The sequence below is a fragment of the Kitasatospora sp. NPDC101801 genome (genome assembly GCF_044766665.1).
GTDB lineage: Bacteria > Actinomycetota > Actinomycetes > Streptomycetales > Streptomycetaceae > Kitasatospora.
Map to the genome: position 1 here is coordinate 50,446 of NZ_JBIWML010000007.1, position 57,009 is coordinate 107,454.

Here is a 57,009-nt window from a genome sequence, read left to right on the forward strand (position 1 = left end):
CTGACATCCCGGGGGTGCCCCCGCCCCCCACCCCCCCCCCCCCCCCCCCGGGGCCCCCCCCCCCCCCCGGGGCCCGCGCCCCCCCCCCCCCCCCCCCCCCGGGGGGGCCCCGCCCGGGCCCGGGCCGGGCCCCCGACGGCGGCGCTGTCGCAGCGTCAGCGGTAGTTCACGAACTGGATCGCGAACTCCAGGTCCTTGCCCTTGAGCAGCGCCTGGATGGTCTGCAGGTCGTCACGGCTCTTCGAGCTGACCCGCAGCTCGTCACCCTGCACCTGCGCCTTGACGCCCTTCGGGCCCTCGTCGCGGATGATCTTCGCGACCTTCTTCGCGTCGTCCTGGGAGATGCCCTCCTTCACGTCCGCGGTGATCCGGTACTCCTTGCCGGAGAGCTGCGGCTCGCCCGCGTCGAGCGCCTTGAGCGACAGGCCACGCTTGATGAACTTGTCCTTCAGCACGTCCAGGATCGCCTTAACGCGCTCCTCGCCGTTGGCCTTCATCTCGATCTTCTCGCCCGACCGCTTGACCTCGCCGCCGACGTTCTTGAAGTCGAACCGGGTGGCGATCTCGCGGGAGGTCTGGTTGATCGCGTTGTCGACCTCCTGCCACTCGACCTTCGAGACGATGTCGAAACTGGAGTCGGCCATGGTGTCTTGGTCTCCTTGATGCTCTGGCTTCACTGTCCGCCCCCACCCCCAACGGAGCAGGCGCCGCCCAAGCCTATCCACCCCCACCCCCGCCCGCCCCCGCCAGCCACGCCCCACCTCCTTGATCATCACGTGACCGACCGAGTGGCGACGCACCCCCATCCATCAGGTATCGTTTACGAGGTCGAACGGGGCAGCGCCCCGCGAGACACCATCCTGGCTGGTTGCCCGAGCGGCCAAAGGGAGCAGACTGTAAATCTGCCGCGCAAGCTACGCAGGTTCGAACCCTGCACCAGCCACAGGATAAAAGAAGGGCCCCCGACCAGCGGAAACGCCGGTCAGGGGCCCTTCTGCCGTGCCGGGGTGCGGTCAGTCGGAGCGTTGGTAGCGGTGGAGGCCCACTTCGGGGTCGGGTCAGAGATCGAGCCTGAGGTCCTTGCGCATCGCTTCGCGCAGATCGGCGTTGACCTTCCAGAGATCGGCCCGGGCCCGTAGGTACGGCTGCGACCGGACGTCCGGTTCGGTGATGAGAGTGTCCCGGACCTGCTCCAGGGCCTTGGCCGCGTCGATCCGCAGCGAGATGATCTCGGTGGGAGCCGTCAGGGAAAGTGTCCGCCGACAGGTCCAGGTGCCGGAACCATCCAGTACCTGGAAGCCGGCCGCGCCCGAGAAGTCCTCCCGGAAAGTGGCCGCTCGCAGCTCCGAATGGCTACGGCTCGGCGCGGTGAGGAAGTCGACGTAGACGGTGCGGCGGGTCTGCAGCCAGCGATCCGCGCCGTCGTGGCGCCGGCCGAAGCGATCGACGGTCAGGCCCGTGCCCACTTCGACGACGGCCCCGACGAGCGTGCCCAGCGGTGCGACCCAGTCCACGCGGTAGAGCTGGCAAGGCGACCAGGGCAAGTCACCGGTTCACCCAAGTGGGCTGCAGGAGAAGGTGGTCGGGGTGGCCGGAGGTGGACCAACGGCCGGAGCCCCGCGCTCCCCGGTGGGGGAGGCGGGGCTCCGGTGCGTGAGGGGCCCGGGGTCAGGCGCCCGTGGCGGCGGTGAAGCGGTTGGTGACGTCGGTCCAGTTGACGACGTCCCAGAGGCGGGTGACGTAGTCGGGGCGGACGTTCTTGTACTGGAGGTAGTAGGCGTGCTCCCAGGCGTCGAAGGCGAGGAGCGGGGTGGTGCCCTGGCCGACGTTGCCGTGGTGGTCGTAGACCTGCTCGACGATCAGGCGCTTGCCCAGGGGCTCCCAGGAGAGGATGCCCCAGCCGGAGCCCTGGACGCCGACGGTGGCGGCGGTGAGCTGCTTCTTGAAGGCCTCGAAGGTGCCGAAGTGCTCGGTGATGGCGTCGCCCAGGGCGCCGTCGGGGCGGTCGCCGCCGTCCGGGGAGAGGTTCTCCCAGAAGAGGGAGTGCAGGACGTGGCCGGAGAGGTGGAAGCCGAGGGTCTTCTGCAGGCCGACCAGGCCGCCGAAGTTCTCCTTCTCGCGGGCCTCGGCGAGCTGCTCGAGGGTGGTGTTGGCGCCGGCCACGTAGGCGGCGTGGTGCTTGGAGTGGTGCAGCTCCAGGATCTCGGCGGACATCGCCTTCTCCAGGGCGGAGTAGTCGTACGGCAGATCGGGGAGCGTGTACTGACCCATGAGTAGAGGGCTCCTAGTCGTTGTGCATAGGGGTCTTGGCGTGCCGGACCCAACACTATTGCGTATGGCTTGCAATTACCTGCTGATGGCAGCAGAGTGTTCGGCGGGGGTGGCCGGCCCGTGTCCAGCCACCTGCTGATGTACGCCCCGGCCGTCGCGTCGGGAGTCCCTCCGCCCGTGCTGATCGTCTTCCCAACCGGCGCCCGCCGGGACGTCCGGTCCGCCACCCCCGCCACCGCCGACCGCAGGTGAGCGTCCATCAGGACGAATCGGGACACGCCGGACATTCGACGGCCCCGGGAACCTGACGCTCCGGCACTTACGCTCGCGAGTGTGTTCAACCTGCCCCAGGCGCTGAAGCGTCTCGTGATCGGCCGGGCCATGCGCAGTGAGGAGCTGGGCGAGACCCTGCTGCCCAAGCGGCTGGCGCTGCCGATCTTCGCTTCCGACCCGCTCTCCTCGGTGGCCTACGCCACCCAGGAGATCCTGCTGGTGCTCACCGTCGGCGGCACCGCCTTCCTCTACCTCACCCCCTGGGTCGCGGCGGGCGTCGTCGCGCTGATGGTGGTCGTGGTGCTGTCGTACCGTCAGGTGGTGCACGCCTACCCCAGCGGCGGCGGGTCCTACGAGGTGGTGTCCAGGAACCTCGGGCCCAACTCGGGGCTGGTGGTGGCCGCCTCACTGCTAGTCGACTACGTGATGACGGTGGCGGTCTCGGTCGCCTCCGGGGTGGCGAACGTCATCTCCGCCCTGCCGAGCCTGGTGGACCACCGGGTGGTGCTGGCCGTCGGTTTCGTGGCGGTGCTGACGGCGATGAACCTGCGCGGCGTCCGGGAGTCCGGCAACGCCTTCGCCGCGCCGACGTACCTGTTCATCGGCGGCATCCTGATCATGGTGGGCACCGGTCTGGTCCGGTACCTGCTCGGGGACGCGCCGGTGGCCGAGAGCGCCGAGTACGGGATCACGCCGGAGCCGGGGGACGAGACCTTCGCCGGGTTCGCGCTGCTGATGCTGGCGCTGCGGGCGTTCGCCTCCGGCTGTACGGCGCTGACCGGTGTCGAGGCGATCTCCAACGGGGTGCCAGCCTTCCAGAAGCCGAAGTCGAGGAACGCCGCCACCACGATGGCCGTGATGGGCATCACCGCGATCGTGATGTTCTCCGGCATCACCACACTGGCGGTGGTCGCCAAGGTGCACATCACCGACGACAGCTGCCAGCTGGCCGGATTCACCGGGGACTGCGGCACGCCGCAGCAGACCGTGATCGCCCAGCTCGCGGCGGCGATCTTCGGCGGCGACCACAGCATCCCGTTCTACCTGATCCAGGCGGCCACCGCGCTGGTGCTGGTCCTGGCGGCGAACACCGCCTTCAACGGCTTCCCGCTGCTGGCCTCGATCCTGGCCGAACACCGCTACCTGCCCCGCCAGTTGCACACCCGGGGCGACCGCCTCGCGTTCTCCAACGGCATCATCGCGCTCGCCCTGGTGGCCGGCGGGCTGCTCTGGCTGTACGACGCCGACGTCACCAGCCTGATCCACCTCTACATCCTCGGCGTCTTCACCTCCTTCACGCTGTCCCAGATCGGCATGGTCCGGCACTGGGACCGCACCCTGGGCGAGCAGCCGACCCCGCAGGTCCGGCGGGACGCGCACCGGGCGCGGGTGATCAACGCGGTGGGCGCCGTCGTCACCGGGCTGGTGCTGGTGATCGTGCTGGCCACCAAGTTCGTCCAGGGCGCCTGGCTGGCGGTGCTCGCCGCCACCGTGCTCTGGCTGATGATGCGCGGCATCCGGCGCCACTACGACCGGGTGGCCGAGGAGCTGGCGGTGGCCGACCCGCACGAGGAGTCGGTCCGCCCGGCCAAGGTGCACGGGATCGTGCTGGTCTCCAAGCTGCACAGGCCGACCCTGCGCGCGCTCGGCTACGCCCAGGCGTTCAAGCCGGACACCCTGGAGGCGCTGACGGTCGAGGTGGAGAAGGACTCCACGGCCGAACTGCGGTCGCAGTGGGACGAGTTCGACGTCCAGGTGCCGTTGAAGGTGCTCGACTCGCCGTTCCGGGAGATCACCCGACCGGTGGTCGGCTACGTCCGGAGTGTCCGCCGGGGGAGTCCGCGCGACGTGGTGGCGGTGTTCATCCCCGAGTACGTGGTCGGCCACTGGTGGGAGAACCTGCTGCACAACCAGTCGGCCCTGTGGCTGAAGAGCCGACTGCTCTTCACCCCCGGCGTGATGGTGATCAGCGTCCCCTGGCAGCTCAACTCCTCGGCGGCGGCCAACCACCCGACCCGCCGCGCGCCGGGGGCGGTCCGCTGGGGCGAACCCGCCAACCCGGCCGCGAAGTAGGCCGGGCGGCTCGGACCGGGCGAGGCAGCTCGGACCAGGCGCCTCAGCCCGGGGTGTTCTGCCGGGGGAGCGCCAGCGCCACCGTGTCGGCGAACTCCCGGACGGCGCTGGTCCGGCTGACCACCCGGCCGCTGTGGATCACCAGCCGGCTGTGCCCGCCGGCCAGTGCCCCGGCCAGCGAGTCGCCCCGGACCGCGAGCAGCTCGGCCGGGAAACCGGCGTCGACCCGGACGGGCGGCAGCCCGAGGACGGTCCTGGCCCGGTTGGCGACCGCCTCGTACGCCGCCTCCGGGCTGAGCCCGCCACCCGCCGCGAGCAGGTACGCGGCCTCCAGCGGGTCGGCCCGGCCGACCGGGTTGGCGAGGTCCCGCAGGCCGCCCGCACCCGCCGCCAGCTGGACCCCGGCCTCGGTCAACTCCCGGACCAGGAACGGGCGCAGGGGGGCGGGCGGGCCTTCGAGGCCGACGCAGCCGCCGTTCTGCGGCAGGCAGACCACCCGCAGTCCTGCGCCCGCCAGCACCGCTGCGCCGCCGTCCGTCAGCGCACTCACCGGGCCGATCGTGACCCGGGGCCGGAGCGGCGCCAACACGGAGGCCAAACGGGCGAGTTGGGCCGGATCGCCGCCCCGGGTGTGCAGGTCCACCGGACAGTCCGCCTCGCGGGCCGCCTCCAGCAGGACCTGGACGTAGCCCAGCGGGTCCGGGTCGAGGTCCGGGCAGCCGCCGGCCGCCGCCGCGCCGAGCTTGAGCGCGTCCCTGAGCTGGGCCCGGCCGTCCGCGCCGGCCCGGCCGGTGAGCAGCCGGGGCATCGCCACCGCCTGGAGCTCGGCCAGGCCGCGCAGCGCCTGGCGGGCCGTCAGGACTGCCTCCAGTCGGCGCAGCCCGTGCACGTCGCCGATCCGGACGTGGGTGCGCTGGGCGGTGGCCCCGTACCCGAGCGCGGTGAGCGCGCCCTCGGTGACCCGGCGGATCAGGTCGGCGGGGGTCTCCGGCGGTGGCGTGGGCAGGGCGGCGGAGAAGGCCACGTCGTAGTGCGCGTGCGGCTCGGCGGGGGCGGGCAGCAGCAGGTAGCCGCCGAGGTCGATCCGGGCGCCGGTGGTGCTGGTGCCGCCGCCGGGCGTGGCGGGCAGCGGACCGAGGCTGCCGGTGGTGCCGACGGCCTGGATCCGGTCGCCGCTGATCCGGACGTCCACCACCCGCCCGTCGGTGAGCCGCGCGTTGGCGAGCAGCAGCACCGGGCCGTGGCCCAGTGGGTTGGGGTTCTTCGACGATCCCTCGCCCGGGTGCGGCCCCTCGGCGGGTGCGCTGTCCGCGGTCATCGGCCGGCTCCTCGCTGCCCGGCGGCCTCGGGGCGCCCCGGGAGCCGCAAGATCACTGGGGGTCGAGCCTATGGGGAGGAGGGGCGGGCGGCGCGGAGGCTCGCAGCAGTCGTACCGGGTCGGGACGGCCGGAGCCGTCGGTTCCCAGGCGCGGTCGAACGCGGGTGCTGCACAGGAGCGTCCGTACGGGCCGCCCACCTGCGATCTTCCGGGCCGGATACGGATTTCACCTCTGGCCGGGAAACGTGTAATCTCTTCCTCGTTCGCCCCTATAGCTCAGTCGGTAGAGCGTCTCCATGGTAAGGAGAAGGTCTGCGGTTCGATTCCGCATGGGGGCTCTGATGAGAAGGAGCCAGACCTCGGTCTGGTGACGGATCATCAAAGCGGTGTAGCTCAGTTGGTAGAGCAAGCGGCTCATAATCGCTGTGTCACCGGTTCAAGTCCGGTCACCGCTACCCCGCGTAGTCGGTCGGGAGATCGAACTCCCGATCGGCTACTCTTGTTGTGTCATCACCCATTTTTTAGGAAGGCACTCCCGTGGCTGCCACCGACGTCCGCCCGAAGATCACGCTGGCCTGCGTGGAGTGCAAGGAGCGGAACTACATCACCAAGAAGAACCGGCGCAACGACCCGGACCGTCTTGAGATGAAGAAGCACTGCCCCCGTTGCAACTCGCACACCGCGCACCGCGAGACCCGCTGACCCCGCAAGGCGTCGTCGGGCCTGGTGTGATCAGGCTCTAGGCTCCAGGCCGTGTCCCGCAAGGGGCACGGCCTGGAGCTTTTTCCGTACCTGCCGTCCCAGCGCACCAGCTGTGTGACCCACCGTCAGAGGAGTAGCCCATGGCCCTGGACCCCTCGTTCATCGGGCGGACGTACCCGCCCACCGAGCCGTACGAGGTAGGCCGGGAGAAGATCCGCGAGTTCGCGGTCGCGATCGGTGACGCCAACCCGGCGTACACCGATCCGGAGGCCGCGAAGGCGCTCGGGTATCCGGAAGTGATCGCGCCGCCGACCTTCCCGTTCGTGATCACCTACGAGGCCGCGGCCCAGGTGGTGAACGACCCCGAGCTGGGTCTGGACTACACCCGCGTGGTGCACGGGGACCAGAAGTTCACCTACAGCCGCCCGGTGCACGCCGGGGACCGGCTGACCGTCAGCGTCGCCATCGACGCGATCAAGTCGCTGGCCGGCAACGACGTGCTGACCGTCAGCGGCCGGGTGCACGACGAGAGCGGCGAGCACGTGGTGACCGCGATCATGACGCTGGTGGCCCGGGCCGCCGACCAGGCGGGGGAGTGACCAGGATGACCATCAACTTCGACCAGGTCGAGGTCGGCACCGAGCTGCCCGCCCAGTCCTTCCCGATGACCCGCGCCACGCTGGTCCGGTACGCGGGCGCCTCGGGTGACTTCAACCCGATCCACTGGAACGAGAAGTTCGCGGTCGAGGTCGGCCTGCCCGACGTCATCGCGCACGGCATGTTCACCATGGCCGAGGCGATCCGGGTGGTCACCGACTGGGTCGGCGACCCGGGCGCGGTGCTCGACTACGGGGTCCGCTTCACCCGGCCCGTGCCCGTCCCCAACGACGGCGTCGGCACCGTGATCGAGGTCACCGGCAAGGTCGGGGCCCTGCTGGACGACCGCCGGGTCCGGGTCGACCTGCTGGTGAAGAACGGCGAGAACAAGGTGCTCAACATGTCCCGCGCGGTGGTCCAGCTCGGCTGAACCCGGACACGAGGGCCGTCCTGCCCACCGGGCGGGGCGGCCCTCACCGCTGCCCCCGTACGCTGGGGTCGTGCTTGTTGAACTGGACGCCCCCCTCGCCCCGCTGACCACCCTCCGGCTCGGTGGGCCGGCCCGTCGCCTGGTGACCGCCGGTACGGACGAGGAGGTCGTCGAGACCGTCCGGGCGGCCGACCTGGCGGGCGAACCGCTGCTGGTGATCGGCGGCGGCTCCAACCTGGTGATCGGCGACCGGGGCTTCGACGGGACGGTGCTGCGGATCGCCACCACCGGCTTCATCCTGGACGGCACCGAGCTGGAACTGGCCGCCGGCGAGGTCTGGGCCGACGCGGTGACCCGGTCGGTGGACGCCGGGCTGGCCGGCATCGAGTTCCTGGCCGGCATCCCCGGCTCGGCCGGAGCCACCCCGGTGCAGAACGTCGGCGCCTACGGCCAGGAGGTGGCCGGCAGCATCACCGAGGTGGTCGCCTACGACCGCCGGGCCGACGAGGTGGTCACCCTGACCAACGCCGAGTGCGAGTTCTCCTACCGGCACAGCCGCTTCAAGGCCGACCCCGAGCGGTACGTGGTGCTCCGGGTCCGGTTCCGGCTGGCGGACGCCGATGGGCGGTCCACCCCGGTCCGCTACGCCGAGGTGGCCCGCACCCTGGGCGTCGAGGCCGGTGAACGGGTCGCGCTGCGGACCGCCTACAAGACCGTGCTCGGCCTCCGGGCGGGCAAGGGCATGGTGCTCGACCCGGCCGACCACGACACCTGGTCGGCGGGCTCGTTCTTCACCAACCCGGTGCTGACGGCCGACCAGTACGCCGACTTCCTGACCCGGCTGGGGGAGCGCACGGCACCCGCCTACCCCGCGCCGGGTGGTTGCACCAAGACCTCCGCCGCCTGGCTGATCGACCAGGCCGGCTTCGGCAAGGGCTACGGAGCGGGCGCCGCCACCCTCTCCACCAAGCACACCCTCGCCCTCACCAACCGGGGCACCGCCTCCACCGCCGACCTGCTCGGGCTGGCCCGGGAGATCCGCGACGGCGTCCGCACCACGTTCGGCGTCGACCTGGTCAACGAACCCGTCATGATCGGCGTCACCCTCTAGCGCACAGCGCAACCCCCAGGGGCTCGGGGCTCTGCTTTTGGCAGGTGCTCAGCCCGCTACGGAGTCAGGGGCTCGGGGAACTGCGACGCCGGCCCTTGCAAGGTGATCGTCGCGTAGGTGGTCAGGCACTTTGCCGTGATACCCGCCCGCCAGATCTCCTCGCAGTTCCCCGAGCCCCTGGACCGTAGCCCCGGAGTGCCTGCGAAAGGTGCAGTCCCCGAGCCCCTGGACCGTAGCCCCGGAGCGCCTGCCAAAAGTGCAGCGCCGGGAGTCAGGCGTTGAGCCAGGCGTCGATGTCGGCCAGGAGCTGCTTCCGGACGGCGTCCGGGGCTCGGGTGGCGCGGACGGACTGGCGGGCCAGCTCCGCGAGTTCGGCGTCGCTGAAGCCGTGCACGTCGCGGACCAGGTCGTACTGGTCGGCCAGCCGGGAGCCGAACAGCAGCGGGTCGTCGGCACCGAGCGCCATCGGGACGCCCGCCTCGAACAGCTTCCGCAACGGCACCTCCTCGGCCCGCTCGTAGACCCCGAGCGAGACGTTCGAGGACGGGCAGACCTCGCAGGTGATCTGACGGTCCGCCAGTCGCTGCATCAGGCGCGGGTCCTCGGCGGCCCGGACCCCGTGGCCGATCCGGCCCGCGCCGAGGTCGTCCAGGCAGTCCCGGACCGACTCGGGGCCGGAGAGCTCGCCGCCGTGCGGGGCGGCCAGCAGTCCGCCCCGCACGGCGATCGCGAAGGCCCGGTCGAAGTCCCGGGCCAGGCCCCGCCGTTCGTCGTTGGAGAGGCCGAAGCCGACCACGCCCTGGTCGGCGTACCGGACCGCGAGGCGGGCCAGCGTGCGGGCGTCCATCGGGGACTTCATCCGGTTGGCCGCGACCAGCACCCGGATACCGACGCCGGTCGTGGCGGAGGCGTCCCGGACGGCGTCCAGGATCAGTTCGAGGGCCGGGATCAGCCCGCCGAGCCGGGGCGCGTACGAGGTGGGGTCGACCTGGATCTCCAGCCAGCGGGAGCCGTCGGCGGCCTCGTCCTGGGCGGTCTCCAGCACCAGCCGCCGGATGTCGGACTCGTCCCGCAGCACCGACCGCGCGGTGTCGTACAGCCGCTGGAACCGGAACCAGCCCCGCTCGTCGGTGGCCCGCAGCCGGGGCGGCTCGCCGGAGCTGAGCGCCTCGGGCAGCCGGACCCGGTGCTTGTCGGCCAGCTCCAGCAGGGTGGCGGGCCGCATCGAACCGGTGAAGTGCAGGTGCAGATGGGCCTTCGGCAGGCTCCGGACATCACGCTGGCGTTCCATTCACCGATCCTGCCGTATCAGGGCCCCGAACGGGAACCGCCCCTTTCACATCCCTCGAAGGGGTGAAAGGGGCGGCCGCCTGAGAAACCGTCAGGCGCGGGCCTCGCCGAGCAGCTTCTGCATCCGGCCGATGCCCTCGGCCAGGTCGGCGTCGCCGAGCGCGTACGACAGCCGCAGGTAGCCGGGGGTGCCGAAGGCCTCGCCGGGCACGACCGCGACCTCGGCCTCGTCCAGGATCAGGGTGGCCAGCTCGGCCGAGGTGGCCGGGCGCTTGCCGCGGATCTCCTTGCCGAGCAGGTCCTTGACCGCGGGGTAGACGTAGAACGCGCCCTCGGGCTCGGGGCAGAACACGCCGTCGATCTCGTTCAACATCCGCACGATGGTCTTCCGGCGGCGGTCGAACGCGGCCTTCATCTCGTCCACCGCGGCCAGGTCGCCGGAGACGGCGGCCAGCGCGGCGCGCTGCGCCACGTTGGAGACGTTGGAGGTGGCGTGCGACTGGAGGTTGGCGGCGGCGTTCACCACGTCCTTCGGGCCGATCAGCCAGCCCACCCGCCAGCCGGTCATCGCGTAGGTCTTTGCCACGCCGTTGACCACGATGCACTTGTCGGCCAGCTCGGGCAGCAGGGCCGGCAGCGAGGTGAAGGTGGCGTCGCCGTAGACCAGGTGCTCGTAGATCTCGTCGGTGAGCACCCAGAGGCCGTGCTCCAGGGCCCAGCGGCCGATCGCCTCGGCCTCCGCCTCGGTGTAGACCGAGCCGGTCGGGTTGGACGGCGAGACGAAGAGCACCACCTTGGTGTTCTCGGTGCGGGCCGCCTCCAGCTGCTCGACCGAGACCTTGTACCCGGTGGTCTCGTCCGCGACGACCTCGACCGGCACGCCGCCGGCCAGCTTCACGGCCTCCGGGTAGGTGGTCCAGTACGGCGCCGGGATGATGACCTCGTCGGCCGGGTCCAGGATCGCGGCGAAGGCCTCGTAGATGGCCTGCTTGCCGCCGTTGGTGACCAGCACCTGGGAGGCGTCCACCTGGTAGCCGGAGTCGCGCAGCGTCTTCGCGGCGATCGCGGCCTTGAGCTCCGGCAGGCCGCCGGCCGGGGTGTAGCGGTGGTTCTTCGGGTCCTGGCAGGCGGCGACGGCGGCGTCGACGATGTAGCCGGGGGTCGGGAAGTCCGGCTCTCCGGCGCCGAAGCCGATCACGGGGCGGCCGGCCGCCTTGAGGGCCTTCGCCTTGGCGTCCACCGCGAGGGTGGCGGACTCGGCGATGGCACCGACACGGGCGGAGACGCGGCGGTCTGCGGGGCGGGGGGTGGGAGCGCTCATGCCGCAATCGTGGCAGAGTCCGCCGCGCGGGGGCACAGCGGTTTCAGCATGTGTACGGATCCGTCCACCATCCGTACCCGCCGGTGGGCGGTCGGTGAAGGGGGTTCGACCAAACGCCCCGGAGCACGTACACTCACTGCTCGATGGCTCCCGAAGTGCGGCTCCACCGGTGCGTAACTCACGCAGCGACTCGGATGCGGTAGGTTGGTGGTCATCTCCGGAGCCGCAAAGCTCCGTAGGGCAATAGCTCAATTGGTAGAGCACCGGTCTCCAAAACCGGCGGTTGGGGGTTCAAGTCCCTCTTGCCCTGCTGCTTGAACCGTATCCAGCCCGTTCGCTCCACAGGAGTGAGCGGGCTTGATGCGGAGATGGCTCCATCGCACTGCATTCGCCGGATCGCCCGCACCCACGCGGAGCGACGCTCGGCAGGACCCGGATTCAGGTGAGGACGAGTGACGGAGACCACGGGCTCCACCGCAACGCCTGAGAGCGGCAACCCCGAGGGTGCCGACGGCGCGGAGGCTACTTCCGCCGACGTCAACGACAAGGTGCCCTCGCGTCGCGACCGTAAGCGTGCCCAGAAGGCCGAGGGCGGTGACGGCGAGAAGAAGTCCGGCAAGCGGGCGAAGAAGAGCATCTTCGCTCGGACCGCGCTGTTCTACCGCCAGATCATTGCCGAACTGCGCAAGGTCGTCTGGCCGACTCGCAACGAGCTGACCCAGTACACCACCGTCGTGGTGGTCTTCGTGGTCGTGGTCATGGGCCTGGTGGCCAGCATGGACTACGGCTTCTCCAAGCTCAGCCTGTGGGTGTTCGGCTGATCGGCCGTCACCTTCCAGCTCCATCCCGACCCGGGCCGTGCAAACGGTCCGGGTCGAGCTGTCGGCGCACTCAGGGCGATCCCGCTACCGTTGACTCGGTACTGTGGAGGTATCCGAGTTGTCCCCGCAACGTGCCCGCGAGGGCGCCGGACGGCCCGGAGCGTTCCAACTCACATCCCAGGAAAGAAGCAGCCACCGTGTCTGAGTCCCCCCTGTACGACGCCGACGAGACCGTCCGCGAGGCGGATGTCGCGGCCGAGGCTGCTGACGTCGAGGACGCCGAGCAGATCCTGGACGCGGTCGACGCCGACCAGGACGAGGTCGAGGCTGCGGACGAGGCCGAGGCGGGCGTGCCGGCCGAGCAGGACGCGGTGCACGAGGTGACCGAGGACGAGTCCCCCGAGGAGGAGGACGACGCCGAGGCCGCTGAGATCGAGGACGAGACCGAAGCCGAGGACGACACCGAAGCCGAGGCTGAGGACGCCGAGGTCGAGGACGAGGTCGAGATCGACCCGGTCGTCGCCTTCCGGGAGCAGCTCCGCACCGCGCCGGGCGAGTGGTACGTCATCCACACCTACGCCGGGTACGAGAACCGGGTGAAGCAGAACCTGGAGCAGCGCTCCGTCTCGCTGAACGTCGAGGACTACATCTTCGAGTCCGCCGTTCCGCAGGAGGAGGTCGTCCAGATCAAGAACGGCGACCGGAAGACCGTCCGGCAGAACAAGCTCCCCGGCTACGTGCTGGTCCGGATGGACCTCACCCCCGAGTCCTGGGGCGTCGTGCGCAACACCCCCGGTGTCACCGGCTTCGTCGGCAACGCCTACGACCCGTACCCGCTGACCCTGGACGAGGTCGTCAAGATGCTCGCCCCCGACGTCGAGCGCGACGCGGCCAAGGCCGCCGGCAAGGCGTCCCCGCACCGTCCGGTCGAGGTCCAGGTGCTCGACTTCGAGGTCGGCGACTCGGTCACCGTCACCGACGGTCCGTTCGCCACCCTGCAGGCGACCATCAACGAGATCAACCCGGACTCGAAGAAGGTCAAGGGCCTGGTCGAGATCTTCGGCCGGGAGACCCCGGTCGAGCTGTCGTTCGACCAGATCCAGAAGAACTAGTCCAAGCCTTCGGGTTCGGGGCGGAGCTTCGGCTCCGCCCTTCGGGCTCTCCGCCCACCACGGGCCGGAGAGCCCGAACCCGTTTTGGTCCAGGCCGCATCAGCGGTTAGCCTGGTCCGATGTGTGTCCTGCCCGGCCGGGTGTCGCTCCGGCCGCGGACGCACCAGTAATCCACTCTCGGAAGGACCCGGAGAGCATGCCTCCCAAGAAGAAGAAGGTCACGGGGCTTATCAAGCTCCAGATCAAGGCCGGCGCGGCCAACCCGGCTCCGCCGGTCGGCCCCGCGCTGGGTCAGCACGGCGTCAACATCATGGAGTTCTGCAAGGCCTACAACGCCGCGACCGAGTCGCAGCGCGGCATGATCGTGCCGGTGGAGATCACGGTCTACGAGGACCGCAGCTTCACCTTCATCACGAAGACGCCGCCGGCCGCGCGCCTCATCCTGAAGGCCGCCGGCGTGGACAAGGGCTCGGCCGAGCCGCACAAGACCAAGGTCGCGAAGCTCACCAGCGCCCAGGTCCGCGACATCGCCACCACCAAGCTCCCCGACCTGAACGCCAACGACCTGGACGCGGCGGCGAAGATCATCGCCGGCACCGCCCGGTCGATGGGCATCACCGTCGAGGGCTGAAAAGCCCCTCAGTCCACCGTGGTAGGGCCCAGCGCGGCCCGTCCCACGAACTCCATTCACCTTCAGGAGAAGCAGTGAAGCGCAGCAAGGCTCTCAAGGCCGCGGACGCCAAGGTCGACCGCGCCAAGATCTACGCTCCCCTCGAGGCCATCCGCCTCGCGAAGGAGACCTCCACCGCCAAGTTCGACGCGACCGTCGAGGTTGCCATGCGCCTGGGTGTCGACCCGCGCAAGGCCGACCAGATGGTCCGCAGCACCGTGATCCTTCCGCACGGCACCGGTAAGACCGCTCGGGTCCTGGTCTTCGCGACCGGCGAGCGTGCCGAGGCCGCGCGTGCTGCGGGCGCCGACATCGTTGGCTCGGACGAGCTCATCGACGAGGTCGCCAAGGGCCGTCTGGACTTCGACGCCGTCGTCGCCACCCCGGACCTCATGGGCAAGGTCGGCCGCCTCGGCCGCGTGCTCGGCCCGCGTGGTCTGATGCCGAACCCGAAGACCGGCACCGTCACCCCCGATGTCGCGAAGGCTGTCAACGACATCAAGGGCGGCAAGATCGAGTTCCGCGTCGACAAGCACTCGAACCTGCACTTCATCATCGGTAAGGCCTCCTTCACCGACGAGCAGCTGGTCGAGAACTACGGCGCCGCGCTGGACGAGGTCCTCCGGGCCAAGCCGTCCGCCGCGAAGGGTCGCTACATCAAGAAGACCGCGATCTCCACCACGATCGGCCCCGGCATCCAGGTCGACCCGAACCGCACCCGGAACCTCCTCGTCGAGGAGGACCCGGCCTCCGTCTGAGCCCTCGTGCTCCAGCGGTAACCGTGTTCAACGGGCCCGCACTCCCTTCGAGGGGGGTGCGGGCCCGTCGGCGTAGGCACATCAATTAGAGTCCGCATGCCGAGATCCGAACGACGGGGGAGACTTCCATGCGGGACCTGCGGACGATTGCCGTCACGGCACTGCTGGTGGGCGGCCTGACCGCCTGCGGCGCGAGCGGATCGGACTCGAAGGAGGAGGCGGCCAGGCCCTCGACGTCGGCCACCGCCACGGGCAGCCCGGCCGCCTCCGGTACGGCGGCCCCGCAACCGGGTGACGCCTCCGCCGCCGCCACCCCCGGGGCCGGCCAGGCCCCGGCGCCCGCCGGGGCGCCCAAGGACGTGCTGCTGGCGGCTGCCGGGGTGATGGCCAAGGCCGGCAGCGCCGCCCTGGTGGTCAGCACCGGGGGAGCCGACACCGGCAGCGGCGCACTGCGCTGGGGCCAGCCGGCCGCCGCCGACCTGACCTTCAAGGTGGACGGGCAGGACGGCAAGCTGCGCTCGGCCGCCGGGGTCAGCTACGTCGGGGCCTCCCCGGAGACCTCCGCGCTGGCCGGTGGCCGGCACTGGATGAAGGTGGACGCCGCGGCGCCCGCCAACGGCGCGGGCCTGTCGGCCGGCGGCGAGGACGCCCGGACGCTGGCCGTCCTGATGAAGGTGCTGGACCCGGCGGTGCCGCTGGCGGTCGGTGCGGCCAGCCCTGGGCTGGCCAAGGTCGGGGTCGAGCAGGTGAACGGCGCCGAGGCGGTGCACTTCCACGTCACCGGGGTGGCCCAGGCGCTGGTCGGCGCGATGGCCGGGCTGACCGAGGACCAGAAGGGCCAGGCGCTGGCCGAGCTCGGCAAGGGCGGCGGCGCGCTGGACCTCTGGGTCAACGGCCGGAACGAGCTGGTCCAGCTCCGCAGCGCCGACCTGACCCCGACCAGGACGGGCGAGATGACGGTGCGTTACACCGAGCTCGGCAAGGCCCCCGAGGTGGCCGCCCCGCCGGCCGCGGATGTGTTCGAGGTCGCAGATCTGCTCAAGGGCTTCAGCGGCTGAGGTCCGCGTGACAGGGTGGCGGAGGGAACGGCGGCGGCTGGAGGACAGGGTGACGGCAGGTCAGCGGTCGGCGGCCGCGGCGATGGCCGTGCTGCTGCTCACCGGAGTGGCCGGCTGCGGCAGCGGCGGGCCCGGCCCGGGCCCCAGCGCCACCCCCTCGGCCAGCCCGGTGCCCACCGGCCTGCCCAGCCCCACCGACCGTTCGCCGCACGGCGTGCTGCTCTCCGCCCAGCTGGCGATGAGCGGCGCCCGCCGGGCCGAGTTCGCCTACCGGCTGGGCGGCGAGCAGGCCACCGGGATGCTGTTCTGGGCGCCGAAGACGGTGCTCAAGGTCAAGTACCCGGACACCGCCGAGCAGCTGATCGTGCTGGACACCACCGCCTACCGGGGCGGCGACCAGGGCACCGCCGAACGGACCGGCGGGCGGCACTGGGAGAAGTACACCGTGCCGGGCGGCCAGCGGGAGATCCCGTACGCCGGGCTGGTCGACCGGCTCAACCCGATGGTGGCGCTGACCGCGGCGATCGCCGCCGACGGCCCGCAGCTGGTCGGCGAGGAGGAGCTGGGCGAGGTGACCGTCCAGCACTACCGGGTGAAGCTCGGGGCGGACCGGTACGTCGCCGCGCAGACCCAGCTGACCGCCACCCGGCAGCAGGCCCTGCAGGGCGCGCTGGCGGCCGCCGGGGTGCGGCAGCTCACCCTGGACCTCTGGCTGAACGACAAGGACCAGCTGGTCCAGCTCCGCCGCAGCGGCGACGGCGGACCGGACGACACCGTGACCTACAAGGGCCTCGGCGGCGCCCTCTCCGTGCAGGCCCCGGCCGAGAGCGACACCGTGGACGCCGGCCGGAGCCTCCCGCCGCTCGCCTCCTGACGGATTTGGCCGATTCGCGCCGGGTCGAGTACGGTGGGGGCTGCCAAAGACCGCTGGTTGTCGGCCGCGCCCGCAAGGGTGCTGACGACCGAAGGTTCCGCGACTCGTCGCGGACAGCCCGCGCAGGAGTGTTTGGAGCTTGGACTTCCGGTCCGTGCGGCTTGCCGCCAGGATCGTCGAGGTCATTCAGAGCCCCGTGCGCCTGCGCACCGGGGCTCTCACTGTTTCTGCAGAGCTTCCTGGCCGGTGGTTTGAGGCGTTGGATGGTCGACTGTTCGAAGGTCGGCCTGACTTCGACATCACGGAAGGAGGCGTAAGCCTATGGCAAGGCCCGACAAGGCTGCTGCCGTCGCCGAGCTCACGGACAAGTTCCGTGCCTCGAACGCGACGCTGCTCACCGAGTACCGCGGTCTCACGGTGAAGCAGGTCAAGACCCTGCGTCGCTCGCTGGGGGACAACGCCCAGTACGCCGTGGTGAAGAACACGCTGACCAAGATTGCGGCCAATGAGGCCGGGATCTCCGAGCTGGACGACCTGTTCTCGGGTCCGACGGCTGTTGCCTTCGTCACCGGTGACCCGGTGGAGTCGGCGAAGGCTCTGCGTGACTTCGCCAAGGACAACCCCGCACTCATCATCAAGGGCGGTGTCCTTGACGGTAAGGCGCTGTCCGCCGATGACATCAAGAAGCTCGCGGACCTCGAGTCCCGCGAGGTGCTGCTCGCCAAGTTCGCGGGTGCCATGAAGGCCAAGCAGTCCCAGGCTGCCGCGCTCTTCCAGGCTCTCCCGTCGAAGCTCGTCCGCACCGTGGACGCGCTTCGCGACAAGGTCGAGCAGGGCGGTGCCGGTGCGCCGGCTCCCGCCGCCGAGGACGAGGCCGCCGAATAATTCGGCAGGCTCACGCCTCGCTGCGGGCCAGTGCCCGCCCAATCCGTACATCCGGCACCTACCTGCCGATTTAGTGGAAGGACGCCAATCATGGCGAAGCTGACCCAGGACGAGCTGCTCGCGCAGTTCGAGGAGCTCACCCTCATCGAGCTCGCTGCCTTCGTGAAGGCCTTCGAGGAGAAGTTCGACGTCACCGCTGCCGCCCCGGTCGCCGTTGCCGCCGCCGGTGGCGCCGGTGTCGTGGCCGAGGCCGCTGAGGAGCAGGACGAGTTCGACGTCATCCTCGACTCGGCCGGCGACAAGAAGATCCAGGTCATCAAGGAGGTGCGCGCCCTCACCTCCCTCGGCCTGAAGGAGGCGAAGGACCTCGTTGACGGCACCCCCGCCACCGTCCTGGAGAAGGTTGCCAAGGACGCTGCCGAGAAGGCCAAGGCCCAGCTCGAGGGCGCCGGCGCCAAGGTCACCGTCAAGTGACCCAGTGCCCCCTCTGAGGGGGCGCGAGGCCGGGCCGATCACCCTTGCGGGTGGTCGGCCCGGCCTTTTTGCGTACCCGGGTACGGCCCTGCGCCACCCGTTCGCAGTCCGGGATCCACCCGGTCGGCGGGCAGCCGTCACCGGCCTGGCGGACTGTGTACTCGGCCACTGTCGGCAGGGCCCGGTAGGGTGAGCGCTGTCCTCGGGGGAGGCTCCCACCACGGGTTCTGTAACGCGGTGGCCTGCTCGGACGATGAACGCTTCGAGGTCCGCACTCCGGTGAGGGCCTTGACGAACTCAGGCGGGCGCGCGATTCTCAAGGCGCGCCCCCAGGAGGCGAGTCCAACCGGTCGATGCGGTTCCGGATGCATATTCGGTGCCGCTGACGGGAACTGACTCTTGGTGAGGTGCGGTGGCCCGGAGCGTCCGGGGCACGGCGGAGCGGTATGAGGGGAGTCTCCGATTCGGTCTCCGAATCAGAGCTTGTCAGCAGTGTGCCTTTTGGCTACACTGTCCCTTTGCGCTGCCTGTTAGCTGCCCCGTGACTCGTCGCCCGGAGCAAGCACTGCCCTGAAGGGGCCTGGCACCGCCTCCGCGAAGCGGCTCTGACCTGGGGTTTCCACCCCGGCTGAGACCCACGGCGCCGGGGGTGGGGTCAGCCCGTCGAGGCCGGCCGGTATGCGCGCAGTGAGCTCCGAGCCCTCGGAAGGACCCCCCTCTTGGCCGCGCCGCGCAACGCCTCGAACAACGCCAATTCCACCGCCCCGCTCCGCGTCTCTTTCGCGAAGATCAAGGAGCCCCTCGAGGTCCCGAACCTCCTGGCCCTGCAGACCGAGAGCTTTGACTGGCTCCTCGGCAATGCGGCCTGGAAGTCTCGCGTCGAGGCGGCCCTGGAGAGTGGTCAGGACGTCCCCACCAAGTCCGGTCTGGAGGAGATCTTCGAAGAGATCTCGCCGATCGAGGACTTCAGTGGGTCGATGTCGCTGACCTTCCGCGACCACCGTTTCGAGCCGCCGAAGAACTCGATCGACGAGTGCAAGGACCGCGACTTCACGTTCGCGGCCCCGCTCTTCGTCACGGCCGAGTTCACCAACAACGAGACCGGTGAGATCAAGTCCCAGACGGTCTTCATGGGCGACTTCCCGCTCATGACCCACAAGGGCACCTTCGTGATCAACGGCACCGAGCGTGTCGTGGTCTCGCAGCTGGTCCGCTCCCCGGGCGTGTACTTCGACTCCACCCTGGACAAGGTCTCCGACAAGGACATCTACTCCTGCAAGGTGATCCCCTCGCGGGGTGCCTGGCTGGAGATGGAGATCGACAAGCGCGACATGGTCGGTGTCCGCATCGACCGCAAGCGCAAGCAGTCGGTCACCGTACTGCTGAAGGCCCTCGGCTGGACGAACGAGATGATTCTCGAGGAGTTCGGTGAGTACGAGTCGATGCGCGCCACCCTGGAGAAGGACCACACCCAGGGCCAGGACGACGCGCTGCTCGACATCTACCGCAAGCTGCGCCCCGGCGAGCCGCCGACCCGCGAGGCCGCGCAGACGCTTCTGGAGAACCTCTACTTCAACCCGAAGCGCTACGACCTCGCCAAGGTCGGCCGTTACAAGGTCAACCGCAAGCTGGGCAACGCCGAGTCGCTGGACTCCGGCGTGCTCACCGAGCCCGACATCATCGGTGCGATCAAGTACCTGGTGAAGCTGCACGCGGGCGAGACCGACTGGCGGGACGACGAGGGCCGCGACATCGTCGTGGAGGTCGATGACATCGACCACTTCGGCAACCGTCGTCTGCGCAACGTCGGCGAGCTGATCCAGAACCAGGTCCGTACGGGTCTCGCCCGGATGGAGCGCGTCGTGCGCGAGCGCATGACCACCCAGGACGTCGAGGCGATCACGCCGCAGACCCTGATCAACATCCGGCCGGTCGTCGCCTCCATCAAGGAGTTCTTCGGCACCAGCCAGCTGTCGCAGTTCATGGACCAGACGAACCCGCTCTCGGGTCTGACCCACAAGCGTCGTCTGTCCGCGCTCGGCCCCGGTGGTCTGTCCCGTGAGCGGGCCGGCTTCGAGGTCCGTGACGTGCACCCCTCGCACTACGGCCGCATGTGTCCGATCGAGACCCCCGAAGGCCCGAACATCGGTCTGATCGGCTCGCTCGCGTCCTACGGCCGGGTGAACGCCTTCGGCTTCATCGAGACCCCGTACCGGAAGGTCATCGACGGTGTCGTGACCGAGGCGGTCGACTACCTCACGGCAGACGAGGAGGACCGCTACGTCATCGCGCAGGCCAACGCCCCGCTGACCGACGAGCTGACCTTCGCCGAGCCGCGTGTCCTGGTCCGCCGCCGTGGTGGCGAGATCGACTACATCCCGGGCACCGAGATCGACTACATGGACGTCTCGCCGCGCCAGATGGTGTCGGTCGCGACCGCCATGATCCCGTTCCTCGAGCACGACGACGCCAACCGCGCGCTCATGGGCTCCAACATGATGCGTCAGGCGGTGCCGCTGCTGAAGAGCGAGGCACCCGTGGTCGGCACCGGCATGGAGTACCGCTGCGCGGTCGACGCCGCCGACGTGATCGTGGCCGAGAAGGCCGGTGTGGTCCAGGAGGTCTCGGCCGACTACGTCACCGTGGCCAACGACGACGGCACCTACACCACGTACCGCGCCGCCAAGTTCACCCGCTCCAACCAGGGCACCTCCTTCAACCAGAAGGTCCTCGTCGACGAGGGCGCCCGGGTCGAGCTCAACCAGGTGCTGGCCGACGGCCCGTGCACCGACCAGGGTGAGATGGCGCTCGGCAAGAACCTGCTCGTGGCGTTCATGTCCTGGGAGGGTCACAACTACGAGGACGCGATCATCCTGTCGCAGCGCCTCGTGCAGGACGACGTCCTCTCCTCGATCCACATCGAGGAGCACGAGGTCGACGCCCGTGACACCAAGCTGGGCCCGGAGGAGATCACCCGGGACATCCCGAACGTCTCCGAGGAGGTCCTCGCCGACCTCGACGAGCGCGGCATCATCCGGATCGGTGCGGACGTCGTCACCGGCGACATCCTGGTCGGCAAGGTCACGCCCAAGGGGGAGACCGAGCTGACCCCGGAGGAGCGCCTGCTCCGCGCGATCTTCGGCGAGAAGGCCCGTGAGGTCCGCGACACCTCGCTGAAGGTGCCGCACGGTGAGTCCGGCAAGGTCATCGGCGTCCGCGTCTTCGACCGCGAAGAGGGCGACGAGCTGCCCCCGGGCGTGAACCAGCTGGTCCGCGTCTACGTGGCGCAGAAGCGCAAGATCACCAACGGTGACAAGCTGGCCGGCCGTCACGGCAACAAGGGCGTCATCTCGAAGATCCTGCCGGTCGAGGACATGCCGTTCCTGGAGGACGGCACCCCGGTCGACATCATCCTCAACCCGCTGGGTGTCCCGTCCCGAATGAACCCGGGCCAGGTCCTGGAGATCCACCTCGGGTGGCTCGCCAAGCAGGGCTGGGACGTCTCCGGCCTCGCCGAGGAGTGGGCCCAGCGCCTGCAGGTGATCGGCGCGGACAAGGTCGAGGGTGGCACCAACCTGGCCACCCCGGTCTTCGACGGCGCCCGCGAGGACGAGATCACCGGCCTGCTGGACCACACCACCCTCACCCGTGACGGTGAGCGCCTGGTGAACTCCACCGGCAAGGCCCGGCTCTACGACGGCCGCTCCGGCGAGCCGTTCCCGATGCCGGTCTCGGTCGGTTACATGTACATCCTGAAGCTGCACCACCTGGTCGACGACAAGCTGCACGCCCGTTCGACCGGTCCGTACTCGATGATCACCCAGCAGCCGCTCGGTGGTAAGGCGCAGTTCGGTGGTCAGCGATTCGGTGAGATGGAGGTGTGGGCCCTTGAGGCGTACGGCGCCGCCTACGCGCTGCAGGAACTCCTCACCATCAAGTCCGACGACGTTCTCGGCCGGGTGAAGGTCTACGAGGCCATCGTCAAGGGCGAGAACATCCCCGAGCCGGGCATTCCCGAGTCCTTCAAGGTGCTCATCAAGGAAATGCAGTCGCTCTGCCTCAACGTGGAGGTGCTGTCCTCGGACGGCCAGTCCATCGAGATGCGGGACTCCGACGAGGATGTCTTCCGTGCCGCCGAGGAGCTCGGCATTGACCTGTCCCGGCGCGAGCCGAGCAGCGTCGAAGAGGTCTGACGGAGGTTGGGCCGGCCACCACGTGTGGCCGGCCCGCCCCCAGGCCCCCTCAGACCAGATGAACACCTTTCGACTTACGAAAGAGGGCTTGACGACCAGTGCTTGACGTCAACTTCTTCGACGAGCTCCGCATCGGCCTCGCGACCGCCGACGACATCCGCCAGTGGTCCCACGGCGAGGTCAAGAAGCCGGAGACCATCAACTACCGCACCCTGAAGCCGGAAAAGGACGGGCTCTTCTGCGAGAAGATCTTCGGCCCCACCCGGGACTGGGAGTGCTACTGCGGCAAGTACAAGCGCGTCCGCTTCAAGGGCATCATCTGTGAGCGCTGTGGCGTCGAGGTCACTCGCGCCAAGGTGCGTCGTGAGCGGATGGGCCACATCGAGCTGGCCGCGCCGGTCACCCACATCTGGTACTTCAAGGGTGTCCCCAGCCGCCTCGGCTACCTGCTCGACCTGGCGCCGAAGGACCTCGAGAAGGTCATCTACTTCGCCGCCTACATGATCACCTGGGTGGACGACGAGCGTCGCCAGCGCGACCTCCCGTCCCTGGAGGCGCATGTCTCGGTCGAGCGTCAGCAGATCGAGAACCGCCGCGACTCCGACCTCGAGGCCCGGGCCAAGAAGGCCGAGACCGACCTGGCCGAGCTCGAGGCCGAGGGCGCCAAGGCCGACGTGCGCCGCAAGGTGCGCGAGGGTGCCGAGCGCGAGATGAAGCAGCTGCGCGACCGTGCGCAGCGCGAGCTGGACCGTCTGGACGAGGTCTGGGCGCGCTTCAAGAACCTCAAGGTCCAGGACCTCGAGGGCGACGAGCTGCTCTACCGCGAGCTGCGCGACCGCTTCGGCACGTACTTCTCCGGCTCGATGGGCGCCGCGGCGCTCAAGGACCGCCTGGAGACGTTCGACCTCGCCGAGGAGTCCGAGCGCCTGCGCGAGATCATCCGGACCGGCAAGGGCCAGAAGAAGACCCGGGCGCTCAAGCGCCTCAAGGTCGTCTCCGCCTTCCTGCAGACCACCAACAAGCCCAACGGCATGGTGCTGGACTGCGTCCCGGTCATCCCGCCGGACCTGCGTCCGATGGTGCAGCTGGACGGTGGCCGCTTCGCGACCTCCGACCTGAACGACCTGTACCGCCGCGTGATCAACCGCAACAACCGTCTGAAGCGTCTGCTCGACCTCGGTGCCCCCGAGATCATCGTGAACAACGAGAAGCGGATGCTCCAGGAGGCGGTCGACGCCCTCTTCGACAACGGCCGTCGTGGTCGCCCGGTCACGGGCCCCGGCAACCGTCCGCTGAAGTCCCTCAGCGACATGCTGAAGGGCAAGCAGGGTCGTTTCCGTCAGAACCTGCTCGGCAAGCGAGTCGACTACTCGGCCCGTTCGGTCATCGTCGTCGGCCCGCAGCTCAAGCTGCACCAGTGCGGTCTGCCGAAGGCCATGGCGCTGGAGCTCTTCAAGCCGTTCGTGATGAAGCGCCTGGTGGACCTCAACCACGCGCAGAACATCAAGTCGGCGAAGCGCATGGTCGAGCGCGCCCGCCCGGTGGTCTGGGACGTCCTCGAAGAGGTCATCGCCGAGCACCCGGTGCTGCTGAACCGTGCACCCACCCTGCACCGCCTCGGCATCCAGGCCTTCGAGCCCCAGCTGGTCGAGGGCAAGGCCATCCAGATCCACCCGCTCGTCTGCACCGCGTTCAACGCGGACTTCGACGGTGACCAGATGGCCGTCCACCTGCCGCTCTCCGCGGAGGCGCAGGCCGAGGCCCGCATCCTGATGCTGTCCTCGAACAACATCCTGAAGCCGGCCGACGGTCGCCCCGTCACCATGCCGACCCAGGACATGGTGCTCGGTCTGTTCTTCCTGACCTCGGACCGGGAGAGGGTGAAGGGCGGTGGCCGTTCCTTCACCTCCGCCGCCGAGGCCGTGATGGCCTTCGACGCCAAGCAGATCGACGTCCAGGCCGTGATCGACATCCGCCTGCCGATCGGCACCGTCCCGCCCCGTGGCTGGACCCCGCCGGTCGACGAGGACGGTCAGTCGACCTGGTTCGAGGGCGAGTCCTTCCGCCTGAAGACCACCCTGGGCCGCGCGCTCTTCAACGAGCTGCTGCCCGAGGACTACCCGTTCGTCGACTACGAGGTGGGCAAGAAGCAGCTCTCCGCGATCGTCAACGACCTGGCCGAGCGGTACCCCAAGGTCGTCGTGGCGGCGACCCTGGACAACCTGAAGGCGGCCGGTTTCCACTGGGCCACCCGCTCGGGTGTCACGGTGTCGATCTCCGACGTCGTGGTCCCGCCGAACAAGCCGCAGATCCTCGAGGGCTACGAGGCCCAGGCCGAGAAGGTGCAGCGTCAGTACGAGCGCGGCCTGATCACCAACGAGGAGCGCAAGAGCGAGCTCATCGGCATCTGGACCCGTGCGACCAACGAGGTCGCCGAGGCGATGAACGCCAACTTCGAGAAGACGAACCCCATCTTCATGATGGTGGACTCGGGCGCTCGAGGAAACATGATGCAGATGCGTCAGATCGCCGGTATGCGTGGTCTGGTGTCGAACGCGAAGAACGAGACCATCCCGCGGCCGATCAAGGCGTCGTTCCGTGAGGGTCTCACCGTGCTGGAGTACTTCATCTCCACCCACGGTGCCCGTAAGGGTCTGGCCGACACCGCGCTGCGTACCGCCGACTCCGGCTACCTGACCCGTCGTCTGGTGGACGTCTCCCAGGACGTCATCATCCGCGAGGAGGACTGCGGCACCGAGCGCGGCCTCAAGCTGGCGATCGGCGTGGTCGAGAACGGCGTCCTGCGCAAGACGGACGACGTCGAGACCAGCGTCTACGCCCGCATGCTGGCCGAGGACATCACGGTGGACGGCAAGCTGCTGGCCACCGCGAACACCGACCTCGGTGACGTCCTGATCGACGAGCTGATCCGCCACGGCATCAGCGAGGTCAAGACCCGCTCGATCCTGACCTGTGAGTCGGCAGTCGGCACCTGTGCCTTCTGCTACGGCCGTTCGCTGGCCACCGGCAAGCTGGTCGACATCGGTGAGGCGGTCGGCATCATCGCCGCCCAGTCCATCGGTGAGCCCGGTACCCAGCTGACGATGCGTACCTTCCACACCGGTGGTGTGGCCGGTGACGACATCACGCAGGGTCTGCCCCGTGTCGTCGAGCTCTTCGAGGCCCGTACCCCCAAGGGTGTGGCCCCGGTTGCCGAGGCTCAGGGCCGGGTCCGGATCGAGGACACCGAGAAGACCCGCAAGCTCGTCGTCACCCCCGACGACGGCAGCGACGAGATCGCCTACCCGATCTCCAAGCGCATCAAGCTGCTGGTCTCCGAGGGCGAGGCGGTCGCGGTCGGCCAGAAGCTGACCGCCGGCACGATGAACCCGCACGACGTCCTGCGCATCATGGGCCAGCGTGCCGTCCAGATCCACCTGGTGGCCGAGGTCCAGAAGGTCTACAACTCGCAGGGTGTGTCGATCCACGACAAGCACATCGAGATCATCATCCGGCAGATGCTCCGCCGTGTGACGATCATCGAGTCGGGCGACGCCGAGCTGCTCCCGGGCGAGCTCGTCGAGCGTGGCCGCTTCGAGACCGAGAACCGTCGCGTGGTCTCCGAGGGCGGTCACCCCGCCTCAGGTCGTCCGCAGCTGATGGGTATCACCAAGGCCTCGCTGGCCACCGAGTCCTGGCTGTCGGCGGCCTCCTTCCAGGAGACCACCCGGGTGCTCACCGACGCGGCGATCCACGCCAAGTCGGACCCGCTCCTTGGCCTCAAGGAGAACGTCATCCTCGGTAAGCTCATCCCGGCCGGTACGGGTCTGCCCCGCTACCGCAACATCCGGGTCGAGCCCACCGAAGAGGCCAAGGCCGCGATGTACTCGGCCGTCGGCTACGACGACTACGACCTGTCGCCGTTCAGCGCCGGCTCCGGCCAGGCGGTTCCGCTGGACGACTACGACTACGGCCCCTACACCGGCTGAGTCACGGTCACCTGATCGCACGCAGGGCGGTCACCCCACACGGGGTGGCCGCCCTGCGGCGTTTCACCCGCCGAGCAGCACCGCGAGGGCGACCAGGCAGACCCCGAGCACGGCGGCGGCCAGCGAGGCCCGGACCAGCTGGTGCTTGCGCCAGGCCACCTCGGCCATGGTGATCAGCTGACGGCTGAGCACCGGGAGCGGGTCCTGGCTGCGGAGCGCCTCGGCCAGCCGCTCCGGCGACCAGTGCCGCAGGTGGCCGAAGAAGACGAAGCTCGCCTCCGCGTCGGGGGCCGGACGGTGGCTGCCGGTCCGGGGGCTGACCACGGCGACCGCGAGCAGCAGCCCGGCCGTCACCAGGGCGACACCGGCCCACAGCGCGGTCAGGCCGAGGGCGCCGTGCACCCGGTCCAGCTGGCGGCCCTCCCCGCTCATCGCGAGCAGTCCGGCCAGGGCCGCCGACTCGATGCTGAGGGCGAACGCGGCCTTTCCGTCCACCTTGCCGGTCCAGTCCGCCAGGACGGCGTGGATCCGCCAGGCGGTCTCCAGCGGGTCGGCCCGCTGGACGCCGCCGCCCTCGCCGGTCTCGCCGGTGACCTGGCCGGCCGGTGCCGGGATTCCCATGGTGTGTCCCCTCCGTCGGTGCTCCGGTGTCGGGCTCGCACCGACGGAATCCTTGATAGCCGTTTCCGGGCCGGATGTCTGCGTCAAACCCGGCACACCGGGGGTGATTTGGCCGTAGCGTATGCGGGGCCGTCAGAAGGGGCGCAGTGTGGGCACTTCGAGGGTGTCGCGGACACCTGAGCTCGTACCGGATGAACTGCCGAGCCCCGCAAGGGGGTTGTCTCCGACCTGGATCAAGGTGCTGCGCGCGGCGGGATCCGTGCACATCTGGCGCCGGGGCACCGTCCTGATGCGGGAGGGCGAGCCGGCGGACCGGGTGCTGCTGCTGGAACGCGGTCTGGTGAAGATCACCTCCGAGTCCGCCACCGGCTACACCAGCCTGCTGGCGCTCCGTGGCCCCGGCGAACTGGTGGGCGAACTCTCCTGCGTGGACGGCGGACCGCGCTCGGCGACCGCGACCGCGATGGGCTCGGTGGCGGGCGTGGCCGTGCCGGTGGCCCGGTTCGAGGCGCTGCTCGGGCAGCAGGACGGCCTGGCGCTGGCGGTGCTCCGGATGGTGGCCTGGCGGCTGCGGGACGCGGACGGCCAGCGGGGCGACTTCGGCGCCCGGTCGGCGTCGGTGCGCACAGCGTTGGCGCTGGCCCGGCTGGCCGGCCGGTACGGCACCCCGGTGCCCGGGGCGCCGGCCGGCAGTCCGGCCCGCCGACTGGCGGTCACCCAGCAGGAGTTGGCGGGGGCGGCCGGGTCGTCCCGGGAGTCCGTGGTGCGGGTTCTGCGCCAACTCGGCGAAGCGGGGCTGGTGGTGACGTCCCGGGGCATGGTGCTGGTGGCGGATCCGGTGGCGCTGGTCGGCTGGTCGTCCGGCGCCTCGGGTACGTGACCGAAAAGCAAGGTCCGAGTGCGTCATCCGACGCGGACAGCTTCGGAGTCTGCGCCTTCGATGAGGTCAGGCAGCCGTACCGGCCGGGCCGGTCGGCCGAGGAGGGGGGCGGCCGGTGCGGCTGCCGCGACATTCGAGAGGAACGAACCGATGTCCCAGAAAGCCCAGTACCGGCCGATTCTCGTGGTGGACGCCCAGGGGTTCGGCGCCCGGACCGACAGCACGCAGCTCTGGCTCAGGCAGCAGGTCTACCGGATCGTCGGCAGCGCCGCCGAGGAGGCCGGGATCGAGCTGGGGCAGGACAGCCAGGACCGCGGGGACGGGGCGTTCTGGCTGCTCGCCGCGGACGCGCCCAAGGTGGACCTGAGCGGGAGGTTCATCGCCCACCTGCGGTTCGGGCTGGCCACCTACGCACGCCTGAGCAGCGCCGAGGCGGCCCTACGGCTCCGGGTCTCGCTGCATGCGGGCGATGTGACCGGGGACGAACACGGCTGGGCCGGAACGGAGTTGAACACCGCCTGCCGGCTGGTCGACCTGCCGGTGCTGAAGGACACCCTGAAGGCCGCCGAGAAGGCCCACCTGGTGCTCGCGGTCACCGAGGAGTGGCACCGCGTGGTGATCAGGCAGGGCCACCAGGAGGTCGAGCCGGACTCCTTCCGCCCGGTCGCGTTCCAGGCCAAGGAGGTGGACACCCGGGCCTGGATCCGGGTGCCGGGCTACGCCAGCCCGCCGGACCTGCCCGAGCTCGCCGGACTCCCGGAGCCGGACCCGGCCCCGGGGTCGGCTCCCGCCGCCGGTGAGCCGGGCCGGCCACCGGCCGGGTACGGCACGGTGCACGGGGTGCAGATCAACGGCGGCACGGTGCACGGCGGCAACTACAACGACCACCGGGGCGGAGCGCAGCAGTGGTGAGCACACCACAGCAGGCGGGCAAGGGCGACCAGGGCGGGGTGGTCCCGGCGCAGGCCGAGCCCGATCCGGTGGCGGGGCACCCGGCCGGGGGCGAGGAGCTGACCGGCCGTCAGCGGGCGGCCAGGGGGGTGCTGGCGCAGGCCGGGCAGGCCGGTTCGGCCGGTGAGCGCCGGGAGGTGGAGCGCGAGGCCAAGGCCGGGCTGGCCTCGGTCAACGGCGTGCAGATCACCGGCGGCACGGTGAACGGTGGCAACTACTACGACTTCCGGGTCCTGAACAGCCGCTCCCAGCTGCGCAGTTACCAGCTGGAGGCGCGTCAGGTGGCGGAGGTGAAGGCCACCTTCGTCCAGTCCGGCGACTACCCCGACCTGGCCCAGGGCGCCCAGGGGCAGCGGCTGCTGCTGCTCCGGGGGCGGCCCGGCAGTGGTCGTACGGCGGTGGGCTGGCGGCTGCTGCTGGCGGGCGGTGCCTCGGCGCTGGCAATGCTGGCGCCGGAGACCGACCTCGGCGCGCTGGGCCGGGCGGACCTCACCCCGGGCACCGGCTATCTGCTCACCGGCCTGTCAGGACCGGCGATCAACCGGCTCGACTCCTTCCTGCTGGCTCGGCTGACCGCCGAACTGGCCGCCGAGCAGTGCCGGTTGGTGGTGGTGCTGCCGGAGTCCTTCCAGCACCCCGGCAAGGAGCTGTTCGCACTCATCCGGACCCCCGCGCACCAGGACGTGGTCCGGGCCCACCTGGCCTGGGGCCTCGGCGCCGGGGCGGACCGGGCCGACGCGGTGCTGGCCCGGCCGGACGTGCGGCGGGTGCTGGCGGAGCGGCTGGACGCCTTCACCCCGCTGTCGGCCGCCGCCGAACTCGGCGCGCTGCTGGCCGACGTCGAGCTGCCGGGTGGCGATCTGGAGGGCTGGCTGCTGCTGCGCCGGTGGAGCGGTCTGAGCCAGGACCTGGACGAGTGGTTCCGGGAGCTGCCCGACCTGCAGACCCAGGCGCTGGGGGTGGCGCTCTCGGTCCTGGCGGGGGAGCCCTACGAGACCGTGTCGCTGCTCGCCGAGGCGCTGAAGCGGCGGCTCCAGCCGCCGGCCGACGAGGTCCGGCGGGAGCGGGACAGGTCCACGGCGCTGCAGTCCAGCCGGCGTCGGCGGCTGGAACTGCTGGGCGCCGAGGTGGTGCCCGGCGAGGTGGCCTCCCGGCACGGCACGGCGCCCGGAATGATCGTCAGGTTCCGGGCGCCCGGGCGGCAGCGGGAACTGCTGCTGCACTTCTGGGACGAGTACGACGACCACCGTTCGGCGGTGCTGGCCTGGCTCCGGGAGTGCGCGCGGCACGAGCTGGTGTCGGTCCGGGTCCGGGCCGCGGTGGCCGCCGGGGTGCTCGCGGTCGGCTCCTTCGACCTGCTCCGCGCCACCGTGCTGGACGCCTGGGCCGGTTCGGCGGACGAGTTGCAGCGCGAGGCGGCCGCCACCGCGCTGAACACCGCCGCCGAGGCGCCCGAACTGGGCGAGCCGGTCCGGGAGGTGGTGCGCTCCTGGGCGTCGGCGGAGGCGGACGAGGAGTTCCGGGCCACCGCGGCCCGCTCCTGGCGGGTGCTGCTCGACCAGCCGGGGGGTGCCGCGCTGCGCCTGCTGCACGACCTGGCGGGCACCGAGGACGTCGAGGTGATGGACGCGCTCTTCCGCACGCTGGCGGACCAGTTCGCGACCGGGGAGGAGCGGCACCGCCGGGAGGTGCTCCAACTGCTCAGGTACTGGGTGCTCGGCACCGACCCGCAGCGCCGGCTGGTGGGCGAACTCTCCTTCCTGTACGTGGCGGTGGACCTGGTGGAGAACCGCCCGGCGCGGTCCGCCGACCCGGGCCGGTGGCCCACCCTGCTGGCGGTGTCGGCGGCCGATCCGGTCCGGCAGTCGGAGCTCGCCGAGCTCTGGGCGGCGGTGCTCGGCTCGGCCGACAGCTGGGAGGTCGCGCAGAGCTGCCTCGGCAGCTGGGCCCGGCAGTTGGAGACCGACCCGGCCGGGCGCCGGGCGCTGGGGCGGCTGCTGGCCAGGGCCGCCGAGGTGTCGCCCCGTACCGAGCGGCTGCTCCGCCACCTGGCCGGGCAGTGGAACAACCCCGACGGGGCCGGGCTGCCGCTGGTGTCGGCGGAGGTCGGCCACCGACTGGACGAGAGGAAGCGTCAGCCATGAACTACCCGGTACCGCCCCAGGGGCGACCGATCGGCGACAGCGGACAGCTGGTGCTCGGACCCTTCCCGGTCACCCGCGGGGATCGGGGGACGCGTCCGGTCCCCACCCGGGCCACCGTGTTCAGCGGTGGCAGCGGGGACTTCCAGCAGCTCGACCGGCTGCCCTCGTACTGGCAGGCAGGTCGTTACAGCCACCGTTACGACGTGGACCTGTCGGACCACCGGGTCAGCTGGCAGGAGCAGTTGGAGAGTGCCACGCCCGGCTTCCGGTTCCACGCCACCATGCACGCGATCTGGCGGGTGGCCGACCCGGCGATGGTGGTCCGGCGCGGCGTCAACGACAGCGCGGCGGGGGACGCCGTGGTGCGGCAGGAGCTGAACGCGGTGCTGCGCAACGGGACCAGACGGTTCCCGGTGCAGCAGGACGCCCAGGTCCAGCAGTACCTGGAGAGCTCGTACGGCGGCAAGGAGCTGCCGCTGGCCCAGCACGGGCTCACGGTGGCCTCGCTGATCCTGCACGTCGGCTTCAGCGCGGAGACCGAGAGCATCGTCAAGGCACCGACCCTGCAGAACGTGGAACTGGACCAGCTGCACGGGCGGTTGGTCATCGAGCAGGCCCTCCAGGAGGGGCAGGCCAAGCTGCTCGGGCTCCGGGCCGAGGTGATCAAGGCGGCGGCATCCCAGGACAACGGGCTGCTGGTCTACCTGATCGCCCAGAACCAGGGCGACCTGCGGTCGATCCTCCAGGAGGCTTCCAACCAGGCCCAGTTGGACAACGACCGGAAGCTGGCGCTGTTCAACAGCCTGGTCGAGCAGAAGTACATCCAGCCCGCCGACGTCCAGGAGATGTGGCAGACGCTGATGCGTACCCCGACCGGACAGACCGGCCTGCACGCGCTGCCCGGGACGGTGCCGCCCGCGCTGCCGACGGTGGCCCTGCCGCCGCAGCCGGCCGCGCCGCCCGCCCCCTGGGAGAACACCCAGGCCGGCGCACCGTTGGCCCCCTGGGAGCTCGCGCCGCCGGCCCCGCCCGCACCGGCGGCGCCCACCGCACCGGCGCCCGGGACCGAGCCGGAGGAAGAGTGGAGATGACCGGGGACGGCGGTCCCGGGCGCCGGCGGTCCGGTGCCCGGTCGCCGGGGCGCGGCGCCCAGGTACGGCCGGCACCCTGGTGGTGGCCGCTCTGATGATCGGGTTCGGAGGTGCCATGGGTGGGTGCCAAGGGGTTCGCGGCCGGGCAGCCCCGGCGGGACGCCTACCGGCTAAGGAGGTGGAGAGCTACCGGGAGATCCCGCTGGACCACGTGGACCTGTGACCGCCCGGCGGCGTCCCCTCCCCCGGGCGGGTGAGGGGACGGGACCGCTCCCGGGAGGGAGGCGTGGCGGTGGGGGCGGGCGGCAGGATTCCCGGTGTCGGCAGGTGGGTGGCAGCGAGGGAGTTCGTCGTGAAGCGGGTACTGGTCGGGTTCGGGGTCGCGGTGGCCGTGCTGGCGGGAGTCACCGGGTGCGCGGCGCAGCAGGAGCGGGAGGTCGCGTACGGCGTGACCGAGGCGGTCCGGGTGCTGGTGGTGGACGGGGGGACCGGCGACGTCGAAGTGGTCGGCGAGGGCGCGGAGGTGCGGGTGACGGAGCGTCAGTCGTACCGGGGGACGGCGCCGGAGGCCGAGCACCGGGTGGCGGACGGGACGCTGACGCTGTCGTACCGCTGCCCGGAGGACGGCTGCGGGGTGAGCTACCAGGTGCGGGTGCCGGCCGGGACGGTGGTGAAGGTCAAGGCGGGGACCGGGAGCGTGCGGCTGGTCGGGCTGACCGGTGAGGTGGAGGCGTCCGCCGGGACCGGCGGGATCGCCGCCGAGGGGCTGGGCGGGGCGAAGGTGCAGCTGACCGCCGGGACGGGTGACGTGCGGGTGGGCTTCGCGGTGGCGCCCTCCGACGTCCGGGTCAAGGCGGGGACGGGCAGCGTGCGGGTGACGGTGCCCAAGGGCGAGGAGTACGCGGTGGAGGCGGCCGCCGGGACCGGCAGCGTGGACGTCCGGGTGCCGGTCCGGACCGGGTCGGAGCGGAAGATCGTGGCCCGGGCGGCGACCGGTGACGTCACGGTCAGTGGTGGCTGATCGGAGCCCGGTGCGGCATGATCGACTTCACGGGGGTGGGGCCGAGGTGGAGCGGATGTCGCGGTGGCAGGCCCGGGCGGCCGGCCTGGGGGAGCGGGTGCAGGCGCGGTTCGCCGGGGTGAACCCGTACCTGCTGGACGCGTTGCTGGCGCTGGGCGCGCTGGCGGTCTCGCTCTGGTCGGTGTGGCACGACGAACCGGACTGGCCCTGGTGGGTGTACGCGCTGGCGGTCGCCACCGCGCTGCCGCTGCCGTGGCGGCGGAGGGCGCCGTTCCGGGTGTTCTACCTGAGTGGGCTGGCCTCGGCGGCGACCGGACTGTGGGCGCACTCGGCGATGCCGCAACTGCCGCTGGGCATGGTGGTGGCGATCTACACCGTGGCGGACTCCGGCCGGGAGTGGCAGCGCTGGCTGACCCTGGTCTCACTGATCGTCGGCAACGTGTTGGGCACCCACTCGGTGAACGGGATGCTGTTCAGCCTGCTCAGCTCGGTGGTGCCGTTCGTCTTCGGCTCGCTGGTACGGGAGTTGCGCAGGCTGGCCCGGGCCGAGGCGAGCCGGGCGACCGAGGTGGGCCGGCGGGCGGCGGCCGACGCGGCCCGCGCGGTGGCGGAGGAGCGGGCCCGGATCGCCCGGGAGATGCACGACATCCTGGCGCACGCGGTCTCCCTGATGGTGATCCAGGCCGAGGCGGGCCCGGTGGTGGTCCGCAGCGACCCGGACCGGGCGATCCGCACCTTCGACACCATCGCCGACTCCGGTCGCGACGCGATGGTCCAACTGCGCCGGGTACTCGGCGTGTTGAAGGAGCAGGGGGCAGGCCCCGAGCTGGCCCCGCAGCCGACCCTGGCCGAGCTGCCCGCGGTGGTCGAACGGGTCAGGGAGAGCGGGCTGCGGGTGGAGCTGACGGTGCAGGAGCTGGGCCCGGCGGACGTCCAGGCGGCCGCGTACCGGATCGTCCAGGAGGCGCTCACCAACACGGTGAAGCACTCCGGTGCGGACCGGGTCACGGTGCGGGTGGCCAAGGTGCGCGAGCTGCTGGAGGTGGTGGTCGAGGACAACGGCGCGGGGGTGCCGGTCGCGGTGGCCGGCGCCTGGTCGGGCGGCCGGGGGCTGGTCGGCATCCGGGAGCGGGCCGCCGCCTGCGGTGGCCGGGCGGTGGCGGGGCCCGGCCCCGGCGGCCGCGGATTCGTGGTCACGGCCAGTCTGCCGTTGGGGAGTTGAGAGGGAGCGCATGGCGATTCGAGTGGTGGTCGCGGACGACCAGGAGCTGGTGCGGGCCGGGTTCGGGATGATCCTGGACGCGCAGCCGGACATCGAGGTGGTGGCCGAGGCGGCGAACGGCGCCGAGGCGGTCGAGGCGGTCCGGGCGCACGCCCCTGACGTCCTGCTGCTGGACGTCCGGATGCCCGTGATGGACGGCCTGGAGGCGGCCCGCCTGGTCTGTGCCGACCATCCGGGCACGAAGGTGATCATGCTGACCACCTTCGACGTGGACGACTACGTCTACGACGCGCTGTACGCGGGTGCGAGCGGCTTCCTGCTCAAGGACGTCCGCCGGGACGACCTCGCCCACGGGGTACGGATGGTGGCCTCCGGGGAGGCGCTGCTCGCGCCCTCGGTGACCCGTCGGCTGATCGCCGAGTTCGCCGCCCGCAAGGGCACCGGCCCGCAGGCGGTCCGGGCGCCGTCCCGGCTGCTGGAGCAGCTCACCGGACGGGAGGCGGAGACCCTGCGGCTGCTGGCCAGGGGACACTCCAACGCGGAGATCGCGGCCGAACTGGTGGTCAGCGAGCACACCGTGAAGACGCACGTCTCCAACGTGCTGGCCAAGCTGCAACTCCGGGACCGGGTGCACGCGGTGGTGTTCGCGTACGAGTCCGGCGCGGTGGTCGCGGGCGAGGACTGAGCGGCTCGCGGCCCGACAGCCCCTAGGTGGTCGACCCCGAGAGGTCCCTTCCCCCGCACGGGGGAGGGGACCTTTTCGCCGGTACGGGCGATCCGCGGGCGTGGGCGTCCGGAGCAGGATTCGGGTGTCGAACCGAGCTGCTCCGAAAGGGACTTGCGATGAGGAACCACCGGCCCGCACTGACCGCCCCGCTGCTGATCGGCCTGTACGGCGCGATCCGGCTGCTGCCCGGCAGCAAGGAGCCCGAGGCGGGCTGGCTGCTCGGGCACGCCGCCCTGCTGACCGGGCTGCTGCTGTTCGTCCCGGTGCTGCTGGAGCTGCGCCGCCGGGTGGCCGCGCGGCTGCTGGGCAGGGTCGCGCTGGTGGTGGCGGGTACCGGCCTCGCGGCCTCGGTCGGTCAGACCCTGATCGACCTCTGGGTGGGCGTGGCCGCGGTGGACAAGGCCGACCAGCACCGGCTGTTCGGCGAGATCCAGGACGTGCCCGGGGTGCTGCCGGTGTTCTACACGGTGCTGCCGACGCTGTTCTACCTCGGCCTGCTGGTGCTGCTGTGCGCGGCCTTCCGGCAGGTCCCGCTGTGGAGCCCACTGCTGGTGCTGGCCGCCACCGTGCTGATGGCGGCGAACCTGGACCTGATGACGCCCGGCGCGCTGCTCTTCGCACTGGCGCTCCGGCCGCTCACCGTCCCGGCGGGCCCGCCGATGCGGCCGGTGGTGGCCTGATCAGCCGTCAGTCCGCGCGACTGGTACCGGCTCCGAGCAGGGCCACCGCGAGTGCGGCGGCGTCGTAGGCCGGGGCCCGGTCCGGCGGGGTGGGGGCCCGTTCGACGGTGACGGCGACCGACTCCGCCGAGGGGGCGTAGCCGGCCTGCCGCAGCGCGGTCAGGGTGGTCCCGGCGTCGGCTGTCGAGGTCAGGACGGTGGGCGCGATCCGGTGCAGGCCGAGGCCGGACAGGGCCCGGGCCCGGGTGAGTTCGAGCACCAGGGCCTCGTCCTCGGAACGGAGCACGCAGCCGACCGGGGCCACGGTGAGCCGGCCGTGGGTGCGGGCGGTGTCCTTGACCAGGTACTCCAGCGGCTGCGGCAGCTCGCCCCGGTCGCGGAGCCGCCCCAGCAGCTCGTCGGCGTCCAGCCCGGTGTCCAGGGCACGGCGGACGGCTGCGGGGGAGAACCGCCAGACGGTGGCCTGGCCGTCCGACTCCCGGTCGGCGGTCAGGTCGAGCAGCCCGGCCAGGGCGGCGGTGGGCGGGCCGGTCACCACGGCGGTCAGGTCGGCCTGGAACCGGGCGCGGTCGACCTGGGGAGGCATCAACTCGTCCAGCACGTAGCACAGCTGACGGACCGGCGGTACGGCGGGGAAACAGTGCGCCGCGCCGGTGTCGAGCAGCTCGCGCACGGCGCGTCCCACGGGGGTGGGCGCACCGTGCGCGAGCACCCCGAGCAGTTCGGCCTCGGCGAGGGTGGCAGCGGCGGCGGCCGGGTCCGGCGCGGGGCCGAGCGGGCGGTGCCAGGCAGCCGCGTCGAGCAGGTCAGCCGGGTCCACCCCGCCGTGGCCGGGCGGGAGTTGGTCCAGCGCGAGCAGCAGGGCGTGCCGCAGCGGCACGGCCGTCGGGTCGTCGGGGGTGCCGAGCACGGCCGGGGCGGTGCCGAACACCAGTGGGGTGACCGCCCAGGCGGCGAGCAGCGGCGCCAGGCGTTCGGCCGGCGTCCCGGCCGCCCAGTCGTCGTACCGGGCGGTCGGCAGCAGCCGGAGCGGCGCGGGGCACGGGGCCAGCAGGCCCGCGTTGGCGGCCAGGTCCAGCCAGAGCGCCGCCTGCGGCTCGCTGAGCCCGGCCGCCTTGGCGAGCCCCCGGACCTCCCGGACGGCGGGGCCGCCGGTCCGGCGGAGCGCCGGCGGCCGCGCGGCGGTGGCCCGCAGCAGCAGCTCCACCCGGGCGGCGGCCTCGGTGACGGCGGCCTGGGCCGCCCCGGCCGCGTGCGCGGGCAGCGGGACGGCCGGCAGCGGGGGCGGGTCCGGCGTGAAGTCGAGGGAACGGTACGGGGGTTGCTGGTGCAGCGCGGCGGGGACGGTGAGCTGCTCGCCGTGCGGGGGCAGCAGCAGGGCGCGGTCGGCCAGCCCGGCCAGCAGCGGCGCGGCCCGGCTACCGAGCAGCTCCAGCAGCTCGGCGCGGGGGACCGAGCGGGACGCGGGGTCGAGGGTCGGCACGGCGGCGGCGCCGATCCGGCGTCCGGCGAAGCCGGCGGGGGCGCTCACCGCAGGCGCCGGGGCCGGCCCGTACCGGCGCTCGGCCAGCACGGCGACGGCGGAGAGCACCTGGAGCTCGGCCAGGTTCAGCGTGGTCAGCGCGAGCCGGACGGACGGGTTGCCGAGCAGGAAGGCGGCCAGCCGGGCCGGCTCGGCCAGCCCGGGGACGCCCGCGTACGGCAGCTGCCGCCGCTCCAGCAGGACGGTCAGCTGTCCGGCGGTCCGGCCGGTCAGCCAGCGGGTCAGGTCCTCGGTGCTGCTCACCGCCCCACGGTACGGGAATTCCGGTGGCCCGCCCGGGGCCCGGGCCCGTACCGTCGGCCGGTATGAACGCCAAGCGACCGCTGATCGCCGTGCTGACCGGGGCCGGGGTGTCCACCGACTCGGGGATTCCCGACTACCGGGGCCCGCAGGGCCTGTGGCAGCGCGATCCGAGCGCGCAGGACCTGGTCACCATCGGCCCGTACCTGGCCGACGCCGGGGTGCGGCGGCGGGCCTGGCTGATGCGGCGGGACGCCGGGGCGCTGAACGCCGAGCCGAACGCGGCGCACCGGGCGCTGGTCGAGCTGGAGCGGGCCGGGTTCCCGGTCCGGGTGCTCACCCAGAACGTGGACGGGCTGCACCAGGCGGCCGGTCAGTCGCCCCGCAAGGTGCTCGAACTGCACGGCACCGCCCAGTCGGTGGAGTGCGTGCGATGCCACCGCCGGGGCCCGATGGCGGTGGCGCTGGCCCGGGTCGAGGCCGGGGAGCCCGATCCGCCGTGCCTGGACTGCGGGGCCGTCCTCAAGCCCGCCACGGTGATGTTCGGCGAGAGCCTGGACCCGGTGGTGATCGAGCAGGCCGCCGCGATCGCCCAGAACTGCGACCGGTTCATCGCGGTCGGCACCAGCCTCCAGGTGCACCCGGCGGCCGGGCTGGTCGAGATCGCGGTCGAGCACGGCGCCCGGCTGACCATCGTGAACGCCGAGCCGACCCCGTACGACCCGCTCGCCGACGAGCTGGTCCGCGAGCCGATCGGCACCGCGCTGCCCGCCCTGGTGGACCGCCTGCTGGCGGGTTGACCGGCTGCGTACGATGGCGCTCCCGACGAGCTGGGAGTGGACGATGACCGAGTACGACCCGTGGTCGCCGGAGTTCGTGGCGCATCCGTACGGAGCCTACGAGCGGCTGCGGAAGGAGGCGCCGGTCAGCTTCCACGAGCCGACCGGGCAGTGGCTGGTGGCCCGGTACGCGGACGTCAGCGCGCTGCTGAGGGACCGTCGGCTGGGGCGCACGTACACCCACCGGTTCAGCCACCGGGAGTTCGGCCGCCCGGAGCCCGACCCGGCGTACGAGCCGTTCAACACCCTCAACGAGCAGGGGCTGCTCGACCTGGAGGGGGCGGACCACGGGCGGATCAGGCGGCTGGTGTCGAAGGCGTTCACGCCCAGGACGGTCGAGGAGCTGCGGCCCACGGTGGCCCGGCTGGCCGGGGAGCTGGTGGACGGGCTGGTCCGGGACGGCGGCGGCGACCTGGTCACCGCCGTGGCCGAGCCGCTGCCGGTCGCGGTGATCGCCGAGCTGCTCGGGGTGCCCGAGGCGGACCGGGGGCTGCTGCGCCCCTGGTCGGCCGACATCACCGCGATGTTCGAGCTCGACCCGGCGCCCGAGGTGGCCCGGCGGGCGGTGGCGGCCAGTGTCGAGTTCTCCGACTACCTGCGGGAGTTGATCCGGCAGCGGCGGGCCGAGCCCGGCAGCGACCTGATCAGCGGGCTGGTCCGGGCGGCGGACGGCGACGACGCGCTGACCGAGCAGGAGATGGTCTCCACCTGCGTGCTGCTGCTGAACGCGGGCCACGAGGCGACCGTGAACACCACCGGCAACGGCTGGTGGTCGTTGTTCCGCAACGAGGGCGAACTCGCCCGGCTGCGCAGCTCGGTGGACGAGCTGCTGCCCACCGCCGTCGAGGAGCTGATGCGCTACGACACCCCGCTGCAGATGTTCGAGCGCTGGGTGCTGGACGACATCGAGGTCGGCGGGGTGACCGTGCCGCGCGGCGCCGAGGTGGCCCTGCTGTTCGGCTCGGCCAACCGGGACCCGGAGCGGTTCGCCGACCCCGACCGGCTGGACGTCGGGCGGACCGACAACCCGCACATCACCTTCGGCGCGGGAATTCACTTCTGTCTGGGCGCCCCGCTCGCCCGACTGGAGCTCGTCGAGTCGTACGGGGCGCTGCTGCGGCGGGCGCCCGGGCTACGGCTGGTCCGTGAGCCGAACTGGCGCCCCGGGTACGTGATCCGGGGGCTGGCCGAGCTGGTGGTCGAGGTCTGAGGGAGCGGGACATGAAGCGGGCGACGGGCACCATGCTGGGTCTGGCGATCGGCGACGCGCTGGGGAAGCCGACCGAGTTCCAGGAGTACGACGAGCTGCTCCAGTGGGGCGCCCGGTGGCGTGAGCAGGAGCTGCCCGAGCCCGCATTGGTGACCGACGACACCCAGATGACGCTGGCGTTGGCCCGGGGCCTGCAGACCGCCCAGGAACGCGGCCCGCTGGCCCCGTTGCGGCTGACCCGGCCGGTCCGGGAGGAGTTCGTGCACTGGTACTTCGACCCGGACAACAATCGGGCGCCCGGCATGACCTGCCTGAAAGCCTGTATGCGGCTGAGCAAGCCGGAGCGCCGCTGGCAGCAGGCCTCCGACGTCGGCTCCAAGGGCTGCGGCGCCAACATGCGGGTGGCCCCGGTCGGCCTGCTCCCCGGGCTGACCGACCGGGCCAGGTCCGGTGCCGCGCAGCTCCAGTCGGCGCTGACCCACGGCCACCCGACCGCGCTGGCGGCCAGTGACCTCACCGCGTACACGGTGCGGCTGCTGGTGGACGGCGTCGAACCGGCCGACCTGCCGGCCCGGCTGCGGGAGTACGCGTTGGCGACCAAGGCCGCCGGCTACGACGAGTTCTGGCTCGGCGACCTGGCCGCGCACGCGCAGGACCCGTCGCCGAAGGCGTTCAGCGACCGGGGCTGGGACGACTGTCTGCTCGAACTCGACCGGCTGGACGCCGCGTTGGCCCGGCCGGAGCCGGAGGGTGACCCGTGTGCGGTGACCGGTGAGGGCTGGGTGGCGGAGGAGGCGCTCGGCACCGCGCTGCTCTGCTTCCTGCTGTTCCCGGACGACCCGTTGGCGGCGGTCCGGCGCGGTGCGTTCTCCTCCGGCGACTCGGACTCGATCGCCTGCCTGGCCGGCGCCTTCGCGGGTGCCAGGCACGGTGCGGCGGCCTGGCCGGCCGAGTGGGTACGGCGGATCGAGTACCGGGACGAACTGCTGGAGTTCGGCGCGCTCTGGGACTGATAGGTCACCCGGGGCCCGGCGGCCCCGGGTGACCGTGGGTCAGACGGTGTCCTTGAAGGTGGTCCCGGCCGAGCGCAGGGCCGCCACGTTGGCGGTGACCTGGGCCGGGCTGAGCACCTGGTCCTTCACGTAGTAGACGTAGTCGACCTGCTCGTCGTACGAGCGCGGGGTGCTGCTGGTCTGGCCGTTGAGGTCGATCAGCCAGTGGTTGAAGTCGATCCACTGCGGCGTCTCGGGCAGGTACGGCTCGCCGTGGGTGGCGAACTGCACGCCGTCGATCCAGTAGGTGATGGCGGAGTTGTCGACGGTCAGCAGCAGGTCGTGCCAGCCGTCGTAGGAGCGGCGCTGCTCGCCGTGCGCGTTCACCGCGTTCCACGGGTCGGGGTTGTAGGTCTCCCAGGACGTGGTGTACATGATATTGCCGGTCTCGCCCCAGCCGCCGTTCGGCAGGTACTCGAAGTCCTGCTCGCTGTAGTCCGGGTCCATCGGCTGGTTGAGCGGGGTGAAGGTGAAGAAGGTCTGGTTGACGTGGTCGCCGTCCGGGCCGCCGGTCGGGGTGTCGTCGAACTTCACCCGGGCCGCGTAGGTGCCGTTCTTGAACTTCCTTGCGGTGGTCTGGAGTTCGGTCTCCTTGGTGCCCGCTGCGGTGCCGTCGGTGGTCAGCCGCATGTTCATGATGCTGTTGCCGCTGGTGGCGGCGAAGGTGATGTCGGCCGGTGACCAGGTCGCGCCGGGCACCCCGGGGCCGCCCTGGCCCGACTTCACCGTCCAGCCGTGCTGCTGGAGTGAACTGTCCGCACTGGTGCCGTAGTTGAAGTCGTCGAAGAGCACCGGCGCGTTCGGGTTCGGCGGCGTGCTGGTACTGCCGGACGGGGACGGCGACGGCGACGGGCTGGGGGTGTTGCCCGCCGGCGCGGTACCGAAGATCACCGCGCCGGAGCGCTGCACGGTCACCTTGTCCCAGGTGACGTACGAGGTCTGAGCGCCGCTGAAGGAGTAGTCGTCGGACTGGGTGATGGTCTGCCAGTCCGCGCGGTAGAACCGGAGCTGGAGGTCCCCGGTGGACTGTCCGGGCGCGAGCGAACCGGCCCCGGCGGTGAAGCCGACCTCCAGGTAGCGGTCGGCGGTGGCGGTCGGGTTGGCGAGCGTGCCGAAGGTGCCGGTGATGTTGGCGCAGCCCTTCACCGCCCAGGAGCAGGCGAAGCGGTAGTTCACCGTGGGGCCGTCGGACTTGAAGTAGTAGCGCAGGGTCAGCTGACTGAGCGGCACGGTGCCGGTGCCGGTGTTGGTGAGCTGGAACCACGGCTCGACCTGGTCGGCGGTGGCCCCGCTCGCACTGGTGCGGTACTGGGCGGTGACCGCCTCCCCGGCCGCCGAGGCGGTCGGGGTGAGCAGGACGGAGCCGGCCAGCCCGGCGGCCGCGCAGACGGCCAGGGCCGCCCGCAGCCGGGTGTTGGTACGCAGTCGTACGGACATCGGAGTCCTTTCCTCGTGGGGGAGTTGCTGCGCGTACGGGCGCGGTGTCGGGGCGCGCCCGGTCTTTCTCACCTCCGGGCCCTGACCCCGAACGCCGAGAGGCGCCGCTCGTGCCGGGGCAGGGCCGGGAGGAAGTCGGTGGTGTAGTCCGAGGCCGGGTTCCAGGACCGGTCGGCCAGGGCCGCCAGCCGGGGGAAGGCCAGGTGGTCGAACTCGTCCTGGGTGCGGACGAACTCGGTCCAGAACTGGGCCTGGGTGCCGAGCACCCGGCTCCGCTCGGCGTCCGTCCAGTGCGCCGGGGTCGGCTCGTTGGCGTGCACGGTAGCCAGGTCGACCACGGCGCCGGCCTGGCCGAGCGGCTCGTCCGGGTGGTCGCGCTGGGGGTAGTCCAGGTAGGTGGAGCGGTGCGGGGCCATCACCACGTCGTGCCCCCGGCGGGCCGCCGCCAGCCCGTGGTCACCGTCCCGCCACGGCATCACGGTGAACTCGGGCGGCAGGCTGGAGGTGCTGTCCTCGGCCCAGCAGACCGGCTTCCGCCCCTGCTCCAGCAGGAAGCCGCCGACCTGGCCGAGGAACCAGCCGTGCAGCTCCTTCGGTGCGGCCAGCCCGAGTTCGGCGGCCCGGGCCACGGCGGCCGGGCTGCGCTCCCACTCGTCGGTCGGGCACTCGTCGCCGCCCAGGTGCAGGTAGCGGGACGGGAACAGGTCGGCGACCTCGCCGAGCACGGTGCGGCAGAAGTCCAGCACCCGGTCGTGCACGCCGAGCACGTTCTCGCAGACGCCCCAGTCGGTCCAGACCTCCAGCCGCCGGTCGGGACGGTTGCCCAGCTCGGGGTAGGCGGCCAGCGCGGCCCGGGTGTGGCTGGGCATCCCGATCTCGGGCAGCACGGTCACCCCGCGCACCGCGGCGTACCGGACCAGCTCCGCCAACTCGCCCTTGGTGTACGAGCCCTGGTGCGGCCGGTCGTCGTAGCGGGTGGACCCGGCCTGCCCGACCATCGACCGGGCCCGGCGCGAGCCGACCTCGACCAGCCGGGGGTACGCGTCGACCGGGAACCGCCAGCCCTGGTCGTCGGTCAGGTGCAGGTGCAGCACGTTCAGCTTGTGCAGCGCGAGCAGGTCGACCGTCCGGAGCAGGAACGGCAGCGGCTGGAAGTGCCGGGCCACGTCCAGCAGCGCACCGCGCCAGGCGTGCCGGGGCGCGTCGGTGATCTCGACGCAGGGCAGCCGCCAGACCACCCCGGGGGCGGGATCCGGGGACAGCGCCTCGGGCGGCAGCAGCTGACGGAGCGTCTGGACGCCGTGCCGCAGGCCGGCCGGTCCGTCCGCGGTCAGCCGGACGCCCTTGGGAGTGACGCTCAGGCGGTAGCCCTCGCCGGTGCCGCCGGTCAGCGCGAGGCGGACCGCACCGTCCCCGGCGGGGGGCAGCGGCAGGCCGGTGGCGGGGCCGAGCAGGATGCGGAGCAGCGCGCCGGCCGGTCCGGCGTCGCCCGGCGCATGCACGGCGGTATCCCGGTCCAGGATGAACTCGCCTGTGGTGTAGGTGAGTTCGACGGGTGTTGGCAGGATCACGAGCGGTCCTCCGTTGGTGGGCTCTGTTGGTGGGCTCAGCCCTTGACGGCACCGGCGGTCATGCCGGTGGTGACCTTGTTCTGCAGGACCAGGAAGACCAGCAGCACGGGGAGCATGAAGAGCGAGGCGGCGGCCATGGTGGCGCCCCAGTCGGTGCCGAAGACGTTGCCGAAGGAGGAGAGCCAGACCGGCAGGGTGTGGGCGTCCTGGTTCTTGATGATCAGCGTGTTGGCGAAGGCGAACTCGTTCCACGCCGTGATGAAGCCGAACAGCGAGGTGGCGAGCAGGCCGGGGGCCAGCAGCGGCAGGGTGACCCGGCGGAACGCGACCGGCCGGGTGCAGCCGTCCACCTGGGCGGCCTCCTCCAGCTCGGCGGGCACGGTGGCCAGGAAGCCGCGCAGGGTGACGATCGTGAAGGGCAGCGTGGTCATGAAGTAGACCAGGGTGAGCATGGTCAGACTGTCCAGCAGCCCGGTGTCCCGGGCGATCACGTACATCGGGATCAGCAGCGCCTCCCAGGGTGCCATCTGCGCGGTGAACACCAGCAGCACGAACGCCTTCCGGCCGCGCCAGCGCAGCCGGCCGACCGCGAACACGGCGGGCAGCGCGACCAGCAGGGCGAGCAGCACGGCGCCGAGCGTGACCAGCAGGCTGTTGCGCCAGTACCCGGCGAAGCCGGCCGAGCCGACGGCGGTGCGGAAGTGTTCCAGGGTCGGGTGCAGCGGGAGGAAGGTCGGGGTCTCGGCCTGGATCTCGGTGCTGGGCTTGAAGGCGGTCAGTACCATCCAGTAGACCGGGAAGACCGCGACCGCCAGGACGGTCAGCGCCGCGAGGTCGAGCGGCAGCCGACGCAGGATTCTCATGACTCCTCCTCGCGTTCCTGACGGAACATCCGGCGCAGGTTGAACAGCAGGGCGCCGAGCAGGATCAGCACGGTGAGGGTGGAGGCGGCCGAGCCCACGTCGTACTTGTGCAGCGACTGGGCCACCTGGAAGGCGTACACCGGCAGGGTGGTGGTGGCACCGGCCGGGCCGCCCTGGCTGACCACCCAGATCTGGGCGAAGCACTTGAAGGTCCAGATCACCTCCAGCGAGACCACCAGGGTGAACAGCGGCCGGAGCAGCGGGAGGGTGACCAGCCGGAAGGTCTGCCACCGCCCGGCCCCGTCCAGCCGGGCCGACTCGTACAGCTCGGCCGGGACGGTGGTCAGTCCGCCGTACAGGGTGAGCGCGGCGAACGGGACCGACTGCCAGACCACCAGCGTCACCAGGACGGCGAAGGTCGGACCGCCGTGCGCGAACCAGGCGTAGTCCCGGAAGCCGGGCAGCCCCAACTGGTCAAGCAGCCAGTTGACCACTCCGAACCGGGACTGGAACAGCCACTGGAAGACCGTGGTCGCCGCGATCACCGGGGTGGCCCAGGTGAGCACCAGGGCGCTCAGCACCGCCAGCCGCAGCCACCGGCCGAGCCGGACCAGCAGCAGCGCGACCAGGGTGCCGAGCAGCGTGATCAGCACGGTGTTCAGCGCCGTCCAGACCAGCGTGCGCCGGACCACGGTCCAGAACTCCGGGTCACCGAGCAGCTCGGTGTAGTTCCGTAGGCCGACGAACTCCGCGTTGCCCTTGATGAGTTGGGCCAGCCGGAAGTGCTGGACGGACATCAGCAGGTTGCGCAGTACGGGGTAGACCAGCAGATAGGCGGCGCCCAGCAGGGTCGGGGCGACCAGCAGGTAGGGCCAGAGGGCGCCGAGCCGGGCCCGGGCGGCGGTCATCCGGCGCTGTTCAGGGCCTTGGTGATCGCCTCGGAGGCCTTCCGCCCGGCGGCGGGGTCGGCTCCGGTGAGCACCTGGGTCAGGAACTGCTTGACCGGGTTGTTGGCCTCCACCGCCGCCCAGTTGGGGGAGTTGGGGGTGGCGTGGCCGTTCACCGCGCCCGCCGCCATCGCGGCCGCGCCCTCGTTGCCGCTCAGCACGCCGGCCAGCGAGGTGCGGTTGGGGACGTAGCTCATCTCCTTGGCGATCTCGGTCTGCCACTTGGCGCCGGCCAGCTCCTTGACCACCTGGTACGCGGCGTCGGCATGTCCGGACGCCTCGGGGACCACCAGGTCGGATCCGCCGGTGAAGACCGCGCCGGGCTTGGCGGCGGTCTTGCCGGGGATCGGGAAGAAGCCCAGCTTGTCCTTGAGCTCCGGGTTGGCCTTCAGGATCGCGGCGGCGCCGCCGGGGGAGGAGATGATCTGGGCGGTCTTCCCCTTCGCGAACACCTCGGCCTGCAGCGGCTTGGCCTCGTCGGAGTCCCTCGGGCCGTGGCCGAGCGCCTGGAGCCGCTGGTAGAACGCGGTCGCGGCGGCGGCCTGCGGGGTGTCCAGGGCGCCCTGCCACTTGCCGTCGGAGCCCTTGACCGCGAGGTCGCCGCCCTCGTCCCAGAGGAAGCCCGCGAGGACGAACCAGTTCTGCCCCGGCAGGTAGATTCCTTCGGTGTCACCGGAGTTGAGCTTCGCGGTGGCGGCCGTCCACTCCTCCCGGGTTGTCGGCGGGGTGCTGATCCCGGCCTGGGCGAACAGGTCCTTGCGGTAGATCACCACCCGGTTCGCGGCGTACCAGGGGATGCCGTACTGCCTGCCGTCCACCTTGCCGGGCTCGGCCAGGCCGGGCAGCCAGTCGGCGCCGTTCAGCTCGCCGGTCTTCGCGGAGAGGTCGCGGACGCCGCCGCCGGCCGCGTACTGGGCGACCTGGGTGTTGCCCACCTCGATCACGTCGGGGGCGTCGTTGCTGGCCAGGGCGCTGGTGATCTTCTGGCCGATGCCGTCCCACTCCTGGATCTGGATCTTCAGGGTAGTGCCGGGGTGGGTGGCCTCGAAGTCGGCCTCGAAGCGCTGGAGCAGGCCGTCGGTGAGGCTGTCGCGCATGATCCAGACGGTCAGTTCGGCCGGTCCTGCGTCGGCCGAGGAGCCGGCGGCGGAGGAGCAGCCGGCTGCCGTGAGCAGGGTGACGGCGGCGAGCGAGAGGGGGAGCAGACGGGAACGCACGGGGATGCCACCTCGGTGTGGGGGTTTACCAGTTGGGCCAGTGGTAAGAGAAGGTGGCATAGACCAGTTGGGGCGTCAATACCCTTGTCCTGAACGGGATCTGGCGGAACGCAGGGGGCTCCATGGCGTCAAGATCGAAGAACGGCTAGGCTCAAGTGGTCAGAGTCGGCATACTGGTCAGGTCAGAGGGGGCGCCAAGATGGCGGAGACGGTGGGCCCGGCGTTCAAGCGCACCCGGGTGCGGGACTACCTGCGGGACTTGGTGGAGGCCCGCTCGGCCGGCGACCCGATCCCCTCCGAGCGCACGCTCTGCGAACAACTCGGGGTCTCCCGGCCGACCCTGAGGTCGGCGGTGGACGAGCTGGTCAGCACCGGTCTGATCGTCCGCGAGCACGGCCGGGGCATGTTCGTCGCCCCCGCGAAGATCACCCAGGAGCTGACCGCCGCCCCCGAGGAGCACGCCTTCACCGCTCCCCGGGCCGGCGGCTCCTGGGCCGGGCGGGTGCTGGAGTTCTCGGTGCTCCGGGCCGGCGCCCGGGTCGGCCGCAAGCTTCACCTGTCACCGACGGCCGAGATCGCCCACATCGCCCGGCTGCGCTTGGTCGACGGCGAACCGATGGCCATCGAGTACCTGTACGTACCGGCCGAGTTGGTGCCCGGGTTGGCGCCGGGTGACATGGAGAGCGGCGACTTCTACGAGCTGCTCCGCGAACGCCACGGCGTCCGGGTGCACCAGGCCGTCCAGTCCATCGAACCCACCGTGGTCAGCGAGAAGGAGGCCCAACTGCTCGGCGTCCCGCCCTTCTCGCCCGCCCTGCACTTCGAACGCCTCACCACCGACCACGACGGCCGCCCGGTCGAGTACGTCCACTCGCTCTACCGCGGCGACCGCTACCGCATCCTGTCCCGCATCACCCTCGGCGAGACCGCCCCGCCCCCGGCGGGCGCGGCCGACCGCCACCACCCCGGCATCCCCCCGGGCGACCTCACCACTCCCCGCAGCAGCCACACCCTGACCACGGGGGACGTGCAGTCGGCGCTCTAGATGCTTGGGTCCAAAGGCTCGTAGCTGTAGGTCGCCAGCGAGTGCCCGTTTCATCCTGGCGGTCAGCGGAGAGCACGCGACGCATGCTCGAGCCAGTCGGAGGGCGTCTCGGTCGGGGCCCAGCCGGAGCACGGCCTTGAGTCTCCAGTGACTGGAGACAGCAGAGTGGGGGACATGGACGTTACGACCCTCTACTCGATCGGGGAGCTTTCCCGGCGGACCGGCTTGTCTGTGAGGACCATCCGGTTCTACTCCGATTCGGGGGTGGTGGCGCCGACCACTCGTAGTCCCGCCGGCTACCGGCTCTACGACCTCGACGCACTGCTTCGTCTGGAACTCCTCCGCACACTGCGCGAGCTGGGCATGGGCCTGCCCACGATTCGACGGGTACTGGACCGTGAGCTCTCGGTGGCGGAAGTCGCCGCGGCCCACGCCGACGCCGTGGACGTCCAGATCCGGATGCTCCTCCTGCGTCGGAGCGTTCTGCGAGTCGTCGCCAGCCGCGGGTCCAGTCCCGAGGAGACCAACCTCATGCACAGGCTCACGCAGTTGTCCGGCGAGGAACGTCGACGGTTGATCGACGATTTCGTGGATGGCACCTTCGGCACGGTGGGTGCCGACCCGACCGCGGTGGCCATGGTTCGCGCTGCCACTCCCGACCTCCCCGATGATCCGACCGGCGAGCAGGTCGCCGCGTGGGTGGAGCTCGCCGAGCTGGTCGGCGACGAGGATTTCCGTGCCCGGATGCGCCGGACGGCCGTACACCAGGCCGCCGGGCGGGCGCTCGACATCGAGAGCGAGGCCGGGGAGGAACTGATGGAGTTCACCCGTCAGAAGGTGGCCGAGGCCAGGGAGTCGGGCATCGACCCGCTCAGCGACGGGGTCGCACCCGTCATCGACGACCTCGTGCGCCGCTTCGCCGAGGTGTTCGCGCGTACCCCCGACACGGAGTTCCGGGACTGGATGGCCCAGCAGTTCGAGGAGGCGCACGATCCCAGGGTGGACCGGTACTGGCGGCTGGTGTGGATCGTCAACGGCTGGCAGGTAGTACCGAACCTGGTCCCGGTGTACTCCTGGCTCATCCAGGCCCTGCGAAATGACCGCGCCGCCTAGTCACCGCAGTGGGCACCGCCCCGGATCCCTGAACGAGTCCGAGGGATCGCCTGCGGACATGAGACGAGGGCGTCCAACGTCGAGGTGTGACCAACGACCTGGACGCCCTCGCAGCGGCACTCCATGCCCGGAGCGACGACGAGTTGAAGGCTTCGCCGTGGCTGGCGCCGTGGCGGCCTGCCGTCGGAATCACGCCCACGCTCAGTGACGCCGAGCTGAGCACGCTCGCGGTCATGTCGGCGCTGCTCGGATACACCTCCGAGCGGCGCCGGCTTCGCCGCGTCGGGCGGGACTTCGGCCACCTGTTCAAGGGGCAGCTCGACCTGGAACGACACGGCGGCCAGAGCCCGGCAGGGGTAGCGGCCCGCGTCCTGTGCCGGATCCTCGCGCTCACAGCGGTGATCTGGCGCAACGACAGGACCGGACAGCCGGTCAAACGGTCACTGACCGCACGACACCCCTTGGACTCATCCACCGGGTGCCGGGCCCGGCACCGGGTCAGGCGGCCCGGGTGTGCGTCAGCAGCGCGTCGGCCATCCGGACGATCAGCTCCCGGCCCTCCACCACGGCCAGCCAGTCGGCCGGCAGGGCCGCCGCGCCGTACAGCGCGCCGACCAGGTTGCCGCAGACCGCACCGGTGGAGTCGCTGTCGCCCGAGTGGTTGACCGAGAGCAGCAGCGCCGAGCGGGCGTCGGGGGCGGCCAGCGCGCAGTACACCGCGATGGCGAGGCACTCCTCCGCGATCCAGCCCAGCCCGACCCGCTCCACCGCCTCGGCCGACGGTGGGCCCTCGGCCGCGATCCGGACCGCCCGGTCCAGCGCCTCGACGGTCTCGCCGGCCTTCGGGTGGGCCGCCAGCAACCCGACGGTGGCCGCCAGGGCCTCCGGCAGCGGCAGGCCGGTCAGGACCAGGTCGAGCAGCGCCGCGAACGCGCCTGCGGCGAGCTGCCCGGTGGGGTGACCGTGGGTCAGCTGGGCGCACTGGGCGGCGAGTTCGAAGGAGCCCTCGGGCCCCTGGCCGAGCAGGCCGAACGGTGCCGAGCGCATCACCGTGCCGCAGCCCTTGGAGTGCCCGTTCACCGGCCCGACCGCCCCGGTCGGCACCGGCGGCACGAACTCCGGGTGGTCGGCCAGCCCGCTCAGGCAGGCATTGCCCGGCGCCCGGCGGGCGTACAGGAACGCGTGGGTGAGCAGGGGCGAGGCGGGGGCCGGTCCCGGTCCGTCCTGACGCTGGGTCAGCAGCCAGTGCCGGTACGACCGGTGCAGGTCGTTCGGGGTACCGCCGGCCAGTAGCCCCTCGACGGTGAACAGCGTCATCTGGGTGTCGTCGGTGATGTCCCCGGCCCGGTCGCCCGGCCGTTCGGCAGCCCGCAGACCGGTCACGCCGGCCGGGCCGAAGTCGTCGCGGATCCGCTCCAGGCGCCGGAACTCGACGGGCCAGCCGAGCGCGTCCCCCAGGGCGCCGCCCAGCAGGGAACCGTGCACACGATCGATACGGGAGATGGTCATCGCCCGACGGTACGCCCCGGTTCAGGGGTGAGCTCTGGGCAGGTGGTCAGCTTCTGGCAGGCGGCCCGGTTGCACGGTCCGGGGGCTCGGGGTTCTGCTGAGGTGCGGCTCCGCCGGGTGGGCGAGGAGATCTGGCGTTCGGGTCACTGCGAAAGTGCCTGACCACCCACGCGACGATCACCGTGCAGGGGCCGGCGTCGCCCGCGCGGCGGAGCCGCACAGCAGCAGAGCCCCCGAGCCCCTGACCGTAGCTGCCGAAGCACCTGCCAAAAGCTCAGCGTCGCCTCGGCGGCGGAGCCGTGCGTCAGCGGTCGATGGCGTCGGTGCCGTGGTGGAGGGCTGCGCGGTCGGCGGCGGCGCGGCCCTCGTGCCAGCCGTGGGCGTTGCTGATCCGGACCCGCTGGGTGGTGAGCTTGGGGAACATCTCGCCGAGGGCGTGGTCGACGGCCTGTTCGCGGGCGGCCAGCGCCGGGAGCAGGCGCTCGTCGGGGACGAGCTGCTCGCTGCTGCCGTCCGGGTTGAGGTGCCGGCCGGCCGCGGCTTCGCGGGTGGTCTCCTCGGTGGCGGTGGCCAGCCGCTCGCGGATCCGGGCGGCGTACGCGATCAGGAAGGACTGCCGGAACGACTTGGTCCTGGCCGCGCCCTCCTTGTGGTGCCGGCTGCCGGCCCGGTGCATGGTGGCGGTCGCCTGGACCAGCAGCGAGGTGTAGAGCAGCTCGACCGCGTCCAGGTCGGAGTCGAAGCCGACGATGGTGCAGAAGCCGAACTCCTTGGCCCAGACCGTGCGGCAGCGGTTCGCGGTGGCCACCGCGTCGAGCAGCATCGCCTTCGGGCTCTCGTACGGGTTGTCCACCCCGATCCGGAGGGCGCCGGGGGTGTCCCGGGAGGGCTGGCCGACGGTCAACAGGGCCTCGTCGATGGAGTGCTGGGCCACCAGCTGCTGGGCCTTGGCGGTGAGTGCCTCGGCTTCTTCGGGGAACTCGGTGGACTCGGCCTTGGCGAGCAGCGCCCGGATCCGGGACAGCATCCGGGGCTCGCCGGGCAGCGGTCCGGTCGACCGGTACACGGTGGCCCGGCCGGGGGTGGGGCCGACCGGGGTGACCGGCGGGAGCTGCGCCCAGAGCCGGTTCAGCTCCAGCACGGCGGTGGCCAGCGCGAACCGGTCCAGCCGGTGCCGGGTGGCGAACTCGGTGAGGTAGGTCTCGTCGCCGGACCACCAGAGCTCGACGGCCAGCTCGCGCAGCTGCTCGTGCCAGCGCCGGTCCAGGGTGGCCGCCGGGTGCCGGCGGTTCTCGGCGGCGATCAGGTCGACCGCCAGCGGCTGGTGCACGGTGCCGAGCTCGCGCCGGACCAGCCGGACCAGGTCGGCGGGCCGCCAGCCGATCGCCCAGGCGCGGGTGACGGTGCGCTCGGTCTCGGCCAGCAGCGCCCGGCTGACCTGGGGCCAGTCGGCGGCCGCCAGCATCGAGGCGGCGGTGTCGAGCGCCAGGTCGAGGGTGTCGGGGAAGGCGGCGACGACCTGGGCTGCGGCCTGGGTGACCAGGGCTTCGGCGGCGGACGGCTGGGCCACGGGGGATCGCCTCGAGAAGTTGGGGGTTGAACTGGCAATGATGCCCGAGCCCGGGACGGTCCGGGCTCGGGCATCGGGTTCAGCGGTCGATCGGGCCGGTGCGCGGGGGCCTCACCGCTCGATCGCGGTGGCCAGGATCTCCGGCAGCCGGTCCAGCAGCCGCCCGGCGGCGAACCGGGTGCCGGCCAGGGCCAGCAGCAGGCCGTAGCCGAGGCCGACGGGCAGCAGCACCCAGCCCGGCAGGGCGAGCATCAGCAGCGCCACCGGGGCGGTGATCGCCGCCACCCCGAGCATCGAGCCGAAGGTGTTCAGCGCCACCAGGCCGCTCTGGCCCGGGGCGGCGTTCCGCATCGGGCTGGAGTCGGCCGGCATCGCGTACGGTGCCAGCACGCTGAGCAGCGCGCCCAGGCCGACCCCGGCGCCGAGCGCGGCGTAGGTCAGGCCGAGGGCGGGGAGCAGCTCGCTCCACTGCCCGGTGGCGGCGGCCAGCACCAGGCCGAGCAGGGTGCTGACCGGCGCGGCGTACGAGACCACCGCGTAGGCCCGGCCGCGCAGCTCGTCCCGGGCGTCGGCGGGGGTGGCCAGGGTGCTGGAGACCATCCAGAACGCCGAGCCGTCCATGCCGAACAGGTTGACCATCTGCAGGCCGAGCATCAGCCCGGCCATCACCACCACGTACACGGTGCCCCAGCCCTGGACCACCGAGAGCACGCAGAACACCAGGGTCATCCCGATGCTGGTGAAGACCGCCGCCTTGGCCCGGGGCTCGCGCCAGGCGTACCGGAGGTGACGCTGCATCACCGCGCCGACCCGGCCCTCGGGGAAGAGGTTCCGGGTGGACCGGCCGACCGACTTGGTGGCGATCAGGGTGGACGAGTCCGCAGTGACCATCAGGTCCTGCAGGCTCCGTCGCCACCAGCGCAGCAGCAGCACCAGCAGCGCGCCGGTGGCGGCCAGCTGGAGCAGCGCCAGCGGCACGGAGTCCCCGGCGGTGCGCGCCGAGTCCAGTGCGCTGACCGGCGGGATCCAGCGCAGCACCGAGGCGAACGGCTTCAGCGGGGAGAGGTCGAGGCCCGACTCCCCGGCCCGGCCGAAGACGCTCTGCGAGGCGAGGTTGCCGACCTGCACCAGGACCGCGAACAGCAGGCCGCCGAAGATGGCGAAGTCCTTGCCCCGGCGGCTGGAGAGCAGCTTGGCGTTCCCGGCGGCGACCGCGCGGGAGAGGGTGACCAGGCAGGCCACCGTCAGCGGCACGCCGAGCACGGCGAACGGGACCGACACCGCCCCCGCGGCGGCGGCGATCCCGGCGCCGGTCAGCAGCACCAGCGCGATCACCGGTCCAGGACCGATCAGTGCGGCCAGCAGGGTGCCGCGCAGCAGCGGGCCCGGCCGCAGCGGCAGCATGGTGAGCCGGGTCGGGTCCGAGCTCTCGTCGCTGCTGAACAGGAAGAGCGGCAGCGCCGCCCAGCCGATCACCAGCGAGGTGGTGAGCATCACGGTGGCGTCGGCGGCGCCGTCGTGGCCGTGCAGGAAGGCGAAGCCGGTGGCGATCGCGGCGGTGAACAGCAGGCCGACCACCGAGCCGATCACGTACAGCGCCCGGCGGCCGGGGCTGCGGCGCAGACCGTTGGCGAGCAGCCGGAGCTTGAGCGAGACCAGGGTCCGGACCACGACCCGGTCGGCGGGGAGGCTCATCGGGCCTCGCCCAGCCAGTCCAGGCTCTGCTCGTCCTGCTCGCGGACCCCGATCAGGTCCAGGAAGGCGGTGTGCAGCGAGCGCTCGCCCCGGACGGTGTCCAGCGGGCCCTGGGCGATCACCTGGCCCGCGTTTATCACCGCGACCCAGTCGCAGAGCTGCTCGACCAGCTCCATCACGTGGCTGGAGAAGACCACGGTGGAGCCGCTGGCGGCGTACCGCTTGAGCACGCCCCGGATGGTCTGCGCGGAGACCGGGTCGACGCCCTCGAAGGGCTCGTCCAAGAACAGCACGTCCGGGTTGTGCAGCAGGGCGGCGGCCAGGCCGATCTTCTTCCGCATACCGGTCGAGTAGTCGGCGACCAGCTTGTCCGCTGCGGCGGACAGGTCGAGCACGGTCAGCAGCTCCTCGGCCCGGCGGTCCACCTCGGCGCCCGGCAGGCCGCGCAGCCGGCCGTTGTACTGGAGCAGCTCGCGCCCGCTCAGTCGTTCGAACATCCGCAGCCCCTCGGGCAGGATGCCGATCCGCGCCTTCACCCCGACCGGGTCGGTCCAGACGTCGGCGCCGTGCACCAGCACGGTGCCCTGGTCCGGCCTGAGCAGGCCGGTGACCATCGAGAGCGTGGTGGTCTTGCCCGCCCCGTTGGGGCCGACCAGGCCGATGAAGGAGCCGGCGGGCAGGTCCAGGGTGAGTCCTGCGACCGCGGCGTGGTCGCCGAAGCGCTTCCACAGGTTGTGGATGCTGACGGCAGGTGTCATGTGGGTACTCCTGTTGGTACGGATGTGCGGTCAGCTTCGCAGAGGTGGGGCGGCCGGCGGCACCCCGCTGGAGACGGGTGTTCTGCTCCGATCGGGTGGATCTGCAACTGACGCGGTGTGCCGTTCGTCATGCACCATGAGAGTCCGTCAGGAAGGTGGGCCGGGATGAGCATGCAGTCATGGGGACCGCAGCAGCCGCAGCCGTACGGCGCAGGTGCGGGCCAGGGTGCGATGCGCGCCGGGCACACCGACCGCGAGCGCGCGGTGGACGTGCTCAAGGCCGCGTACGCCGAGGGCCGGCTGTCGGCGAACGAGTACAGCTCCCGGTTCGACGGGGTGCAGCGGGCCAAGACGTACGGTCAGCTCGCCTACCTGGTCTCGGACCTGCCGGTCGGTCCGGCCGTGCTGCCGATGGTCGGGCCGATGACCGGACCGCCGATGATGATGCAGCCGGTGTACGCGCCCCGGCCGCGGAACAACCCGCTGGCGGTCGCCGCCCTGGTGCTGGGCCTGCTCTGCGTGCCGAGCTTCGGGCTGTTCGGCATCCCCGCGGTGGTGACCGGGCACCTCGCCAAGAGCCAAATGCGCGGCAGCGGCGAGGAGGGCGACGCGATGGCCACCACCGGGCTGGTGCTCGGCTGGCTGTCGGTCGGCGGCTGGGGGCTGCTGATCCTGCTCGGTTTGCTCGGCAGCGTCGCCTGAGGTATGCCGGAAGGACCCCTCCGCGCGGGCCGAGCTGCGGTGTTGCATTTGTTTTGACCGGCGCCGATGCGCTAGGTACGCTCTGATCTGTGCCTGGGGTGTCCCCGGGTCCTTGTGCGTGCCAGCAGACCGGCCGCCGTACCCGGAGTGGTCACCACTCCGTGAGCGCCGCCGCTGCACATCGGCTCATGGATTCCGCCCTCGTCAGAGGCTCAACACACCCGACCGCGTGGGTCGGACGTTGGGGTCACCGCAGGTTAGTTTTACGCAGCCTTGGCACACAGAAAACGGAGAAACGGTGCCTACGATCCAGCAGCTGGTCCGAAAGGGCCGGCAGGACAAGGTCGAGAAGAACAAGACGCCCGCGCTGAAGGGTTCCCCTCAGCGCCGCGGTGTTTGCACGCGTGTGTACACCACCACCCCGAAGAAGCCGAACTCGGCGCTTCGCAAGGTGGCCCGTGTGCGCCTCACCAGCGGGATCGAGGTCACCGCCTACATTCCGGGTGAGGGCCACAACCTGCAGGAGCACTCCATCGTGCTGGTGCGCGGTGGCCGTGTGAAGGACCTTCCTGGTGTCCGCTACAAGATCATCCGCGGCTCGCTCGACACCCAGGGTGTCAAGAACCGCAAGCAGGCTCGTAGCCGCTACGGCGCCAAGAAGGAGAAGTAAGAAATGCCTCGTAAGGGTCCTGCCCCGAAGCGCCCGGTCATCATTGACCCGGTCTACGGCTCGCCGCTTGTGACCTCGCTGGTCAACAAGATCCTGCTGCACGGCAAGCGCTCCACTGCCGAGCGGATCGTCTACGGCGCCCTCGAGGGTGTCCGTGAGAAGACCGGTGCCGACCCCGTGGTCGCCCTCAAGCGTGCGCTTGAGAACGTCAAGCCCACCCTTGAGGTGAAGTCCCGCCGCGTCGGTGGCGCCACCTACCAGGTGCCGGTCGAGGTCCGCCCGGGCCGCGCCAACACCCTGGCGCTGCGCTGGCTGGTCGGCTACTCCCGCGCCCGTCGTGAGAAGACCATGACCGAGCGTCTGCTCAACGAGATCCTCGACGCCTCCAACGGCCTCGGTGCGTCCGTGAAGCGTCGCGAGGACACCCACAAGATGGCCGAGTCCAACAAGGCCTTCGCGCACTACCGCTGGTAGTCCAACCCCGTCACTAGACAGAGAGAGAACGAGCCACCATGGCTGCAACCTCCCTTGACCTGGCCAAGACCCGGAACATCGGGATCATGGCCCACATCGACGCGGGCAAGACCACCACCACCGAGCGGATCCTGTTCTACACCGGTGTCTCGTACAAGATCGGTGAGGTCCACGATGGCGCTGCCACCATGGACTGGATGGAGCAGGAGCAGGAGCGCGGCATCACGATCACGTCGGCCGCGACGACCTGTCACTGGACCCTCGACGGTGTCGACAACACCATCAACATCATCGACACCCCGGGTCACGTGGACTTCACCGTCGAGGTGGAGCGTTCGCTCCGCGTCCTCGACGGTGGCGTGACGGTGTTCGACGGCGTTGCCGGTGTCGAGCCCCAGTCCGAGACGGTGTGGCGTCAGGCCGACCGTTACGGCGTCCCGCGCATCTGCTTCATCAACAAGCTGGACCGCACGGGCGCGGACTTCTACTTCTGCGTGCAGACCATCGTGGACCGCCTCGGCGCCACCCCGCTGGTCATGCAGCTCCCGATCGGCGCCGAGGGTGACTTCACCGGCGTCGTCGACCTGGTGAAGATGAAGGCCCTGGTCTGGTCCGCGGACGCCCCCAAGGGCGAGATGTACGACACCGTCGACATCCCGGCCGACCTGGCGGACAAGGCGGCCGAGTACCGCGAGCAGCTGCTCGACACCGTCTCGAACGTCAGCGACGAGGTGATGGAGCTCGCCCTCGAGGGCGAGGACATCCCCGAGGAGCTGCTGGTCGCGGCGATCCGCAAGGGCACGCTGAACTCGGACTTCACGCCGATCTTCTGCGGCTCCGCGTTCAAGAACAAGGGCGTCCAGCCCCTGCTCGACGCGGTCGTCAAGTACCTGCCGTCGCCGATCGACATCGAGGGCATCGAGGGCACCAAGCCCGGCGACGACTCGGTGAAGATCACCCGCAAGCCTTCGGACGACGAGCCGCTGGCCGCGCTGGC

Annotated in this window: 50 protein-coding genes and 4 tRNA genes (1 of these 54 only partly in view); 37 read left to right on the plus strand and 17 right to left on the minus strand. The window is 71.3% G+C overall.

All coding sequences use genetic code 11. From position 1 onward, the window contains the following. Positions 1-155 precede the first annotated feature (155 nt). Positions 156-644: a YajQ family cyclic di-GMP-binding protein gene (locus tag ACIRPK_RS11790; RefSeq protein WP_057231451.1), complete on the minus strand. Its 489-nt coding sequence runs from the start codon at positions 642-644 to the stop codon at positions 156-158. A 218-nt stretch (positions 645-862) separates the two neighbouring features. Between ACIRPK_RS11790 and ACIRPK_RS11795 the strand changes: the two genes are divergently transcribed. Continuing rightward, positions 863-943 (plus strand) — tRNA-Tyr (locus ACIRPK_RS11795). Positions 944-1,058: 115 nt separating this feature from the next. On the opposite strand, the gene ACIRPK_RS11800 is transcribed toward ACIRPK_RS11795, so the two are convergent. Continuing rightward, on the minus strand, positions 1,059-1,514 hold the full coding sequence (locus tag ACIRPK_RS11800; RefSeq protein ID WP_403036506.1) for a hypothetical protein: 456 nt from the start codon (positions 1,512-1,514) through the stop codon (positions 1,059-1,061). Between the two features lie 154 nt (positions 1,515-1,668). Then, positions 1,669-2,271 carry a superoxide dismutase gene (locus ACIRPK_RS11805; protein ID WP_403036509.1) on the minus strand — a complete coding sequence of 201 codons (603 nt, stop codon included), beginning with the start codon at positions 2,269-2,271 and terminating at the stop codon, positions 1,669-1,671. Between the two features lie 120 nt (positions 2,272-2,391). Between ACIRPK_RS11805 and ACIRPK_RS11810 the strand changes: the two genes are divergently transcribed. Continuing rightward, positions 2,392-2,523: a hypothetical protein gene (locus ACIRPK_RS11810; RefSeq protein ID WP_403036512.1), complete on the plus strand. Its 132-nt coding sequence runs from the start codon at positions 2,392-2,394 to the stop codon at positions 2,521-2,523. 129 nt (positions 2,524-2,652) lie between these two features. Then, positions 2,653-4,617, plus strand: a complete 1,965-nt coding sequence (locus ACIRPK_RS11815; RefSeq protein WP_403036885.1) for an APC family permease — start codon at positions 2,653-2,655, stop codon at positions 4,615-4,617. 43 nt (positions 4,618-4,660) lie between these two features. Here ACIRPK_RS11815 and ACIRPK_RS11820 read toward each other — a convergent pair whose 3' ends face one another. Further along, positions 4,661-5,935, minus strand: a complete 1,275-nt coding sequence (locus ACIRPK_RS11820; protein WP_403036514.1) for a hydrolase — start codon at positions 5,933-5,935, stop codon at positions 4,661-4,663. A 265-nt stretch (positions 5,936-6,200) separates the two neighbouring features. Between ACIRPK_RS11820 and ACIRPK_RS11825 the strand changes: the two genes are divergently transcribed. The 6 genes from ACIRPK_RS11825 (at position 6,201) to ACIRPK_RS11850 (ending at position 8,775) form a co-directional block, all read left to right on the plus strand. Next, positions 6,201-6,273: transfer RNA gene (locus tag ACIRPK_RS11825), tRNA-Thr, on the plus strand. Positions 6,274-6,317: 44 nt separating this feature from the next. Next, a tRNA-Met gene (locus tag ACIRPK_RS11830) sits at positions 6,318-6,390 on the plus strand. Positions 6,391-6,472: 82 nt separating this feature from the next. Next, positions 6,473-6,637: a 50S ribosomal protein L33 gene (gene rpmG / locus ACIRPK_RS11835; protein ID WP_006604855.1), complete on the plus strand. Its 165-nt coding sequence runs from the start codon at positions 6,473-6,475 to the stop codon at positions 6,635-6,637. 140 nt (positions 6,638-6,777) lie between these two features. Continuing rightward, positions 6,778-7,236, plus strand: coding sequence for a MaoC family dehydratase N-terminal domain-containing protein (locus tag ACIRPK_RS11840; RefSeq protein ID WP_403036516.1), 459 nt, complete (start codon positions 6,778-6,780; stop codon positions 7,234-7,236). Positions 7,237-7,241: 5 nt separating this feature from the next. Next, positions 7,242-7,664, plus strand: coding sequence for a MaoC family dehydratase (locus ACIRPK_RS11845; RefSeq protein ID WP_403036519.1), 423 nt, complete (start codon positions 7,242-7,244; stop codon positions 7,662-7,664). 70 nt (positions 7,665-7,734) lie between these two features. Then, positions 7,735-8,775 (plus strand): UDP-N-acetylmuramate dehydrogenase, encoded by a 1,041-nt coding sequence (locus ACIRPK_RS11850; protein WP_403036521.1) that lies wholly within the window; start codon positions 7,735-7,737, stop codon positions 8,773-8,775. Between the two features lie 271 nt (positions 8,776-9,046). Here ACIRPK_RS11850 and ACIRPK_RS11855 read toward each other — a convergent pair whose 3' ends face one another. Beyond that, positions 9,047-10,066 carry an adenosine deaminase gene (locus tag ACIRPK_RS11855; protein WP_403036523.1) on the minus strand — a complete coding sequence of 340 codons (1,020 nt, stop codon included), beginning with the start codon at positions 10,064-10,066 and terminating at the stop codon, positions 9,047-9,049. A 90-nt stretch (positions 10,067-10,156) separates the two neighbouring features. Then, positions 10,157-11,386 carry a pyridoxal phosphate-dependent aminotransferase gene (locus ACIRPK_RS11860; protein WP_403036525.1) on the minus strand — a complete coding sequence of 410 codons (1,230 nt, stop codon included), beginning with the start codon at positions 11,384-11,386 and terminating at the stop codon, positions 10,157-10,159. Between the two features lie 237 nt (positions 11,387-11,623). Between ACIRPK_RS11860 and ACIRPK_RS11865 the strand changes: the two genes are divergently transcribed. The 11 genes from ACIRPK_RS11865 (at position 11,624) to ACIRPK_RS11915 (ending at position 26,220) form a co-directional block, all read left to right on the plus strand. Continuing rightward, positions 11,624-11,696 (plus strand) — tRNA-Trp (locus tag ACIRPK_RS11865). 142 nt (positions 11,697-11,838) lie between these two features. Continuing rightward, positions 11,839-12,207: a preprotein translocase subunit SecE gene (gene secE, locus ACIRPK_RS11870; RefSeq protein ID WP_403036527.1), complete on the plus strand. Its 369-nt coding sequence runs from the start codon at positions 11,839-11,841 to the stop codon at positions 12,205-12,207. A gap of 197 nt (positions 12,208-12,404) precedes the next feature. Continuing rightward, the gene (gene nusG, locus ACIRPK_RS11875; protein WP_403036530.1) at positions 12,405-13,319 is read left to right on the plus strand and encodes a transcription termination/antitermination protein NusG; all 915 of its coding nucleotides are present in this window, start codon (positions 12,405-12,407) and stop codon (positions 13,317-13,319) included. 196 nt (positions 13,320-13,515) lie between these two features. After that, on the plus strand, positions 13,516-13,950 hold the full coding sequence (rplK, locus tag ACIRPK_RS11880; RefSeq protein ID WP_403036533.1) for a 50S ribosomal protein L11: 435 nt from the start codon (positions 13,516-13,518) through the stop codon (positions 13,948-13,950). A 74-nt stretch (positions 13,951-14,024) separates the two neighbouring features. After that, complete coding sequence (gene rplA / locus ACIRPK_RS11885) at positions 14,025-14,747, plus strand: 50S ribosomal protein L1 (RefSeq protein WP_403036536.1); 723 nt, start codon at positions 14,025-14,027, stop codon at positions 14,745-14,747. A gap of 128 nt (positions 14,748-14,875) precedes the next feature. Continuing rightward, positions 14,876-15,805 carry a hypothetical protein gene (locus ACIRPK_RS11890; RefSeq protein ID WP_403036539.1) on the plus strand — a complete coding sequence of 310 codons (930 nt, stop codon included), beginning with the start codon at positions 14,876-14,878 and terminating at the stop codon, positions 15,803-15,805. A 49-nt stretch (positions 15,806-15,854) separates the two neighbouring features. After that, complete coding sequence (locus tag ACIRPK_RS11895; protein WP_403036542.1) at positions 15,855-16,679, plus strand: hypothetical protein; 825 nt, start codon at positions 15,855-15,857, stop codon at positions 16,677-16,679. 321 nt (positions 16,680-17,000) lie between these two features. Further along, positions 17,001-17,564, plus strand: coding sequence for a 50S ribosomal protein L10 (rplJ, locus tag ACIRPK_RS11900; protein ID WP_403036545.1), 564 nt, complete (start codon positions 17,001-17,003; stop codon positions 17,562-17,564). A gap of 90 nt (positions 17,565-17,654) precedes the next feature. Next, entirely contained in the window at positions 17,655-18,038 is a 384-nt protein-coding gene (rplL, locus tag ACIRPK_RS11905) for a 50S ribosomal protein L7/L12 (protein WP_403036548.1), read from the plus strand. 719 nt (positions 18,039-18,757) lie between these two features. Further along, positions 18,758-22,231 carry a DNA-directed RNA polymerase subunit beta gene (gene rpoB, locus ACIRPK_RS11910; RefSeq protein WP_403036551.1) on the plus strand — a complete coding sequence of 1,158 codons (3,474 nt, stop codon included), beginning with the start codon at positions 18,758-18,760 and terminating at the stop codon, positions 22,229-22,231. 98 nt (positions 22,232-22,329) lie between these two features. After that, positions 22,330-26,220, plus strand: coding sequence for a DNA-directed RNA polymerase subunit beta' (locus ACIRPK_RS11915; protein WP_403036554.1), 3,891 nt, complete (start codon positions 22,330-22,332; stop codon positions 26,218-26,220). 63 nt (positions 26,221-26,283) lie between these two features. On the opposite strand, the gene ACIRPK_RS11920 is transcribed toward ACIRPK_RS11915, so the two are convergent. Beyond that, on the minus strand, positions 26,284-26,841 hold the full coding sequence (locus ACIRPK_RS11920) for a Pycsar system effector family protein (RefSeq protein ID WP_403036557.1): 558 nt from the start codon (positions 26,839-26,841) through the stop codon (positions 26,284-26,286). 217 nt (positions 26,842-27,058) lie between these two features. Here ACIRPK_RS11920 and ACIRPK_RS11925 point away from each other — a divergent pair, with 217 nt between their 5' ends. From ACIRPK_RS11925 to ACIRPK_RS11960, 8 genes are all read left to right on the plus strand, one after another. After that, on the plus strand, positions 27,059-27,721 hold the full coding sequence (locus ACIRPK_RS11925; protein ID WP_403036560.1) for a Crp/Fnr family transcriptional regulator: 663 nt from the start codon (positions 27,059-27,061) through the stop codon (positions 27,719-27,721). A gap of 150 nt (positions 27,722-27,871) precedes the next feature. Beyond that, a complete protein-coding gene (locus tag ACIRPK_RS11930) occupies positions 27,872-28,633 on the plus strand; it encodes a hypothetical protein (protein WP_403036563.1) in 762 nt (253 codons plus the stop codon). Beyond that, positions 28,630-30,816, plus strand: coding sequence for a hypothetical protein (locus tag ACIRPK_RS11935; RefSeq protein WP_403036566.1), 2,187 nt, complete (start codon positions 28,630-28,632; stop codon positions 30,814-30,816). The genes ACIRPK_RS11930 and ACIRPK_RS11935 overlap by 4 nt, the downstream gene beginning before the upstream one ends. Beyond that, positions 30,813-31,907 carry a hypothetical protein gene (locus ACIRPK_RS11940; RefSeq protein WP_403036569.1) on the plus strand — a complete coding sequence of 365 codons (1,095 nt, stop codon included), beginning with the start codon at positions 30,813-30,815 and terminating at the stop codon, positions 31,905-31,907. Before ACIRPK_RS11935 ends, ACIRPK_RS11940 begins: the two co-directional genes overlap by 4 nt. A gap of 352 nt (positions 31,908-32,259) precedes the next feature. Further along, complete coding sequence (locus ACIRPK_RS11945; RefSeq protein ID WP_403036572.1) at positions 32,260-32,928, plus strand: DUF4097 family beta strand repeat-containing protein; 669 nt, start codon at positions 32,260-32,262, stop codon at positions 32,926-32,928. 55 nt (positions 32,929-32,983) lie between these two features. Continuing rightward, complete coding sequence (locus ACIRPK_RS11950) at positions 32,984-34,150, plus strand: sensor histidine kinase (RefSeq protein WP_403036575.1); 1,167 nt, start codon at positions 32,984-32,986, stop codon at positions 34,148-34,150. A gap of 10 nt (positions 34,151-34,160) precedes the next feature. Beyond that, the gene (locus tag ACIRPK_RS11955; RefSeq protein WP_403036578.1) at positions 34,161-34,835 is read left to right on the plus strand and encodes a response regulator; all 675 of its coding nucleotides are present in this window, start codon (positions 34,161-34,163) and stop codon (positions 34,833-34,835) included. A gap of 158 nt (positions 34,836-34,993) precedes the next feature. Continuing rightward, positions 34,994-35,557 carry a hypothetical protein gene (locus ACIRPK_RS11960; protein WP_403036581.1) on the plus strand — a complete coding sequence of 188 codons (564 nt, stop codon included), beginning with the start codon at positions 34,994-34,996 and terminating at the stop codon, positions 35,555-35,557. 7 nt (positions 35,558-35,564) lie between these two features. On the opposite strand, the gene ACIRPK_RS11965 is transcribed toward ACIRPK_RS11960, so the two are convergent. Then, the gene (locus tag ACIRPK_RS11965; protein WP_403036584.1) at positions 35,565-37,343 is read right to left on the minus strand and encodes a helicase-associated domain-containing protein; all 1,779 of its coding nucleotides are present in this window, start codon (positions 37,341-37,343) and stop codon (positions 35,565-35,567) included. Positions 37,344-37,405: 62 nt separating this feature from the next. Between ACIRPK_RS11965 and ACIRPK_RS11970 the strand changes: the two genes are divergently transcribed. From ACIRPK_RS11970 to ACIRPK_RS11980, 3 genes are read left to right on the plus strand one after another with little or no spacing between them, the layout of a single operon-like run. Beyond that, positions 37,406-38,140: an SIR2 family NAD-dependent protein deacylase gene (locus tag ACIRPK_RS11970; protein WP_403036587.1), complete on the plus strand. Its 735-nt coding sequence runs from the start codon at positions 37,406-37,408 to the stop codon at positions 38,138-38,140. Positions 38,141-38,183: 43 nt separating this feature from the next. Next, positions 38,184-39,389, plus strand: a complete 1,206-nt coding sequence (locus ACIRPK_RS11975; protein WP_403036589.1) for a cytochrome P450 — start codon at positions 38,184-38,186, stop codon at positions 39,387-39,389. An 11-nt stretch (positions 39,390-39,400) separates the two neighbouring features. Next, on the plus strand, positions 39,401-40,402 hold the full coding sequence (locus ACIRPK_RS11980; RefSeq protein ID WP_403036592.1) for an ADP-ribosylglycohydrolase family protein: 1,002 nt from the start codon (positions 39,401-39,403) through the stop codon (positions 40,400-40,402). A gap of 39 nt (positions 40,403-40,441) precedes the next feature. Here ACIRPK_RS11980 and ACIRPK_RS11985 read toward each other — a convergent pair whose 3' ends face one another. The 5 genes from ACIRPK_RS11985 to ACIRPK_RS12005 form a co-directional block, all read right to left on the minus strand. Beyond that, positions 40,442-41,878 carry a cellulose binding domain-containing protein gene (locus ACIRPK_RS11985; protein WP_403036595.1) on the minus strand — a complete coding sequence of 479 codons (1,437 nt, stop codon included), beginning with the start codon at positions 41,876-41,878 and terminating at the stop codon, positions 40,442-40,444. Positions 41,879-41,946: 68 nt separating this feature from the next. Next, positions 41,947-43,449, minus strand: coding sequence for a beta-N-acetylhexosaminidase (locus ACIRPK_RS11990; RefSeq protein ID WP_403036597.1), 1,503 nt, complete (start codon positions 43,447-43,449; stop codon positions 41,947-41,949). Between the two features lie 35 nt (positions 43,450-43,484). Continuing rightward, positions 43,485-44,312 (minus strand): carbohydrate ABC transporter permease, encoded by an 828-nt coding sequence (locus ACIRPK_RS11995; protein ID WP_403036600.1) that lies wholly within the window; start codon positions 44,310-44,312, stop codon positions 43,485-43,487. Continuing rightward, entirely contained in the window at positions 44,309-45,220 is a 912-nt protein-coding gene (locus ACIRPK_RS12000) for a carbohydrate ABC transporter permease (RefSeq protein WP_403036603.1), read from the minus strand. Before ACIRPK_RS12000 ends, ACIRPK_RS11995 begins: the two co-directional genes overlap by 4 nt. Further along, on the minus strand, positions 45,217-46,476 hold the full coding sequence (locus ACIRPK_RS12005) for an extracellular solute-binding protein (protein ID WP_403036606.1): 1,260 nt from the start codon (positions 46,474-46,476) through the stop codon (positions 45,217-45,219). Before ACIRPK_RS12005 ends, ACIRPK_RS12000 begins: the two co-directional genes overlap by 4 nt. Positions 46,477-46,675: 199 nt before the next feature. Between ACIRPK_RS12005 and ACIRPK_RS12010 the strand changes: the two genes are divergently transcribed. Beyond that, on the plus strand, positions 46,676-47,521 hold the full coding sequence (locus ACIRPK_RS12010) for a GntR family transcriptional regulator (protein WP_403036609.1): 846 nt from the start codon (positions 46,676-46,678) through the stop codon (positions 47,519-47,521). A 174-nt stretch (positions 47,522-47,695) separates the two neighbouring features. Continuing rightward, a complete protein-coding gene (locus ACIRPK_RS12015) occupies positions 47,696-48,634 on the plus strand; it encodes a MerR family transcriptional regulator (protein WP_403036887.1) in 939 nt (312 codons plus the stop codon). Between the two features lie 498 nt (positions 48,635-49,132). On the opposite strand, the gene ACIRPK_RS12020 is transcribed toward ACIRPK_RS12015, so the two are convergent. From ACIRPK_RS12020 to ACIRPK_RS12035, 4 genes are all read right to left on the minus strand, one after another. Beyond that, on the minus strand, positions 49,133-50,143 hold the full coding sequence (locus ACIRPK_RS12020) for an ADP-ribosylglycohydrolase family protein (protein WP_403036612.1): 1,011 nt from the start codon (positions 50,141-50,143) through the stop codon (positions 49,133-49,135). Between the two features lie 304 nt (positions 50,144-50,447). Beyond that, a complete protein-coding gene (locus ACIRPK_RS12025) occupies positions 50,448-51,713 on the minus strand; it encodes a DUF2786 domain-containing protein (RefSeq protein ID WP_403036615.1) in 1,266 nt (421 codons plus the stop codon). 111 nt (positions 51,714-51,824) lie between these two features. Beyond that, positions 51,825-53,408 (minus strand): transporter, encoded by a 1,584-nt coding sequence (locus tag ACIRPK_RS12030; RefSeq protein ID WP_403036617.1) that lies wholly within the window; start codon positions 53,406-53,408, stop codon positions 51,825-51,827. Next, positions 53,405-54,166 (minus strand): ABC transporter ATP-binding protein, encoded by a 762-nt coding sequence (locus tag ACIRPK_RS12035; RefSeq protein WP_057231379.1) that lies wholly within the window; start codon positions 54,164-54,166, stop codon positions 53,405-53,407. Before ACIRPK_RS12035 ends, ACIRPK_RS12030 begins: the two co-directional genes overlap by 4 nt. A gap of 165 nt (positions 54,167-54,331) precedes the next feature. Between ACIRPK_RS12035 and ACIRPK_RS12040 the strand changes: the two genes are divergently transcribed. From ACIRPK_RS12040 to fusA, 4 genes are all read left to right on the plus strand, one after another. Next, a complete protein-coding gene (locus ACIRPK_RS12040) occupies positions 54,332-54,868 on the plus strand; it encodes a DUF1707 and DUF4190 domain-containing protein (protein WP_403036620.1) in 537 nt (178 codons plus the stop codon). A gap of 298 nt (positions 54,869-55,166) precedes the next feature. Next, positions 55,167-55,538: a 30S ribosomal protein S12 gene (rpsL, locus tag ACIRPK_RS12045; protein WP_014144289.1), complete on the plus strand. Its 372-nt coding sequence runs from the start codon at positions 55,167-55,169 to the stop codon at positions 55,536-55,538. A gap of 3 nt (positions 55,539-55,541) precedes the next feature. Then, positions 55,542-56,012: a 30S ribosomal protein S7 gene (rpsG, locus tag ACIRPK_RS12050; RefSeq protein ID WP_030457432.1), complete on the plus strand. Its 471-nt coding sequence runs from the start codon at positions 55,542-55,544 to the stop codon at positions 56,010-56,012. Between the two features lie 38 nt (positions 56,013-56,050). Continuing rightward, positions 56,051-57,009, plus strand: the beginning of a protein-coding gene (gene fusA, locus ACIRPK_RS12055; protein ID WP_403036623.1) for an elongation factor G. The gene runs 1,147 nt beyond the window's last position; the window shows 959 of its 2,106 coding nt (coding positions 1-959); the start codon lies at positions 56,051-56,053; its stop codon lies off the right edge, out of view.

Bases quoted from the DNA above. Each gene is read 5' to 3' on its own strand.
- ACIRPK_RS11790 (WP_057231451.1), bottom strand. From the start codon at position 644: ATGGCCGACTCCAGTTTCGACATCGTCTCGAAGGTCGAGTGGCAGGAG.
- ACIRPK_RS11805 (WP_403036509.1), bottom strand. From the start codon at position 2,271: ATGGGTCAGTACACGCTCCCCGATCTGCCGTACGACTACTCCGCCCTG.
- ACIRPK_RS11815 (WP_403036885.1), top strand. From the start codon at position 2,653: ATGCGCAGTGAGGAGCTGGGCGAGACCCTGCTGCCCAAGCGGCTGGCG.
- ACIRPK_RS11820 (WP_403036514.1), bottom strand. From the start codon at position 5,935: ATGACCGCGGACAGCGCACCCGCCGAGGGGCCGCACCCGGGCGAGGGA.
- ACIRPK_RS11840 (WP_403036516.1), top strand. From the start codon at position 6,778: ATGGCCCTGGACCCCTCGTTCATCGGGCGGACGTACCCGCCCACCGAG.
- ACIRPK_RS11845 (WP_403036519.1), top strand. From the start codon at position 7,242: ATGACCATCAACTTCGACCAGGTCGAGGTCGGCACCGAGCTGCCCGCC.
- ACIRPK_RS11855 (WP_403036523.1), bottom strand. From the start codon at position 10,066: ATGGAACGCCAGCGTGATGTCCGGAGCCTGCCGAAGGCCCATCTGCAC.
- ACIRPK_RS11860 (WP_403036525.1), bottom strand. From the start codon at position 11,386: ATGAGCGCTCCCACCCCCCGCCCCGCAGACCGCCGCGTCTCCGCCCGT.
- rplK (WP_403036533.1), top strand. From the start codon at position 13,516: ATGCCTCCCAAGAAGAAGAAGGTCACGGGGCTTATCAAGCTCCAGATC.
- ACIRPK_RS11890 (WP_403036539.1), top strand. From the start codon at position 14,876: ATGCGGGACCTGCGGACGATTGCCGTCACGGCACTGCTGGTGGGCGGC.
- rplJ (WP_403036545.1), top strand. From the start codon at position 17,001: ATGGCAAGGCCCGACAAGGCTGCTGCCGTCGCCGAGCTCACGGACAAG.
- rplL (WP_403036548.1), top strand. From the start codon at position 17,655: ATGGCGAAGCTGACCCAGGACGAGCTGCTCGCGCAGTTCGAGGAGCTC.
- ACIRPK_RS11920 (WP_403036557.1), bottom strand. From the start codon at position 26,841: ATGGGAATCCCGGCACCGGCCGGCCAGGTCACCGGCGAGACCGGCGAG.
- ACIRPK_RS11930 (WP_403036563.1), top strand. From the start codon at position 27,872: ATGTCCCAGAAAGCCCAGTACCGGCCGATTCTCGTGGTGGACGCCCAG.
- ACIRPK_RS11940 (WP_403036569.1), top strand. From the start codon at position 30,813: ATGAACTACCCGGTACCGCCCCAGGGGCGACCGATCGGCGACAGCGGA.
- ACIRPK_RS11950 (WP_403036575.1), top strand. From the start codon at position 32,984: ATGTCGCGGTGGCAGGCCCGGGCGGCCGGCCTGGGGGAGCGGGTGCAG.
- ACIRPK_RS11955 (WP_403036578.1), top strand. From the start codon at position 34,161: ATGGCGATTCGAGTGGTGGTCGCGGACGACCAGGAGCTGGTGCGGGCC.
- ACIRPK_RS11960 (WP_403036581.1), top strand. From the start codon at position 34,994: ATGAGGAACCACCGGCCCGCACTGACCGCCCCGCTGCTGATCGGCCTG.
- ACIRPK_RS11970 (WP_403036587.1), top strand. From the start codon at position 37,406: ATGAACGCCAAGCGACCGCTGATCGCCGTGCTGACCGGGGCCGGGGTG.
- ACIRPK_RS11975 (WP_403036589.1), top strand. From the start codon at position 38,184: ATGACCGAGTACGACCCGTGGTCGCCGGAGTTCGTGGCGCATCCGTAC.
- ACIRPK_RS11980 (WP_403036592.1), top strand. From the start codon at position 39,401: ATGAAGCGGGCGACGGGCACCATGCTGGGTCTGGCGATCGGCGACGCG.
- ACIRPK_RS11985 (WP_403036595.1), bottom strand. From the start codon at position 41,878: ATGTCCGTACGACTGCGTACCAACACCCGGCTGCGGGCGGCCCTGGCC.
- ACIRPK_RS11995 (WP_403036600.1), bottom strand. From the start codon at position 44,312: ATGAGAATCCTGCGTCGGCTGCCGCTCGACCTCGCGGCGCTGACCGTC.
- ACIRPK_RS12000 (WP_403036603.1), bottom strand. From the start codon at position 45,220: ATGACCGCCGCCCGGGCCCGGCTCGGCGCCCTCTGGCCCTACCTGCTG.
- ACIRPK_RS12010 (WP_403036609.1), top strand. From the start codon at position 46,676: ATGGCGGAGACGGTGGGCCCGGCGTTCAAGCGCACCCGGGTGCGGGAC.
- ACIRPK_RS12015 (WP_403036887.1), top strand. From the start codon at position 47,696: ATGGACGTTACGACCCTCTACTCGATCGGGGAGCTTTCCCGGCGGACC.
- ACIRPK_RS12020 (WP_403036612.1), bottom strand. From the start codon at position 50,143: ATGACCATCTCCCGTATCGATCGTGTGCACGGTTCCCTGCTGGGCGGC.
- ACIRPK_RS12030 (WP_403036617.1), bottom strand. From the start codon at position 53,408: ATGAGCCTCCCCGCCGACCGGGTCGTGGTCCGGACCCTGGTCTCGCTC.
- ACIRPK_RS12035 (WP_057231379.1), bottom strand. From the start codon at position 54,166: ATGACACCTGCCGTCAGCATCCACAACCTGTGGAAGCGCTTCGGCGAC.
- ACIRPK_RS12040 (WP_403036620.1), top strand. From the start codon at position 54,332: ATGAGCATGCAGTCATGGGGACCGCAGCAGCCGCAGCCGTACGGCGCA.
- rpsG (WP_030457432.1), top strand. From the start codon at position 55,542: ATGCCTCGTAAGGGTCCTGCCCCGAAGCGCCCGGTCATCATTGACCCG.